Origin of the sequence: Enterobacter asburiae (assembly GCF_008080435.1) — a bacterium.
GTDB classification, from domain to species: Bacteria; Pseudomonadota; Gammaproteobacteria; order Enterobacterales; family Enterobacteriaceae; genus Enterobacter; species Enterobacter asburiae_C.
Map to the genome: position 1 here is coordinate 55,990 of NZ_VRKN01000003.1, position 56,652 is coordinate 112,641.

General features: G+C 55.2%; 58 protein-coding genes, 1 tRNA gene and 1 riboswitch (2 of these 60 cut by a window edge). Of the genes, 28 read left to right on the forward strand and 31 right to left on the reverse strand.

All coding sequences use genetic code 11. The features are described 5' to 3' along the window. From FU672_RS06110 to FU672_RS06155, 10 genes are all read left to right on the forward strand, one after another. Positions 1–392, forward strand: the 3' portion of a protein-coding gene (locus tag FU672_RS06110; RefSeq protein ID WP_148242551.1) for an EpsG family protein. 631 nt of this gene lie to the left of the window's left edge; only the last 392 of its 1,023 coding nucleotides appear in the window; the start codon falls outside the window, past its left edge; it ends in the stop codon at positions 390–392. A 134-nt stretch (positions 393–526) separates the two neighbouring features. Then, complete coding sequence (locus tag FU672_RS06115) at positions 527–1,771, forward strand: hypothetical protein (RefSeq protein WP_148242552.1); 1,245 nt, start codon at positions 527–529, stop codon at positions 1,769–1,771. 59 nt (positions 1,772–1,830) lie between these two features. After that, positions 1,831–2,748, forward strand: a complete 918-nt coding sequence (locus FU672_RS06120) for a polysaccharide pyruvyl transferase family protein (RefSeq protein ID WP_148242553.1) — start codon at positions 1,831–1,833, stop codon at positions 2,746–2,748. A gap of 155 nt (positions 2,749–2,903) precedes the next feature. Beyond that, on the forward strand, positions 2,904–3,998 hold the full coding sequence (locus FU672_RS06125; protein WP_148242554.1) for a glycosyltransferase: 1,095 nt from the start codon (positions 2,904–2,906) through the stop codon (positions 3,996–3,998). Between the two features lie 43 nt (positions 3,999–4,041). Beyond that, positions 4,042–5,184, forward strand: coding sequence for a glycosyltransferase family 4 protein (locus FU672_RS06130; protein WP_148242555.1), 1,143 nt, complete (start codon positions 4,042–4,044; stop codon positions 5,182–5,184). Between the two features lie 12 nt (positions 5,185–5,196). Next, positions 5,197–6,363 carry a nucleotide sugar dehydrogenase gene (locus FU672_RS06135; RefSeq protein WP_148242556.1) on the forward strand — a complete coding sequence of 389 codons (1,167 nt, stop codon included), beginning with the start codon at positions 5,197–5,199 and terminating at the stop codon, positions 6,361–6,363. A 121-nt stretch (positions 6,364–6,484) separates the two neighbouring features. After that, complete coding sequence (gene yjbE, locus FU672_RS06140; RefSeq protein ID WP_148242557.1) at positions 6,485–6,745, forward strand: exopolysaccharide production protein YjbE; 261 nt, start codon at positions 6,485–6,487, stop codon at positions 6,743–6,745. A gap of 64 nt (positions 6,746–6,809) precedes the next feature. After that, complete coding sequence (locus tag FU672_RS06145; protein WP_187360784.1) at positions 6,810–7,454, forward strand: YjbF family lipoprotein; 645 nt, start codon at positions 6,810–6,812, stop codon at positions 7,452–7,454. Next, positions 7,454–8,203 (forward strand): capsule biosynthesis GfcC D2 domain-containing protein, encoded by a 750-nt coding sequence (locus FU672_RS06150; protein WP_148242559.1) that lies wholly within the window; start codon positions 7,454–7,456, stop codon positions 8,201–8,203. The genes FU672_RS06145 and FU672_RS06150 overlap by 1 nt, the downstream gene beginning before the upstream one ends. Continuing rightward, the gene (locus FU672_RS06155; protein ID WP_148242560.1) at positions 8,200–10,308 is read left to right on the forward strand and encodes a YjbH domain-containing protein; all 2,109 of its coding nucleotides are present in this window, start codon (positions 8,200–8,202) and stop codon (positions 10,306–10,308) included. Before FU672_RS06150 ends, FU672_RS06155 begins: the two co-directional genes overlap by 4 nt. 49 nt (positions 10,309–10,357) lie before the next feature. On the opposite strand, the gene FU672_RS06160 is transcribed toward FU672_RS06155, so the two are convergent. The 4 genes from FU672_RS06160 to FU672_RS06175 are packed head-to-tail and all read right to left on the reverse strand — an operon-like array spanning position 10,358 to position 15,302. Continuing rightward, positions 10,358–10,960, reverse strand: coding sequence for a DJ-1/PfpI family protein (locus tag FU672_RS06160; RefSeq protein WP_148242561.1), 603 nt, complete (start codon positions 10,958–10,960; stop codon positions 10,358–10,360). Positions 10,961–10,982: 22 nt separating this feature from the next. Beyond that, on the reverse strand, positions 10,983–12,173 hold the full coding sequence (locus FU672_RS06165) for a glycoside hydrolase family 88 protein (RefSeq protein WP_148242562.1): 1,191 nt from the start codon (positions 12,171–12,173) through the stop codon (positions 10,983–10,985). A gap of 13 nt (positions 12,174–12,186) precedes the next feature. Further along, positions 12,187–13,467 carry an oligosaccharide MFS transporter gene (locus FU672_RS06170; RefSeq protein ID WP_148242563.1) on the reverse strand — a complete coding sequence of 427 codons (1,281 nt, stop codon included), beginning with the start codon at positions 13,465–13,467 and terminating at the stop codon, positions 12,187–12,189. Then, positions 13,464–15,302: a DUF2264 domain-containing protein gene (locus FU672_RS06175; protein WP_148242564.1), complete on the reverse strand. Its 1,839-nt coding sequence runs from the start codon at positions 15,300–15,302 to the stop codon at positions 13,464–13,466. Before FU672_RS06175 ends, FU672_RS06170 begins: the two co-directional genes overlap by 4 nt. 228 nt (positions 15,303–15,530) lie before the next feature. Here FU672_RS06175 and FU672_RS06180 point away from each other — a divergent pair, with 228 nt between their 5' ends. Further along, on the forward strand, positions 15,531–16,388 hold the full coding sequence (locus FU672_RS06180) for an AraC family transcriptional regulator (RefSeq protein WP_148242565.1): 858 nt from the start codon (positions 15,531–15,533) through the stop codon (positions 16,386–16,388). A gap of 39 nt (positions 16,389–16,427) precedes the next feature. On the opposite strand, the gene cobT is transcribed toward FU672_RS06180, so the two are convergent. The 21 genes from cobT to FU672_RS06285 are packed head-to-tail and all read right to left on the reverse strand — an operon-like array spanning position 16,428 to position 33,533. Further along, positions 16,428–17,483: a nicotinate-nucleotide--dimethylbenzimidazole phosphoribosyltransferase gene (gene cobT / locus FU672_RS06185; protein ID WP_148242566.1), complete on the reverse strand. Its 1,056-nt coding sequence runs from the start codon at positions 17,481–17,483 to the stop codon at positions 16,428–16,430. A gap of 11 nt (positions 17,484–17,494) precedes the next feature. Continuing rightward, positions 17,495–18,103 (reverse strand): alpha-ribazole phosphatase, encoded by a 609-nt coding sequence (cobC, locus tag FU672_RS06190; protein ID WP_148242567.1) that lies wholly within the window; start codon positions 18,101–18,103, stop codon positions 17,495–17,497. Positions 18,104–18,106: 3 nt separating this feature from the next. Next, positions 18,107–18,865, reverse strand: coding sequence for an adenosylcobinamide-GDP ribazoletransferase (cobS, locus tag FU672_RS06195; RefSeq protein ID WP_148242568.1), 759 nt, complete (start codon positions 18,863–18,865; stop codon positions 18,107–18,109). Beyond that, positions 18,856–19,407: a bifunctional adenosylcobinamide kinase/adenosylcobinamide-phosphate guanylyltransferase gene (gene cobU / locus FU672_RS06200; protein ID WP_148242569.1), complete on the reverse strand. Its 552-nt coding sequence runs from the start codon at positions 19,405–19,407 to the stop codon at positions 18,856–18,858. Before cobU ends, cobS begins: the two co-directional genes overlap by 10 nt. Then, entirely contained in the window at positions 19,404–20,927 is a 1,524-nt protein-coding gene (locus FU672_RS06205) for a cobyric acid synthase (RefSeq protein WP_148242570.1), read from the reverse strand. The genes cobU and FU672_RS06205 overlap by 4 nt, the downstream gene beginning before the upstream one ends. After that, entirely contained in the window at positions 20,924–21,742 is an 819-nt protein-coding gene (locus tag FU672_RS06210) for an energy-coupling factor ABC transporter ATP-binding protein (protein ID WP_148242571.1), read from the reverse strand. Before FU672_RS06210 ends, FU672_RS06205 begins: the two co-directional genes overlap by 4 nt. 11 nt (positions 21,743–21,753) lie before the next feature. After that, positions 21,754–22,431, reverse strand: a complete 678-nt coding sequence (locus FU672_RS06215) for an energy-coupling factor ABC transporter transmembrane protein (protein WP_148242917.1) — start codon at positions 22,429–22,431, stop codon at positions 21,754–21,756. Then, complete coding sequence (locus tag FU672_RS06220) at positions 22,418–22,699, reverse strand: energy-coupling factor ABC transporter substrate-binding protein (RefSeq protein ID WP_148242572.1); 282 nt, start codon at positions 22,697–22,699, stop codon at positions 22,418–22,420. The genes FU672_RS06215 and FU672_RS06220 overlap by 14 nt, the downstream gene beginning before the upstream one ends. A gap of 1 nt (position 22,700) precedes the next feature. Next, positions 22,701–23,438 carry a cobalt ECF transporter S component CbiM gene (gene cbiM, locus FU672_RS06225; RefSeq protein ID WP_148242573.1) on the reverse strand — a complete coding sequence of 246 codons (738 nt, stop codon included), beginning with the start codon at positions 23,436–23,438 and terminating at the stop codon, positions 22,701–22,703. Continuing rightward, the gene (locus tag FU672_RS06230) at positions 23,435–24,148 is read right to left on the reverse strand and encodes a cobalt-factor II C(20)-methyltransferase (protein WP_148242574.1); all 714 of its coding nucleotides are present in this window, start codon (positions 24,146–24,148) and stop codon (positions 23,435–23,437) included. The genes cbiM and FU672_RS06230 overlap by 4 nt, the downstream gene beginning before the upstream one ends. Further along, complete coding sequence (cbiK, locus tag FU672_RS06235; protein WP_148242575.1) at positions 24,145–24,939, reverse strand: sirohydrochlorin cobaltochelatase; 795 nt, start codon at positions 24,937–24,939, stop codon at positions 24,145–24,147. The genes FU672_RS06230 and cbiK overlap by 4 nt, the downstream gene beginning before the upstream one ends. 10 nt (positions 24,940–24,949) lie before the next feature. Continuing rightward, positions 24,950–25,735, reverse strand: a complete 786-nt coding sequence (locus FU672_RS06240; RefSeq protein WP_148242576.1) for a cobalt-precorrin-6A reductase — start codon at positions 25,733–25,735, stop codon at positions 24,950–24,952. Beyond that, a complete protein-coding gene (locus FU672_RS06245; protein ID WP_148242577.1) occupies positions 25,732–26,457 on the reverse strand; it encodes a precorrin-3B C(17)-methyltransferase in 726 nt (241 codons plus the stop codon). Before FU672_RS06245 ends, FU672_RS06240 begins: the two co-directional genes overlap by 4 nt. Beyond that, positions 26,457–27,512 carry a cobalt-precorrin 5A hydrolase gene (cbiG, locus tag FU672_RS06250; protein ID WP_148242578.1) on the reverse strand — a complete coding sequence of 352 codons (1,056 nt, stop codon included), beginning with the start codon at positions 27,510–27,512 and terminating at the stop codon, positions 26,457–26,459. Before cbiG ends, FU672_RS06245 begins: the two co-directional genes overlap by 1 nt. Next, positions 27,493–28,266 carry a cobalt-precorrin-4 methyltransferase gene (locus FU672_RS06255; protein WP_148242579.1) on the reverse strand — a complete coding sequence of 258 codons (774 nt, stop codon included), beginning with the start codon at positions 28,264–28,266 and terminating at the stop codon, positions 27,493–27,495. Before FU672_RS06255 ends, cbiG begins: the two co-directional genes overlap by 20 nt. Continuing rightward, positions 28,259–28,828, reverse strand: coding sequence for a decarboxylating cobalt-precorrin-6B (C(15))-methyltransferase (locus FU672_RS06260; RefSeq protein WP_148242580.1), 570 nt, complete (start codon positions 28,826–28,828; stop codon positions 28,259–28,261). Before FU672_RS06260 ends, FU672_RS06255 begins: the two co-directional genes overlap by 8 nt. After that, positions 28,818–29,423, reverse strand: a complete 606-nt coding sequence (locus FU672_RS06265; protein ID WP_148242581.1) for a cobalt-precorrin-7 (C(5))-methyltransferase — start codon at positions 29,421–29,423, stop codon at positions 28,818–28,820. Before FU672_RS06265 ends, FU672_RS06260 begins: the two co-directional genes overlap by 11 nt. Further along, the gene (cbiD, locus tag FU672_RS06270) at positions 29,417–30,556 is read right to left on the reverse strand and encodes a cobalt-precorrin-5B (C(1))-methyltransferase CbiD (protein ID WP_148242582.1); all 1,140 of its coding nucleotides are present in this window, start codon (positions 30,554–30,556) and stop codon (positions 29,417–29,419) included. The genes FU672_RS06265 and cbiD overlap by 7 nt, the downstream gene beginning before the upstream one ends. Next, positions 30,553–31,185: a cobalt-precorrin-8 methylmutase gene (locus tag FU672_RS06275; protein WP_047040039.1), complete on the reverse strand. Its 633-nt coding sequence runs from the start codon at positions 31,183–31,185 to the stop codon at positions 30,553–30,555. Before FU672_RS06275 ends, cbiD begins: the two co-directional genes overlap by 4 nt. Before the next feature lie 12 nt (positions 31,186–31,197). After that, positions 31,198–32,157, reverse strand: a complete 960-nt coding sequence (cbiB, locus tag FU672_RS06280) for an adenosylcobinamide-phosphate synthase CbiB (RefSeq protein ID WP_148242583.1) — start codon at positions 32,155–32,157, stop codon at positions 31,198–31,200. Further along, positions 32,154–33,533, reverse strand: coding sequence for a cobyrinic acid a,c-diamide synthase CobB (locus FU672_RS06285; RefSeq protein ID WP_148242584.1), 1,380 nt, complete (start codon positions 33,531–33,533; stop codon positions 32,154–32,156). Before FU672_RS06285 ends, cbiB begins: the two co-directional genes overlap by 4 nt. Positions 33,534–33,633: 100 nt before the next feature. Next, positions 33,634–33,808: riboswitch (cobalamin riboswitch) on the reverse strand. 454 nt (positions 33,809–34,262) lie between these two features. Between FU672_RS06285 and FU672_RS06290 the strand changes: the two genes are divergently transcribed. Further along, positions 34,263–35,129: an L-threonine kinase gene (locus tag FU672_RS06290; RefSeq protein ID WP_148242585.1), complete on the forward strand. Its 867-nt coding sequence runs from the start codon at positions 34,263–34,265 to the stop codon at positions 35,127–35,129. On the opposite strand, the gene FU672_RS06295 is transcribed toward FU672_RS06290, so the two are convergent. Genes FU672_RS06295 through cobA form a run of 3 tightly spaced genes read right to left on the reverse strand, consistent with a single transcriptional unit; the run spans position 35,121 to position 37,652 of the window. Next, a complete protein-coding gene (locus FU672_RS06295) occupies positions 35,121–35,768 on the reverse strand; it encodes a precorrin-2 dehydrogenase/sirohydrochlorin ferrochelatase family protein (RefSeq protein WP_148242586.1) in 648 nt (215 codons plus the stop codon). The genes FU672_RS06290 and FU672_RS06295 overlap by 9 nt on opposite strands. A gap of 4 nt (positions 35,769–35,772) precedes the next feature. Further along, a complete protein-coding gene (gene cobD / locus FU672_RS06300) occupies positions 35,773–36,843 on the reverse strand; it encodes a threonine-phosphate decarboxylase CobD (RefSeq protein ID WP_148242587.1) in 1,071 nt (356 codons plus the stop codon). 38 nt (positions 36,844–36,881) lie between these two features. Then, the gene (gene cobA / locus FU672_RS06305) at positions 36,882–37,652 is read right to left on the reverse strand and encodes a uroporphyrinogen-III C-methyltransferase (protein WP_148242588.1); all 771 of its coding nucleotides are present in this window, start codon (positions 37,650–37,652) and stop codon (positions 36,882–36,884) included. Between the two features lie 518 nt (positions 37,653–38,170). Here cobA and glmS point away from each other — a divergent pair. From glmS to cobO, 10 genes are all read left to right on the forward strand, one after another. Next, on the forward strand, positions 38,171–38,620 hold the full coding sequence (gene glmS / locus FU672_RS06310) for a methylaspartate mutase subunit S (protein WP_134349176.1): 450 nt from the start codon (positions 38,171–38,173) through the stop codon (positions 38,618–38,620). Continuing rightward, positions 38,620–40,008: a methylaspartate mutase accessory protein GlmL gene (glmL, locus tag FU672_RS06315; RefSeq protein WP_148242589.1), complete on the forward strand. Its 1,389-nt coding sequence runs from the start codon at positions 38,620–38,622 to the stop codon at positions 40,006–40,008. Before glmS ends, glmL begins: the two co-directional genes overlap by 1 nt. 18 nt (positions 40,009–40,026) lie before the next feature. Then, positions 40,027–41,472 carry a methylaspartate mutase subunit E gene (locus tag FU672_RS06320; protein WP_148242590.1) on the forward strand — a complete coding sequence of 482 codons (1,446 nt, stop codon included), beginning with the start codon at positions 40,027–40,029 and terminating at the stop codon, positions 41,470–41,472. Beyond that, the gene (locus FU672_RS06325; RefSeq protein WP_148242591.1) at positions 41,472–42,713 is read left to right on the forward strand and encodes a methylaspartate ammonia-lyase; all 1,242 of its coding nucleotides are present in this window, start codon (positions 41,472–41,474) and stop codon (positions 42,711–42,713) included. Before FU672_RS06320 ends, FU672_RS06325 begins: the two co-directional genes overlap by 1 nt. 3 nt (positions 42,714–42,716) lie before the next feature. Continuing rightward, positions 42,717–44,087: an acyclic terpene utilization AtuA family protein gene (locus FU672_RS06330; protein ID WP_148242592.1), complete on the forward strand. Its 1,371-nt coding sequence runs from the start codon at positions 42,717–42,719 to the stop codon at positions 44,085–44,087. Further along, complete coding sequence (locus tag FU672_RS06335) at positions 44,084–44,401, forward strand: DUF4387 domain-containing protein (RefSeq protein ID WP_121425786.1); 318 nt, start codon at positions 44,084–44,086, stop codon at positions 44,399–44,401. Before FU672_RS06330 ends, FU672_RS06335 begins: the two co-directional genes overlap by 4 nt. Before the next feature lie 165 nt (positions 44,402–44,566). Further along, a complete protein-coding gene (locus FU672_RS06340) occupies positions 44,567–45,859 on the forward strand; it encodes a dicarboxylate/amino acid:cation symporter (RefSeq protein WP_148242593.1) in 1,293 nt (430 codons plus the stop codon). Between the two features lie 53 nt (positions 45,860–45,912). Next, positions 45,913–46,914, forward strand: coding sequence for a glutaminase A (gene glsA / locus FU672_RS06345; protein WP_148242594.1), 1,002 nt, complete (start codon positions 45,913–45,915; stop codon positions 46,912–46,914). A gap of 82 nt (positions 46,915–46,996) precedes the next feature. Then, the gene (locus FU672_RS06350) at positions 46,997–48,649 is read left to right on the forward strand and encodes a class I fumarate hydratase (RefSeq protein WP_148242595.1); all 1,653 of its coding nucleotides are present in this window, start codon (positions 46,997–46,999) and stop codon (positions 48,647–48,649) included. Between the two features lie 9 nt (positions 48,650–48,658). Beyond that, positions 48,659–49,261, forward strand: coding sequence for a cob(I)yrinic acid a,c-diamide adenosyltransferase (gene cobO / locus FU672_RS06355; RefSeq protein ID WP_148242596.1), 603 nt, complete (start codon positions 48,659–48,661; stop codon positions 49,259–49,261). A 47-nt stretch (positions 49,262–49,308) separates the two neighbouring features. Here the strand turns inward: cobO and FU672_RS06360 are convergent, their stop codons facing one another. Both FU672_RS06360 and FU672_RS06365 read right to left on the reverse strand, forming a co-directional pair. Next, on the reverse strand, positions 49,309–50,214 hold the full coding sequence (locus tag FU672_RS06360) for a LysR substrate-binding domain-containing protein (RefSeq protein ID WP_148242918.1): 906 nt from the start codon (positions 50,212–50,214) through the stop codon (positions 49,309–49,311). Positions 50,215–50,670: 456 nt separating this feature from the next. Further along, positions 50,671–50,758 (reverse strand) — tRNA-Ser (locus FU672_RS06365). Positions 50,759–51,035: 277 nt separating this feature from the next. Here FU672_RS06365 and FU672_RS06370 point away from each other — a divergent pair. The 6 genes from FU672_RS06370 to FU672_RS06390 all read left to right on the forward strand — a co-directional run bounded on the left by FU672_RS06370 (position 51,036) and on the right by FU672_RS06390 (position 56,169). Further along, complete coding sequence (locus FU672_RS06370; protein ID WP_148242919.1) at positions 51,036–52,172, forward strand: D-alanyl-lipoteichoic acid biosynthesis protein DltD; 1,137 nt, start codon at positions 51,036–51,038, stop codon at positions 52,170–52,172. After that, positions 52,169–52,291, forward strand: coding sequence for a hypothetical protein (locus FU672_RS25080; protein WP_262349003.1), 123 nt, complete (start codon positions 52,169–52,171; stop codon positions 52,289–52,291). Before FU672_RS06370 ends, FU672_RS25080 begins: the two co-directional genes overlap by 4 nt. A 9-nt stretch (positions 52,292–52,300) precedes the next feature. After that, positions 52,301–53,419 (forward strand): MBOAT family O-acyltransferase, encoded by a 1,119-nt coding sequence (locus tag FU672_RS06375; protein ID WP_148242920.1) that lies wholly within the window; start codon positions 52,301–52,303, stop codon positions 53,417–53,419. Then, on the forward strand, positions 53,416–54,849 hold the full coding sequence (locus FU672_RS06380; RefSeq protein WP_148242597.1) for an AMP-binding protein: 1,434 nt from the start codon (positions 53,416–53,418) through the stop codon (positions 54,847–54,849). The genes FU672_RS06375 and FU672_RS06380 overlap by 4 nt, the downstream gene beginning before the upstream one ends. 17 nt (positions 54,850–54,866) lie before the next feature. Next, positions 54,867–55,085 carry an acyl carrier protein gene (locus FU672_RS06385; protein WP_008499867.1) on the forward strand — a complete coding sequence of 73 codons (219 nt, stop codon included), beginning with the start codon at positions 54,867–54,869 and terminating at the stop codon, positions 55,083–55,085. A 247-nt stretch (positions 55,086–55,332) separates the two neighbouring features. Beyond that, the gene (locus FU672_RS06390) at positions 55,333–56,169 is read left to right on the forward strand and encodes an alpha/beta fold hydrolase (protein WP_148242598.1); all 837 of its coding nucleotides are present in this window, start codon (positions 55,333–55,335) and stop codon (positions 56,167–56,169) included. Positions 56,170–56,214: 45 nt separating this feature from the next. Here the strand turns inward: FU672_RS06390 and FU672_RS06395 are convergent, their stop codons facing one another. After that, positions 56,215–56,652, reverse strand: the 3' portion of a protein-coding gene (locus FU672_RS06395) for an SAM-dependent methyltransferase (protein WP_148242599.1). It continues 270 nt past the right edge of the window; only the last 438 of its 708 coding nucleotides appear in the window; the start codon falls outside the window, past its right edge; its stop codon occupies positions 56,215–56,217.

Sequence of the window (56,652 nt, forward strand, 5' to 3'; positions counted from 1 at the left end):
ATATAACATCTAATATGGAAAGCGCCGGAGTTTATTTACGCATTGGATATCTTTTTATTCCAGGGGTATATTTACTTTTCAACCCCCACAAATGGAAATATAATCCACCACTAACAAAAAGAATACACTTGACATGTATCCTCTCCCCATTAGCCATGATATTATTATCATTCATTAGCAGCACAATAGCTGACAGAGTGTCATATTACTTTATTGTTCTATCGACATTAATTACAATAAAAACCGTCTCATCCAGTAAAAAAAACTTAGATTTAATCATGTCTGCCATTATTTTTTCTTTCTCAATGCTGACATTATTTTTGTGGGTTACATATAGTAAATATACTCATCATTACTTTTACGAGAGCCACATTATAGAATGGTTAAAATAATAGCTTACACATGGGAGCATAAATAACACAAAACCAGTACCATTGAAAACAGACTTTTGGTACTAAGACTTAATCCATTACAATCCACATCCTCCAAAGGCAATATAAATGATTTTAATACACCTGTCATAATCATGAAAACTTTCATAAATTCAATAATTGCCAACAAAAAAAACACCCAAAGTTTAAGTAAATATATAGACCAATTTTCATTTTCATTGTTAAATATCGGAGTGGTATTATTCGCTTCAAGATTTTTAAGTAACGAACAGGCTTCCAGGTACATTGTCTTTAACTCGTATTCCGCTCTTTCATTAATCGTAACATCAGCTTTTATTGTTGGCCCATTTTGGATATTCGGCGCAGATAAATCGACTCAAGCAAGTTATTACAAATTCTCGCTAAAATCATTGTTAGTAATATCTACTTTTTTCTCATTAATATTGTCAGTGGTTTTCTATCTTAACGAAAGAGACTGGGTCTATAGCGGACTTTTATTGGTAGCCTCAGTGAGTTCCTCATCATACGATTTTTTACGCAAAAGTTTATATATAAGTCAAAATGAAAAAAAATCAGCAATAATGTCGCTATCGTTATTAATAACCACTTCCTTGTCATATTTTTTATTGCACTACTACCACTTTAATGATGCCAGGATATATCTATTAACGTTAGCATCATGCACAGCCACAATAGCAATATTTATAGGTATCTATAACAGAAAACATTTTAAAGCAATGTCTGGCATGACTAACGTAAAAAGAAAAATATATGAATACTGGGACATAGGAAAATGGTCTACTGCATCCATGATTTGCTTTTGGAGCATAACGCAGGGTAGTTTCATTTTTCTTGAGAAATGTATTAACGATGAACAACTTGTGTTTTCACGTCTTGCGCTAAGCCTTTCTGGAATTATAGCAATATATTATACATCTATTGAAAATAAAATAATGCCAGAGCTCAGAGGGCTTATCTTAGAAAGTAAAACTGATGCTTTACAAACGGCAAAGAAGAAATATTATAAAAATGGAATTATAGTATCAATATTATTTTCAATTTCAATATTGACTTTTTATTCGCAGATATTTGGTATAAACCATTACCACTTAAGTATATTATTTTTAATGTGTTTTTATCAGTCGATAACGGGAATTTTTAGATTCGACGCTTATGTCCTTAAAGCAAGGAAATTCCACAAAGTAATTTTCTTTAGCAACTTTATATCAGCAGGTATAATTTATATCCCAATTTTTTATACAATCACCCGATATCAACTTACTGACACTGAATATTTGCTACCTATAATCATATTGTTAAACGGGCTGCTTTGCTCACTACTCTACCGTTTATTTTCAACCTCCAGAAAAGGCTTATAATTTTGTTTATTAACACACATTCATCGAAGATAGGGATTCTTGACACAAGTATTTGCTCAATGAATGTTGGTGATTTCATCATCATGGATTCAGCTTACAAGCAAATTTGCAAAACGTTTCCGCATACTCAAAAGGTACATTTCCCTACCCACGAGAGAATAACCAGAGTGGGCATTAAAAGGCAAAGACAAATATCTTTGAATTTTCTTTGCGGAACGAATTGCCTAAATTCTTCAATGCTATTTCACCGGCAGTGGAATATTGGCATGCTGAACACATTATTTATGAAAGATACTGTAACGCTTGGAGTCGGTTGGGCCAACTATCAAAATAACCCAGATATTTATACATCTTTACTTCTTCGAAATATTCTTAGCAAAAAGCATATACACTCGGTAAGAGACTCTTATACGGAGAAATTATTAAGGAGTACAGGGGTACAGAATATACTGAACACCGGTTGTCCAACCATGTGGGATCTTGATAACGATCATTGCACTCAAATCCCCTCCAGAAAATCGAAAAATGTCATTTTCACCTTAACTGATTACAGGAAAGATTCTATCAAGGATTCTATCTTCATCAGAGCACTAAAAAAATCATATGAAGATATATATTTTTGGGTTCAGGGAGCCAACGACTATTCTTACCTTCAGTCTCTTGGTAATCTAATTCAGGATATTAAAATCATTCCTGCAAACCTTTCGGATTTTGATGCAGCATTGTCAAACACGCACTCAGTAGATTATGCAGGAACGAGACTCCATGCGGGGATACGCGCAATGCAAAAATTTAAACGCAGCATAATTTTGTCAGTTGATAATAGAGCGGAAGAAAAAAAGAAAGACTTCAATCTACCTGTAATTTCAAGAGATTTATCCCTGGAGGAGTACATACATATTTTTAATGGTAATATGACCACAAATATCAGCCTTCCATTGAATAATATACAAAACTGGAAAAATCAGTTTTTCTAAAACTTCCTGCCTGCATCGATTAATAACAATAATTTTCAATATCAAATTACACCTCATGAGCATAATACCTGACACACCAAACAAATAGAATCAATCTTAAGCTAACAAATTCCTTTAAAAGCACCACTCTATATATCCTATTATGAGGAAGTATTATGCGAATAACCTTTGTTATTACAGGTCTGAATATTGGCGGAGCTGAAATACAAGTATGTAATTTGGCAGATGAGTTATCAGATGCTGGAAACAATGTGCAGCTTATTTCCATCTCCGGTAAATCACAGCGGCGACCTAAAAATAGTGCAATTCATTTGGTTGAACTATTAATGCTGAAAAATTCACTCTCGTTTCTTAAAGCATATTTCCAGGCACGTAAGACGATCAGAGAGTTTCAACCAGACATCGTCCATAGCCATATGGTACATGCTAACATTTTTTCCCGCCTGCTTAGAATCACTACACCAATACCAAAGCTAATTTCCACATCCCATAATTCCTACGAAGGAGGATCGCTACGGGCCTTTATGTGCAGAATCACCGACCCGTTATCGACGCTCTCCACTAATGTCAGTCTGGCAGCGACTAAAAGCATCATAAATCGCGGAAGCGTTAATAAAAATAAAGTCGCCACCATTCACAACGGAATTAAGATTGAAAACTTCTGTTTTAACGAAGTTAACAGGGAAAAGTTACGCCGTGAAATCGGTGTCGATCCGCAGACACCTTTACTGCTCTCAGTCGGTCGGTTAGCTCCTGCAAAAGATTACCCAAACTTATTACGTGCATTTGCCGCAATAAAAAATAGCACTCCTGTCGAGCCCCAGTTAGCCATTATTGGCAGTGGTGCACTTGAAACCGAATTGAAAACCCTGGCAATCGAGCTTGGAGTTGCTAACCGTGTGCACTGGCTTGGCATGAAAACCAACGTCCATGAATGGTTAAGCGCTGGAGATATTTTCGTTATGTCATCTGCCTGGGAAGGTTTTCCATTAGTTATTATTGAAGCGATGGCAGCAGAACGCGTGGTTGTTGCGACTGACTGCGGTGGGATTAGAGAAGCTCTCAGCGGCAACGGTTTCTTAGTTCCACCGCACTCTTCCGCTGCCCTGGCTGAGGCCATTATCAAGGCGCTGAATCTTTCTCCTGAAGAAGCGCGACAAATGGGTGAAGCTTCCCGTTGCCATATTGAACAACATTTCTCGATGAGCGCGATTGCTCAAAAATGGATTGCGTTATACCGCTCTCTTTAATATTTCCATACAGAAATACCTCTGTTTTTATTACTGATAAATCATGAACAATATTGCTATCACAGCCAATACCAGTTGGTATATTTATAATTTCAGAAAAAACACTATCGTAGAGCTCATTAACAGAGGAATCAATGTCCATGTTATTTCTCCTTTTGATGACTATACGGATAAACTCCGTGCGCTAGGATGCCGGGTGCATGATATAAAAATTGACGGACGAGGAATGAACCCTGTGACTGATACTTTGACATGTCTCAGTTTCTTCCGTCTATTTTTGAAAATAAAGCCACAAACGATTTTAAACTTCACTCCCAAAAATAATATTTACAGTTCACTTGCAGCAGCCTCACTCAACATTCCTGTAATCAATAACATTGCCGGACTGGGTCACGCATTTATTCGTGACGGTTTTTTAAATAAAATTGTGCGTGCACTCTATAAAATAAGCCAAAGAAAAGCAGAGTATATCTTCTTCCAGAATGAAGAGGACATGGCCGTTTTCCGAAAGCATAATATTGGCACAGCAGCAATTAAAAAGCGGATACCCGGCTCAGGTGCCGATCTCGCACGTTTTGCTTTCACGCCAGTACAGAAAGAAAAGACAATTAAATTCCTTCTCTCAGCAAGAATGCTGAAGGAAAAAGGCGTTTATTTATTTGCCGATGCAGCAAGGCACTTTAAACAAAAATACGGTAATAAAGTCGACTTTTCTCTTTTAGGTTTTTGCGAAGCTCAACACCCTTCAGGTGTGAACATTGATGAAATCAGCACATGGGTTGATGAAGGTATTATCAATTATCTGGGCGTGACGGATAAGGTCGAAAGCGTACTTAAAGATGTTCACTGCGTGGTCCTGCCTTCTTATTACCGGGAAGGTGTGCCCAGGTCGCTGCTCGAGGCCGGCGCTATGGGTAAACCGATCATCACGACTGACAACGTCGGCTGCCGTGAAACCGTGGTGGACGGATTTAACGGCTATCTCTGTGAACCCGGCTGTCTGTCAAGTTTAATTGAAGCCATCGAAAAGATTATTGATGCGACGGAGCATGAGCTTGCTCAGTTAGGTAAAAACAGTCGTATGCATATCGCCAGCCATTTTGATGAAGCCATCGTCATCAATAAATATTTATCATCCATCAGTCAGGTCACTAAGCATCGCAGCAAGTTGCTTATTCATCCTTAGAGCTAAACTATTATGAAAATTGCCATCGCCGGAACCGGATATGTCGGTTTATCCAACGGCATTCTGCTTGCTCAGCATCATGAGGTTGTCGCCCTTGATATCCTTCAGCACAAAGTTGATTTATTGAACGATAAAAAATCGCCGATAATTGATCACGATATTGAGCAATATTTAAAAAATAAGAACCTGAACCTTCGCGCCACAACCGATAAACACGATGCCTATACGAATGCTGACTTCGTGATTATCGCCACACCGACAGATTACGACCCAGAGACAAACTACTTTAATACCGCCTCCGTTGAGGCGGTGATTAAAGATGTCGTCAACATTAACCCGCAGGCAGTGATGATTATTAAGTCTACCGTTCCGGTGGGTTACACGCAGCACATCAAAGCGTTGCTGGGTATCGAAAACATCCTCTTCTCACCGGAATTTCTGCGTGAAGGGCGAGCCCTGCACGATAACCTTCACCCATCGCGAATTGTCGTTGGTGAACGATCCGAACGCGCCTCACTCTTCGCCAGTTTGCTGCTGGAAGGTGCGGTCGATAAGCACTGCCCGGTCATTTACACTGACTCGACAGAAGCCGAAGCGATCAAGCTTTTTGCCAATACCTACCTGGCGATGCGCGTCGCCTATTTCAATGAGCTGGATAGCTATGCCGAAACTCACGGCCTCAGCACACGTCAGATTATTGAGGGCGTGTGTCTGGATCCTCGTATCGGCCATCACTATAACAACCCGTCATTTGGCTACGGTGGCTACTGCTTGCCCAAGGACACGAAACAGCTCCTGGCCAACTACCGTGACGTGCCTAACAAGCTTATCGGCGCGATCGTCGAAGCTAACAGCACGCGTAAAGATTTTGTTGCCGATGCTATTCTCCGTCGCTCACCGAAACGCGTGGGCATATACCGCTTGATTATGAAAGCTGACTCGGACAATTTCCGCGCGTCCTCCATTCAGGGCATTATGAAGCGTATTAAAGCCAAAGGCATTGACGTTGTTATTTATGAGCCGGCGCTAAAGGAAAATGAATTTTTCCATTCCAGGGTGATTAAAGATCTCAATGAATTCAAGAGCAGCGTCAACGTGATTATTTCTAATCGAATGTCCGCCGAGCTCATCGATGTACAAAGTAAAGTTTATACACGCGATATTTTTGGCGATAACTAAAAATCCCATCATAAAATATTTACCTTAAACATCCACTGTTTGAGGTTCCCCTTATTTCTCTACACGGCATTTATTTGCCCTTTGAGGAATACACCACTGTAATCACCAATAAGGAAATAACATGAAATTTATTAAATTATCTGCCCTGCTGCTCTGCGTCCTGTCCGCGCCAATGGCTTCTTTCGCCGCAATCGAAACCGCTGCTGCGGGTAGCACAACGGGCACCGCAGCAGGATCGTCTGCCGCCGCGGCGGGTGTGGCGACCGGCACAGCCGTTGCCGTAGGCGCTGGCGTCGTGGGTGCCGTCGCTATCGCAGCCGTTGCAGCAAGCAACAGCAGCAACGGTAGCGGCAACACGGGAACGACCACGTCTACGCGTTAATTGACAATACCTTCATGGGGCTCCTCTGAGCCCCATTTTTTTCTGTTTCACTATGACGTCTATTATGTTCAAAAAATTTTGTCTGGCGGGTGCAGTGTTCTTTATCAGCGCATGCAGCCAGCATCGTCCCGGGATCCTCTCCCAGACGATTATCCAGTCTCTTTCTTCGCAGGATGCCTTCATCGACCGCGCTAAGGTCGATCAGGTGCCGTATGCCTCGATGGCCCTCACCGTTGCCGATGGCCCGCAGGCGTTTATCGTGCTTGCCTGGGATGAGGAGAACACGCAAAAGTGGCTCACTGCCGATGCAAAAATGATCGCCGCGCGAAGCGGACGCCTCATAAAAACGCTCGGCTTTAGCGCTAACCTGTTGAGTCTGGAGAGCAATGTACAGGATCCGCTTGCGGCTCCGCTCACGATTAAGGAAGGCCAGCAATGGCATGCGCAGGCACGGTGGGAGGATAACGGATTTCACGCTGCCAACATCATTTCGCGATTCCACTGGGCGGGTTCGCAGGACTTTACCGTACTGAGCGTAACGCATCGCTACCGCGTGCTGGAAGAAACCGTGACGGCTGAAGCCGACGGGACGACCTGGCAGCAACGTTACTGGGTCGATCCCCAGTCCGGACGCATCGTTCACAGCAAACAAATTTTGCATCCTCATGGCCAGACGTGGTCTGTTACCCTGCTAAAACCGTATTCCTGATGAAAAAAAAAATCATACTTGCCGCCATGCTTCTGGCAGCAACCCCGCCGGGCTACGGTCAGGGGAAAATCGCACTCATTTGCCAGCCAGCCTGTGCCGTGGCTGAAGTCACCGCCGATAACCTGAGCGAGCTGGTAACCCATCCGGCACTCCCTAAAAACATCGACTGGGAAAGCGCACGCCTTTCCACTCCTGCAAACGATGCTGAACAGCAGTTTCGTCAGCAGCAGATTCTGAAGACACTCACTTCAGCAGTTCAGGAATTACAAGACCAGGGCGATACGCGTCAGGCTCAGCGTATCGCATGGTTAAGCCAGCGTCTTCAGGCGCTGAAAGTCATTGGCGGTTTTTCGTTGCAGCTGGATCCAGACTGGGTACGCCTGAAACCTGAGAATTCGCCAGGACTCGAGGGTGATTATCGCCTGTACCTCCGAACCTTCCCGGCGCAAAACCTGACACTCTGGAACGGTACCCGCGAGAGCACGCCGTGGATTGCCGGCCAGCAAACCGCCGCCTTGACGGCCGCAGATCGGCGGCAGCCCGGTATCGACCCGGATAATGTCACGGTCATCGCGCCGGATGGCACTGTCACAATGGTACCGACAGGCTACTGGAACCGCCGGTACCATGAACCGCAGCCCGGCAGCCAAATCTGGCTGAACCTGCAGCTCAACGCATTATCACCGCAATATCAGACACTGAACCAACGTATCGTTCAGTTGCTTAGCCAACGGACTGACAAACCATGAAATTCACCCCTCTCAGCTACAGCATTGCGCTATTATTTAGCGGCATCAGCACGGTTGCCAGCGCAGATGTCGGCACCCCGCTGTCTCTTCCCTATGTCTCCCCTTCCCAGTCCGACTTTGGCGGTGTGGGATTGTTGCAAACCCCGAGCGCGCGAATGGCCCCGTCAGGGGAATTCAGCATGAGCTATCGGGACAACAACCAGTACCGATTCTGGGCCCTGTCACTGCAGCTCATGCCGTGGCTTGAAACCACGATTCGTTATACTGACGTTCGCACCCGCCAGTACGGTGATAAAAATTTCAGCGGCGATCAGACATACAAAGACAAAGCCATCGACCTCAAAGCCCGGCTGTGGCAGGAGACGCGCTGGACGCCCGATATTTCACTGGGGTTTCGGGATATCGGCGGAACAGGACTGTTTGATAGCGAATACCTGGTCGCCAGCAAAGCCGCAGGACCATTTGATTTCACGGTAGGAGCAGGCTGGGGTTACCTCGCCAACAGCGGCAACATTGCCAACCCATTTTGTCGGGCAAGCAACAGTTTTTGCCAGCGCAGCGAAAGCTACAGTGGCCGCGGCGGCTCGGTTGATGCCGATCGCTTTTTCCATGGCCCGACAGCGCTGTTCGGCGGCGTGGAGTATCAGACGCCCTGGCAACCTCTGCGCATTAAAGCTGAATATGATGCCAACAACTATCGTAACGACCGGGCCGGGCGGTTAAAGCAAGATTCACTGGTGAACGTCGGGGTGCTGTACCGTTTGAATGACTGGAGTGACTTCTCCGTTGGCTACGAGCGTGGAAATACCCTCACCTTCGGCATCACGCTCAACACCAATTTCGAAACGCTGCGCAGTCAGGCATATATACCACCAAAACCGGAATACAGTCCCTCGGAGCAACCGGCAAACTTTGCCCCTCATGTCGTCGCGACCCAGTTGACTGCCCTGCGCGATAACGCCGGTTTTGCTTCGCCGCGCATCGATCGTGTGGGTGATACCGTGTATGTCACAGGTATGCAGACCGATTATCGTGACTGGAGTGAAGGCGTGGATCGCGCTAACCGCATCATCATGAACGCCCTGCCAGCGGGTGCCCGCCAGATTGTCATCACCGAAGAGCGTGATAATTTACCGATGGTGAGCTATCGCAGCGAAACCTCTTCCCTCGCGGAAGTGATGCGTGGAATGCCGCCGGGAGTCCCGCAGCCCCCGAATGTGGGAAGGGTCGAGGAGCCAAAGCAACCTGCATCAACTCTGGCGGGCTATGCCCTGGAAAAATCTCCCTGGCAGTTCAACTGGTCGCCGGTGCTCAACCAGTCGTTCGGCGGGCCCGAGTCGTTCTATATGTACCAGATTGCCCTGAGCGGCAGCGCCAGCTATCAGATTTCCGATAACTGGAAAGTCGGCGGCGTAGGCTTACTCAACCTGCATAATAACTACAACAAATTCAACTACACCGCCCCCCCTGCTGACAGCCATATCCCACAGGTTAGAACCCATATTCGTTCTTACGTCAGCACCAGCGATGTCTATCTGAACAATTTACAGCTGACGCATACCAGCACGCTGGGCAACGGCTGGTACATGCAAAACTACGGCGGTTATCTTGAGATGATGTTCGCGGGCGTCGGCAGCGAAGTGCTCTATCGTCCCCTCAAAAAGCAGTGGGCCCTCGGTGCCGACCTCAATCAGGTGAAGCAGCGAGACTGGAACAATCCGATGAAAATGGCGGATTACAGCGTCACGACCGGACATGTAACCGGGTACTGGCAGCCGCAGTTTGCCGATGAGTTTCTGGTGAAGATAAGCGTGGGACGTTATCTCGCTGGCGATAAAGGTAGCACGGTGGATATTTCACGGCGCTTCGCCAGCGGCATTACGGCCGGAGCCTATGCCACTCTTACCAATGTTTCATCCCACGATTACGGTGAAGGCAGTTTCACCAAAGGCTTCTACGTTTCCATTCCACTGGATTTGATGAGTACGCGTCCCACCAACACCCACGCGAAACTCAACTGGGAACCGCTCACCCGCGATGGCGGGCAGCCTTTGCAAAAACGTTATTCACTGTATGACCTCACCGGGGCCAGAGGCCCGGAGTAATCCTTCCCGTCATCCCGCCATAAATATCCTCCGGCATAGCCGGAGGTTTTCAGATGTGCCGGTAAACGGGCTGCCCGAATAAGGGATCGGTATCCTGCCACGCGTAATCAATATGACTGGCCTGCTCGCGCGCCAGTGCTTCATCACCCTGTAATCGCGCCGCCAGGGTAAAGGCGAAATCAAACACGTTGCCCAGCCCGCGGCCGCTCAGCAGATTGCCGTCTTCCACCACGTCGGCATCGACGTAAATGCCATCGCTGACTGTTTTCCACAAATCGCCGGAACAGACATAGCGGCGACCTTTGAGCAGTCCGTTGCCGCTCAGCACGCGGGCGGCGGCGGAGCAAATCGGGCAGATATATTTGCCCGCTTCATCATGACGGCGAACGAAGGCGATCGCCTCCGCGCTTTTCCTCAGGTTGACGCCGCCTTCCGGACCACCCGGTAACACCACGGCGTCAAAGGTCCGATCGAGGCTGGCCTTCAGGGTGCTATCCGCCACCATTGGGATGGCGTGATAGCTCACCACTTCGCGACTCTCGCCGCAGGCAATCGTCTGCACCGTAATATTCAGGCGGCGCAGGATATCAATGGTGACGATCGCTTCCCCCTCTTCAAAACCGGGGGCTAATAGCACGGCTACGCTTTTCATCTTGCTCTCCATTGCTTCAGGGTTACCAGTACGGATGCCAAATCTGTCGCAGCCGCGCCAGCAGCTCAAGATAGAAATAGTCCCCCCAGCTACAGCACTGATCGACGCCCTTACCGCTGCCCATATGATAAACCGAGTGCTGCAGCAGCCCTTCGGTCGGATCGTCGTCATGAGCAAGGTAGTTATCGGTCAGCGACAGCGCCATACGCAGCGCCATCTCTTCATAATACGCACGGTTTGCGTCGAGCGTCGGCAGCGCCTTGACCAGCTCCAGCAGGCCACAGGCGGCAATCGCCGCCGCTGAACTGTCGCGCACTGCGTCGGTACCGAGCAGGGCCAGATCCCAGTGGCAAACATCATCTTCCGGCAGACGGTTGAGGAAGTAATGCGCCAGGCTGCGTGACAGCTCAACCATCTGCTTATCGCCGGTGTGCTGATAGCTGAGCAGAAAGCCGTAAATGCCCCATGCCTGGCCGCGCGACCAGCACGAGGTATCGCTGTAGCCCTGATGGGTGTTGCCAAAGCGCGGCTCACCCGTCTGCACATCCATATACCAGGTGTGATACGTCGAGGCATCTTCACGCACGATATAGTGCGCTGCCTGTCCGGCGTGAGCCGTCGCCGCTTGCGCATAGCGAGGATCCCCGGTCTGTTCGCTGGCCCAGTACAGCAGCGGCAGGTTCATATTGCAGTCGATGATCATTCGCCCCTGCTGCTCCGGGTCGTTTAAATCACCCCACGCCTGAATAATGTTGGCCGTCGGATTAAAACGCTCCATCAGGCGCTCGGCAGCCAGCAGCGCCGACTGGCGAGCGGCTTCGTTGCCGGTGAGCCGCCAGGCGCTGATGCAGGAGAGCGAATAGAGGAACCCGAGATCGTGCGTTGCGGTGTCGATACGCTGCTCAATACGCCGGGCGAACGACGGTAAATAGCGCTCGGCGGCTTCGCGATAATGCGCTTTGCCGGTCATCTCCCACGCCAGCCACAGCTGGCCAGGCCAAAAACTGGTGGTCCACTCCACGTTATCGGTGCGCGGCCAAATACCCTTCTCACAGGCTTCGCCGGGGAACTTATCGCCGAAGGCGACAATATTTTTGTCGAGCTTGCGCGTTACGCGGGTTAACGCCGCTTCCAGCTTCTGGCTCAGTACCAGGCGATCGACCTGATGCAGTTCGATCGGCCGCAGCGCTTCGGTGATAACAGATTTGGTCATAACAACTCCTGAATTAATGTTTGGCCGGTTCAACCGGGGCGGTATCTAAAGCCGGAGCAAAAGGTCGTGAGACATCGCGCGTCGACTGGCATCGCGATAGCGTAAAGGCGGAAATCAGCGTAAATATCAGGGCGCAGCAGCCCATCAGCAGATAGGTATGCTCAAAGCCTATCTTGTCGTACAGATAGCCGGCAGGCGGGGCGACGACGATCGAGCCAACGTAAATCATCGCCTGGTAGCCCAGCAGGTACATCGTGGCGTTAACCCGACGATGGAAATGTTCGGCGATGTATTTGAAGACCGAAATCAGCAGCAGCGCGATCTCGACACCATAAAACGGTTTGATGATGGAGATAACAATCGGGTCACTGGTCAGTCCGGAGGCTATCAGCCGCGCTCCTACCACGCAGCCGCAGAACAGCATGCCGCGCTTAGCACCGTAGTGGTTCACCAGCCACGGGATAAACATCATCATCACGAACTCCATCCCCGACTGGACGGTGCTCAGGTAGCCGTACCAGGCATTTCCCTGCTCTTTGGTGGCGAAGAACGACACGAAGTAGCGCGGGAACTGCTGTTCGGCGATAAACATCATCCATGCCACCCCGGCGACGTAGAGGCTAAACATCCAGAATTTGCGGTTTTTCAGTAGCATCAACACATCGGCAAAAACGATCTTATTGGCGGAGATGACGCTGTTATTGCGCAGCTGCTCATCGCCGATTTTGAGGCTAATCAGCACCAGCAGCATCAGTACCGAGGTACCGCTGCTGAGCAGAAAGTTGGCCAGCGGCGTGAGGTTAAACAACAGCCCGGAGACCGAAGCCGCCATCGCCCAGCCCAGCGAACCCCACATTCTGATGCGGCCAAACTCCAGGCCGTACAGGCGGCTAAAGCGGTCAGCGTAAGATTCAGACGCCGCCACGCCAGCGTACCAGCCCAGGCTCAGATACAGCGCGCCGATGATAATCCCCGCCATCGCATGGCTTTGCAGCAGCGGCTGGTACACCAGCGCGAAGAACGGCGCCATCAGCGCAGAAATGGCGCAGACAAAATAGAGCAGCCACTTGCTCATGCCGATTTTGTCCATGATGTAGCCGTACACCGGCTTCAGGACCACCGCGAAGACGCCATTGATGGCGAACACGCTGCCGATGGTGACGCTATCGAGGCCCACTTTCTGGCTCAGCCATAAGGCGTACAGGCCAAAGCTGGATGACCAGGTGAAGAAGTAAAGAAAAATAAAGGTACTCATTTTGTACTGTGCGGCGCGTACGGACGATGATGTGCTCATAGCGATGCCTCCGGGGCCAGAACGAGCGTCGTTTCCTGTCGTGCCGTCACGAAGCGTACCGCGTCATCGCTAATGATGGCCTGTGGGCAGCGTTGCGGATCGAAGTCGGCGGCATTTCCCGCCCACACCGCGCTTATCAACAAATACATACCGGGGTCGAGTTCACCGCGCAGCACCGGCACCGCCGCGCGCTCGGCGAACAACAGATTACTGTTTGGCGGCGTCACCACCGTCTCGCCGCCGCGGGCGTGCGGATGTAAACAGAAAATGGCTGATACATCCTGGGCATTGCGTAACCAGCAGGCGCTGTCACTCTCGTGTGCCTGCGGCTGTGGGCGATTCGCCAGGCTAAAGCCACCCTCCACGCAATCCAGCGCGCGCCGGGTATTGATACGATGGACGCGCAGTTGCCAGTCGCCCAGCGCCAGCAGCCAGCTCTCAATCACCACATCGCGCCACGGCAGCCAGAGGCTGTAAATGGTACCGTCTGCGGTGACCACGTGCTGGCATTCGCGGCGGCCACGCCAGTAGTTATCCTTTTCGGCCAGCAGCAGCATCGAATCGGGCGCGGCATGGTTCAGGCCGTAGCGCCCGCGTTCGATGGTGAAGCCAAAGCGGGTGGAATAGGCAAATTTGCAGTATTTCGCTTCGGTATTGACGAAGTTGTTCAGCTCCAGCTGGCCGGAAGTCAGCATCCACAGGTGATCGGCCTGATGCACCACCACCTGATCCGCATGAGCTATCGTGTGTTGGACGGGCAACGGCGGCAGCGGCAGCTCAGCCGCCTGCCAGAAGGCATCGCCCTCATCTAATGCCAGCGCCAGCAGGGTCTTCAGGCCCCAGTACGGTGAACCCGGCGCGTTGTAGTCTTCCGCCATCGCCAGATTCGGGTAGCTGTAGCCGACGCTGAGTACGCCGTCGCGGTCGAACATCGGCTGCTTCAGCCACCAGCGCAGATGGCGCAGAACGATGCCCTTAATCACGCCGGGCGAAAAGACCTCCAGCCCGGCGAAGGCCGCCGCACTCCAGAACGCCGCCTCGGCAAAGCGGTAGGTCAGGCTACGGCCAAACGGGATCGCCGCGCCGTCTTCGGCAAAGAAATGGATGAAGTCAGAGGAGAAACGCGCGGCCCGGTGACGCAGCGTTGCACAACGCTTTGGATCGACCTCGACCATGAGCTTCGCGTAAATCAGGCCATAGAAATGAAAGCCCATCGAGATGTAATAGTCGCGCGGCCGACCCGGACCATCGGAGTACCAGCCATCGCCGAGATAGTAGTGCTCCATGGCAGCAAAATGATTCTCCAGCACCTGCGGGTTGGTCGGCATGCCGCAATGATGGAAGCCGACCTGCACCAGAATCGGAAAGAAGTGCCAGTTGTTATCGGGGATCTCCTGGGTCTCGCACTGCTTTAGCCAGCGCCATAAATTCGCTTTCTCCGTCTCGGTGAAGTGCGCCAGTACGGTATCGCCCGCCAGCGCCAGCAGCAGCCCGTAGGCCGCCATCTCGACGATTCGCTGATCGTAAGGCGCGACGTCGCCCCAGTAATCGGTATGCTGCGGATTGGTGCCGTTTTTTATCGCCTGTAAATAGAAAGAGAAGTGTTGCGGCTCACTGCCGCCAGCCAACAACGGCGTCACGCCCCACAGCAGGCGGGAAAACGTTTCCATGCTCGCGACCTGCTGGCCGTAGTGAGCGGTAAAGTTCGCTAAATCAATGCGGCTGGCGTCTTTTTTAAAATAAGGCGTCACCGCGTTCAGCATATCGTTGACCAGCCGTAGCACCTCTTCCCGGCTTGTCAGTGGATTATCCAGATGAATATTTTCAGGTTGCACAGGGTCCTCCCGCATTACACGAGGGTAGAGATAAGTTATTGTTATTAGGCTTTTTAAAGCCACGCGTGCGACGTCTGGATGAAGAGTAACTGCTTTTATTCCCGGTGCTGAGTGAGCAGACTCACAAAATTAAACCGCCATTTCATTTTTTCTGGATTTTGTGGTTCGCGAGGGGGATAAATTACAAATGATGGCCTAAAAATTTAAATCTGTTGTCCTGGAGGTAAAATGGGTGAAACGCAACTGCTGGAACGCATTACGCTCGATCGGCAGGCCATTTCATTTAACCGCATGTACACCACCAGCGCGATTTACTACCACTGGCATCAGTGCGTTGAATTGCTCTATATTTCCAGCGGCTACGGCATCGTGGTGGTGGATAATCAGCACTACACCGCCCGTCCGGGGCGATTATTTATCTTCCCGCCCTTCCGCTTGCACAAAGTGCAGGTCGATCATAGCGATAAGAATCCCTATCACCGCACCACTATGCACATTGAGCAAGCGGTCGTCGAAAGTGCGCTCAGCGCCTTCCCGCGCCATCAGGCCCGGTTCGCCGCGCTGGCCGCCAGCAATCTGCCGGCGCAAATTTACGATCTCAGCGAGCACGCGGCGTTTATCGAGAGGATCCTTGAACAGTTTCAGCGCCTGGAGGGCAACGAGCAGACCGAGGCCTGCGAGGTGGCATTTCTGGTGATGCAGCTCATGACATTTCTGCCCGAGCAGCCGCAGCCCTACCCGCCGCGCCAGCAGACCGTGGCCTCGCGGATTATGAGCTGGATTGAAGCCCACTATGCCAGCAAGTTTTCGCTCGACCAGCTAGCCCACGACCTGGGGCTCTCGCGCAGCTATACCTCTCGCATTTTCCGCCAGCAGACCGGGGGCAGCATCCACGAATATTTGCTGACCCGGCGGATAAAAAGCAGCTGCGATCGGTTACGGTACGGCGATGAGACGATTGACGCCATTGCCCTGGCCGTCGGGTTTAGCGAGGTGACCTATTTCATCACCTGCTTTAAAAAGATGATGCGTCAGACGCCGCTGCAGTATCGACGTCGTATCCTCAACACCAGAATGCCAGGTTAACGGGGTTTTGATGACTGGCCCAAAGCTGAACGCTTTCCGTCATGCCGGAACCGGCAATTCAATGCCGCTTTGCGCCAGTTGCCCCATCTCGCAGTACATTGCGCAGGCCGCGCTGACGATAGACATAGCCAGCGCGGCACCGCTCCCTTCGCCAAGACGCATGTCAAGATGGATAAACGGCGCCAGCCCAAGGTACTCCAGCGCACGCCTGGCCCCCTTTTCGGCGGAAAAATGAGAGGGAATACAGTAATTCTTAACCTCTGGCGCAATCTGACAGGCGGCGATGGCTGCGGCATACGAGAGAAAACCGTCTAATACAACGGGCAGTCCGCATGCGCCAGCACCCAATATCACCCCGGTCATGCCCACCAGGTCATAGCCGCCGACTTTGGCCAGAACATCCACCGCATCGCGCGCATCCGGCTGGTTAATGCGTATCGCCTGCCGGACAATGGCTTCCTTATGCTGCACCCGGTCCTGCGGTAAATTGGCCCCAATCCCCACCACATCATGCGGATCGCTGTCGGTCAGCACGCTGATGATTGCCGAGGCTGGCGTCGTATTGGCAATACCCAGCTCGCCTACGCCAAAGACGGAGATCCCCTCCTGAGCGCGTTTTTTAACAAGGCTGGCACTCGCCAGCAGCAGGTGCTCGGCATCCTGACGGCTCATCGCCGGCCCCTGGGCGATATTACCGCTGCCACGCGAGAGTTTAAGGCTGAGCATATTGTCGATATGCTCGCCGTCAATACCGATGTCAACGGGAAGCACCGACGTCTGGCTATTGCGGGCCAGCACGCACACCCCGGTCAACCCTTTTTGCATATTGACGGCCTGAAGCCAGGTCACCACCTTCGGCGTCACGGCCACGCCTTCATCAAACACGCCATGGTCGGCGCACATGACGATAATCTCTTTTTGCAGATTATCGAGCCTGTCGATTCCCCACATTCCCGAAAGCTGTATTGCCAGACTCTCCAGCCGCCCGAGGCTGTTTGTCGGCTTTATTAAGCCATCAACATGCCGCGAGGCCGCCTGAATCTTCTGTTTATCAAGCGGTCTGATGGCCGCCGCCAGCGCCTTCACTGTCCCCATCCTCATCACCCTCACTCTTCAGTTTGCCAAACGCTTCTGCCATTAAATACGCGTAACACCCAATACCCGGCCCGATTTTCAACGACCGTGTAGGCATCGTGACTGAACGGGAAGTGCCACATCGCCGCCACGGGCATCCCTAACCAGGTTGCCAGCAGCAGGCTCAGCACGCCCTGATGCGCCACAATGAGCGTGTCTTCGCGCTGCTGCCGTTGACTCATCTCATCCGCCGCCGCCCTGACGCGCGCGGCGAAATGCGGGAAGGCCTCGCCGCCGTCGGGCGTTGCGTTTTGCCAGTCATCCATCCAGCGCTGCCACGACGCGGGACTTTCTTTTTCGATGTCGCTGAAGTGCCGCATCTCCCACTCGCCAAAATCCAGCTCATTAAGTCGTGCATCAACATGGACATCATGGGCTGTCGGCACGATCAGCCGCGCCGTTTGCTGGGAACGTTGCAGCGCACTGACGCGCGTGTGCCCGAACGCGACGCCGGACAGGTACCCGGCAACACGCTGGCTTTGCGCAATGCCCTGCGGCGAGAGCGACAGATCGGTGCTCCCGTAAAATACGCCGCTGATGTTAGCGGTTGTTTGACCGTGCCGGACCAGAAATATACGCATACATCAGACCCACAGTAGCGCCAGCAGGAAGACCATTTCGCCGATCTCTTCCATCGCGCCCAGGGTATCCCCCGTCAGCCCGTTCAGTCGGCGGCTTAAAAAGATTTTTACCGCGTTGACGACAATCCAGGTGATGACGCTGGCAATAAGCCCATGCATCCCCGCCATCAGCCCCACGAGCGCCACGCCGATGCAGAGGGTGATGACCGTCTCTTTGCCGCTGATATGGCCGAGATACGCGTTTGCCATTCCTGCGCCTTCGCGCGCATAGTGCTGTCGGTACATGGCCAACACCATTGCCGTTCGCCCGACGATCGGCGCGCACACCAGCAGCGCAAACAGGGTATTAACCGGAAGGTGAGCCAGGGAGATCACCGCAGCGACTTTGATAAGGATGCAGAATACGATAGCCAGACCGCCGTAGGTCCCCAACCGGCTATCGCGCATAATCTCCAGCATTCGTTCGCGGGTGCGGGCAGAAAACACGCCATCGCAGGTGTCCGCCAGACCATCCAGATGAAACCCGCCGGTCAGCAGCACCAGCGCCAGTACCCAGGCAACCGCACCGATATAGATCCCCCCGCCCGTCTGGCTCACCGCCAGATAGCCTAAGGCGGCCAGCACGCCAACGATCAGGCCCACCACGGGAAACCAGGGGACGCCACGGCCATACTGCGAAAATTCAACGCCGTCGCTCCATTTTTGCGGCACCGGAATACGGGTAATGAATCCCAGCGTCGCCCACAACATTTTTAACGGCATTTAATCTTTACTCCAATTCCCGAGACCACCAGCCACACTTCCTGCGCCGCCCGCGCCAGCCTTTGGTTCGCGCGCCCGGCAATATCAACAAAATGACGAGCCAGCCGATTCTCTGGCGTGATGCTCATGCCCAGCTCATTGGTCACAATATAAACCGGTGCCGCCGACTGCTGACAGGCCGCAATCAGGTCGTCCACCTGCTGTTGCAGCACCGCCTCAAGCGCGGAAAAATCGAGGGTCTCCGGCGAAGCGCCGCCGCTGGCGTCATAGAGCAGGTTCGACAACAGGGTGGTGACGCATTCCAGAACCACGCCTTCGCCCGGCTGCACCTGGTGGCGAATCACGTCGCCCAGATCGCGATACCCTTCCCAGGTTCGCCAGTGCGCAGGACGCTGGGCGCGGTGCTTGTCAACGCGCAGCGCCATCTCTTCATCGGTAATCACTGACGTCGCGATATAGAGCACGCGCTCGCACTGCTGCTGCGCCAGCTGTTCGACGTGCGCACTTTTCCCGCTGCGCGCGCCTCCGGTGACTAAAATCATGCGTCCTCCTCCTGATGCTCCCGCATTATTTGATAGATCTTTTTAATATCAATATGTTCTCTCATCGCGCTCGCCAGGATATCAAACTGTTGCGCTTTATAAGTCGCGTAATCGACCGCAACGTCTAAGGGCGCCAGTCCTTTGCGCTGGCGTAAGCCATCCACCATCGCGCGCGTGAAGGCATCGTTGTCGAATAACCCGTGGAGATACGTCCCTATCACCTGCCCGTCAGCGCTGATGGCGCCGTCCGCTATGCGCTCGCCCTCTTTTTCCAGAAACAGCGCCGGGCTACCGTCGGATGTCAGCCGGGTCTCTCCCATATGAATCTCATAGCCCTGCACCTTAATGCCCGCTGCCGACTTAAGCCACGCCGGGAGCGCCGACGCCATCTGCGCCGAGACCTGCGTCGTGGTTTTTCGCTGCGCGAAGCGGGTGACGGTATGGAGCAGACCCAGCCCCGGCTGGGTTCCCAGCCCCGACTCCACCTCATCAATGATGGTGTCGCCAAGCATCTGGTAGCCGCCGCAAATGCCCAGGACGGGCACGTTCTGCTGGTGAGACTGGAATACCGCGTGCGCCATACCGCTTTCCCGCAGCCAGGCCAGATCGCCCAGCGTATTTTTACTGCCGGGCAGAATCACGAGGTCAGCCCCCGCCAGCTCATGGGGATAACGGACATAGCGCACGCGAACATCGGGCTGCGCCGCCAGGGCGTTAAAATCGGTGAAGTTGGAGATGTGCGGAACCTGTACCACGGCAATGTCGATATCGCGCTGGGCGGTTCGCAGGTATTTTCCCTTTTGCAGCGCCACGCCGTCTTCATCTTCCAGATCCACATCCAGCCACGGCATAACGCCCAGCACCGGCACGCCAGTCAGGTTTTCGATCTGCTCTATACCCGAGTAAAGCAGCGCAACATCGCCACGAAATTTATTGATGATGACCCCTTTCACCCGCGCCCGCTCGTGGTCATGCAGCAGCGCCAGCGTGCCGTAGATGGCGGCAAATACGCCGCCCCTGTCAATGTCCGCCACGAGGATCACCGGGCACTGCGCCATTTCGGCCATCCCCATGTTGACGATATCGCGATCGCGCAGGTTAATCTCCGCCGGGCTGCCCGCGCCTTCCAGCACCAGCACGTCATACTCCCCGGCCAGGCTGTTATAGACTTCGCGGATCTGCTCCCGCAGACGCGGCTTGTACTCGTGGTAGCTGACCGCGTCCATATCGGTTGCCACCTGTCCCATCAGCACCACCTGCGCTTTACGGTCGCTGGTCGGTTTTAACAGTACCGGATTCATCCGTACGTCCGGCGTTATCCCCGCCGCCTGGGCCTGTAAAATCTGCGCGCGGCCCATCTCTTTTCCCTCCGGTGTGATACCGGAATTGAGCGCCATATTCTGCGACTTAAACGGCGCGGTACGCAGGCCATCCTGATAAAAAATCCGGCACAGCCCCGCCACCAGGACGCTCTTGCCGACGTCAGAAGCGGTTCCCTGCAACATAATTGCCTGCGTCATGAGGCCTCCTTCATTACGTTTTTTTGTCGCATACGGCTGAAAAATTCATCTTCGGTTTTACATAACGGCAGGCCAAGCTGCGCGTGCAGTTTGACGAGCCAGGGCTGCGTTAATCCGGCCCGTTCAATCAGTTCGCCGCGGGCAAAGACCTCTCCCGGTGCGCCGTGCGCCAGCACTTCTCCCTGGCGCAGCACGTAAACGGCATCGCTGACTTCGTAAATCAGATCAATATCATGACTGGAGATCACCACGTGGTTCCCCTGCGCCACAATACGCCTGATAATTTCGATCATCTGCGTGCGTCCTGAAGGATCAAGCCCGGCCGTGGGCTCGTCCAGCAGAAGATAGCGGGCCCCCAGCACCAGCGCTCCGGCAATGGCGACCCGCTTCTTTTGCCCATGGCTCAGGCACTGGATCGGCTGCTGGCGAAAATGCTGCGCGTCGACCAGCGTCAGCGCATCGTCGACGCGCCGCGCAATCTCCGGTTCCGCCACGCCCAGGTTACGCAGGCTGAAGGCGATGTCGCTATCAATATCGGTATAAAAGATCTGCTGATCGGGATCCTGAAACACCGTTGCGACCTGTTGACGGAGCGCCAGCAGTCCGCGCTTGCTGTAGTCCAGCGGCTTCCCCTGCCACAGCACCGCCCCCTGCTGCGGCTTCAGCAGGCCGCTCAGGTTCATAAATAACGTCGACTTTCCGCAGCCATTAGCCCCGACCAGCCCGGTGACCGGATGGGTCGAAAAATCCAGCGTCAGTCCTTTGAGTACCTGCGCCTCCTGATAGCGAAACCAGAGATCGGCGGTGGTCAGCATGGTGCGATTCCTTACAGGGGAAAATCACCCTGGTAGAGTTTAATATCCAGCGTGGTCGCCATCTGCTGATAGCGAATCAGCACCCGGGTGAACAGCAAACCGACCAGCATCGCCAGCGAACGATAGCCTTTTGGCAGGCTACGATAGCCAAAACGCAGCGTCTGCGCGCGGTGAATCGCCAGCGCTTCGTCTAACAGAATAAAAATAAAGCGCCAGGTCAGCAGGATCTGCTCGGTGAGCAGGCGCGGCACGCGCGCCCGCTTAAGCAGCACAATCAGCTGCGGAAACGGCAGGTTCAGCACCAGCCAGAAGGTCGCCGCCAGCGCGGCAAGGCTGCGCCAGAAGGTTTCATTCGCGGTGGTCAGCCCGGAAGCGGTAATCCCCAGCCAGTAGTGCCCCACCGGGACGCCTGCCGCCAGCGTATGCGGGTCACGGGTGACGCTAAAGAGGATCGTCAGCACGCCGACCAGCAGAAAGCCAAACGGCAGCGCCATCCAGCGGCACCAGCGCCAGAAGGTCATTCGCAGCAGCCAGCAGGTCAGCCCCGCCGTCAACGCCAGGACGATCCCCTGCCCCAGCGGCGGCAGCGCAAACGCCAGCATCATCAGCGCCAGCCAGAGCAGAAACTTGCGTTCCGGCGCAACGTGAACCCAGCGGCTCTGGTAGCTAAGCCTGTCAAGCCCGGTCATCACGGCGCTGTCTGCCTTTGGTGTAGCCCAAAATATAGAAAATCACCGCTGCGCCAATAGACCCCTGGAGCGTAAACAGCAGGCTTTCAATTTCGCCGCTGGCGGGTTCATAGAGCGGCGTGAACCACGGCGTGTAATCAGGCGCCACAACCTGAATTTGATTTTCGGCTTCACCATCCGAACCGCCAAACTCACCGCCGTGATCGATAAAAAATGGCAGTACGATCAGGGCGAGCACCATCGCCAACAGCATCAGCGTCTTTTTCATCTCAGTGTCCTTGTGCGGTAATCAGCTGACGTTTGGTCAACTGGTCATAAATCATCACGGTTAACAATCCCTCTGCGATGGCGATGGGGATCTGCGTCAGGCAGAAAATGCCCATGAATTTCACCATCGAGCCCGTGGCGCCCGTCGCCGGGTCCGGGAACGCCGCGCCAAGCTGGACCGAGGTCACAAAATAGGTCACCAGATCCGCCAGCATCGCGCACAAAAATACCCCGACGTCACGGCGGAGCCCGGTACGGCAGGCCATTTTCCACACCATGTACCCAACAACTGGCCCAATCACCGCCATCGACATGCCGTTCGCGCCAAGCGTGGTTAACCCGCCGTGCGCCAGCAGCAGCGCCTGAAACAGCAGCACGATGGCGCCGAGGATGGCGACGACGCCCGGCCCGAACAGAATCACGGCGAGCCCCACGCCGGTCGGATGCGAGCAACTGCCGGTCACCGAGGGGATCTTCAGCGCCGACAGCACGAAAATAAACGCCCCGCACAGCGCCAGCAGGACTTTCTGGTGGCTATCCTCCTGCACGATACGGCGCAGGCGCACCAGCCCGTACCACAGACACGGTAAGAAGAGCAGCCACCACGCCAGCGCCCACATCGGCGGTAAAAACCCTTCCATGATGTGCATCGCGAACGCCTGCTCCGGCACCATCATCAGCAATAGCGCCGCCGCCAGGCCACTTAATGACAGCTGTTTAAGCTGTTGGTCGAGTTTCATCGCGTATCCTCCCACTGTTTGTTGACCAGAATGGTCGAGAAATAGGGTAACGGCTGGTCATCAGCAACTTCATCCAGATGTCGCCAGCACTGCTCGCCGGGGAGCGTAGCCTCTGACATCATCAGCGCGCAGTTCAGCAGCCCGGCCTGCGTCAGCAGCGCTTTGATGCGCGCAAACCGGCCATAGACCTTCATCAGCACCAGGCTGTCGTGCTGCTGCAGCGCCTGCGCAATCTCCGCTTCCGGCGCGGTACAGGCGATCACCGCCAGCGACTGCTGTTCCATCGCCAGCGGCGTTTTTGACCGCGCGGCAATCGCGGCAAACGACGTCACGCCGGGCACAATTTCCAGCCAGTCCGGGCTGCCGATGCGCTGAAGTAAGAACACCCAGGTGCTGAACAGCATCGCGTCGCCCAGGGTGATAAAGCCAACCTGTTTTCCGGCGTTCACCTCCCTCACTAACGCGTCGGCCACCGCATCCCACACCGCCTCCTTTTCAGCGCTGTCGGCGCTCATGGGAAAGTGGCAGCAGCGGATTTCGGTCTGTTCGCCGATAAACGCCCGGACGATAGAAAGCGCCAGGCTATCGCCGCCTTTGCGGCCCGCCGGGGCGTAGAGAATATCCAGCGAACCGAGGATCCGTGAGGCGCGCACGGTGATGAGGTCCGGCGCGCCAGGTCCGGTACTCAGGGCGTACAGTTTGCCGCTCATGCTGCCTCCTCCATCGACACGCTCAGCGCCTGCTGGAGATGGGCAACGAACATCGCGCGCACCGCCGGGTTTTCTCCCAGTCCGCTCAGCCACGGCGTTGCCGGGATCCCGGCGACGTTAAACAACGTCTTCCAGGAGTCCTCGTCGTCAGAGGCCATATCGTTGATGGCGTGATCGCCTGCCACCAGCATCAGCGGCATCAGATGCACGGCGGTGACGCCTTCTCTACCGAGGCTCTCAATCAGGATGTCGACTTCCGGATAGCTCTCCACCGCGCCGACGCGGGCCGGGAAGCCCTGAGCCATCATCATGTGGTCGAGACAGGCATAGGCCGCAAAGGCGTGATGGCTGGCGCCGTGGCCCATAAACACCACTTTTTCCGTGGCCCCAAGCGTCGGCATCTGCTGTTGCAATGCGCGCATCAGCTGCGCGTAATCGTCGTGACTGCTCAGCAGCGGTACCCCCAGCGTCAGGCGGGTAAACAGCGGGCGCAGGCTCTGCACGTCACGGACGATTTTCTCGTACTCATCGCCGTTGATGATGTGCAGGGACTGGATCGCCACGTCCTGATATCCCTGAGCCGCAAGCTTTTTCAGCGCCTGCATCGGCGTATCGATCTCAATGCCGTCACGCTGTTTGAGCTTGCGAACGATCATCCCGGAGGTGAATGCCCGAAACAGCTCGCGGTCAGGGCAGCTTTCCGCCAGCGCACGCTCGCAGGCCACAATGTTCTTCTCGCAGGTATCGGGGTAGCTGGTACCAAAGCTGACCACCAGAAGCGCCTTTTTCATCTCTAACTCCTTAAGCAGCGGCCAGCCAGCGGGCTAAACGCCCGGCGAATGCGGCCTGACTTTCCAGTAACTCTTCTCCCGCCACCAGCGGCGCCGGGCGTGTAATCACGATGCAGGGGATGCCCGCATCCAGACAGGGTTGAACCTTTTCCCGATAACCGCCTTCCGCACCGGACGCTTTGGTGATCATCACGTCAGCCCGGCACTGGCGATAAAACGCCGCGTTAAACTCAGCGCTGAATGGCCCGCACATCGCGAAGATCTCGGTAACGCCAAAGCCAAGCCCGGCGCATTGCTCAAGGACCTCCGGCACCGGCAGCACCCTGGCCAGCAGCGTTTTCTCCGGCAGCCCGGTACGCCAGCGCGCCAGATCTTTACTGCCGGTGGTCAACAGCACGCGTTCGCCCAGCCGCCGCGCGATGTCGCAGGCCTCTGCAATTCCCGGCACGCTGTAGAGCAGCGGATGCGTCAGCTCGCTGAGCTGTTCGGGGCGCTGATAGCGGCTAAGCAACACGCCCACCGTTTCACAGGCCGTCAGGATGTTGCGGCTGACCACCTCGGCGTAGGGATGCGAAGCGTCAATCACCCAGCGGGTCCTGTTTTCCGCAAGCCAGTCAACCATCTGCTGCGGCTCCAGGCGGCCACAGCGCACCCGGCCGTTAATGTCGCCCGCCAGCCGCTGCCCGGTGGGCGTCGCCACCGACAGGGTGTAGGCCACACCGGCCGCATCCAGCTGCTGGCAGATCGCGCGGGCATCGCTGGTGCCGCCCATGACCAGCACGTCGCCATAGTTCACAGCACATAGCCCCGGGGTGTGATCATCAGCCCCTCCTGAACGAAGGTGGCCTTATTTCCGACGATCACCAGGCTTGTCATATCGACCGGTTCAAAGTCCATCTCGCCCAGGGTGGTCAGCCACTTCTCCTGCTTTTTGCGCCCGGCAGACTTCACTACCCCTACCGGCGTTTGCGGGCTTTTGCTGGCCGACAGCAGCTCAAACGCCCGCGCCAGATGGCCCTCGCGCCCCCGGCTGCGCGGGTTATAGAAACAGATAACGAAGTCCGCTTCTCCCGCGGCAACAATGCGTTTTTCGATGACCGGCCACGGCGTCAGCAGATCGCTTAAGCTGATGTGGCAAAAGTCGTGCATCAGCGGCGCGCCAAGCAGAGACGCGGCAGCGATACTGGCCGTCATCCCGGGGATCAGGCGAACCTCAACGTCCAGCTTCTGTTTGCTGACCAACTCCAGCACCAGCCCCGCCATCCCATAAATACCGGCGTCGCCGCTGCTGATAAGCGCGACGTTATGCCCGGCCTGCGCCAGCTCGATCGCCGCCTGACAGCGTTCAATCTCTTTGCACATACCGGTTTTGATCACCTGTTTGTCGCCGGTGAAGGCCTTCACCAGATGGGTGTAGGTTTTGTAGCCAACGATGATTTCTGCCGCCTGCAGCGCGTCTACGGCTTCCATGGTCATCATGGCCTGCGAGCCCGGGCCGATTCCAATTACGGTTAACATCAGTGTGAAACTCCCAAAGTGATAGTGACGCCCTGTTCGCGCAGGGTTTCTCCTCGTAGTTGCCCATGGCTCAGCAGCCACGCAGCCGGACCCGAGACGCTCCCCACCCCAACCGTCTGGCGTACAAACGGTGAAGCCGGAAAGCGATGTTCGTGCTCACGCAGCGCGTCAGCGGTAAAGGTTTCAAACGGCACACCCCAGCAGGCGGCAAGCTGAAGCAGGCCCGCTTCGTCTTTTTTAAGGGAGACGCTGCCAATCGCTTTTAGCGCCAGCGCGTCGAACTGCTGCGCCTCAAGCTGACGCGCCAGCAGGGTCGCCAGCAGCGGAAACGGCGTGTCGCGTCGACAGCCGATGCCCGCCACAACCCGCTGAGGGACCAGCTTCCAGTGCGGCAGCGGCAGTTCCGGCAGCGTGGTGCGCAGCGTGATACACACCAGCGCATCCAGTTCCGGCAGGTGATGCAGGTCGCTTACGGTAATAAACCCGCGCCGATCGCACTGACTGACGTCGTCGTCGAGTTCCACATCCCACCACAGCCCTACCCGCTGGTGGCTCACCAGCATCTGGTTGACGATTTTTACCGTCGTTCTGAAATCGCTCATTCGGGCATTCAGCTGGAAGGCAAGGGTATCCAGCGCGGCCATCTCGTTGACGTCCGTGGCGGTGGTAATCACCGGGTCCGCCCCCAGCATTCCCGCCAGTTGACGGGTCAACGCATTCGCACCGCCAGCATGGCCGGAAAGCAGGCTAATCACGTGCTGCCCACGCTCGTCGATCACCACCACCGCCGGGTCGCTCAGCTTGTCGTGGATGAGCGGTGCCAGGACGCGCACCGCAATGCCGGTTGCGCCGATAAAAATCAGCGCCGGGTAGTGCGTGAACGCCTCGCGAACCGACGGGGCAAAGCCGCCGTCGAAGGAGATAAAGCCCTCTTCCTGCAAGCGCTCGCTGGTAAAGCAGGTTACCGGCAGCATCGCCGCCAGGCGCTTCGCCAGCTGCACGCCGCCCGGCGTCAGGCAAAACAGCGCGATGGACTCAGGCTTTACGGTATTCATGGCTAAAATCCGCGGCATAGAGTTTTGAGTAGTGATACTCCTCGCCCAGGAACTTCCCGACCAGAATGAGCGCCGTTTTGCGGATCCCCGCCTCGCGTACTTTGTCGGCGATATCCGCCAGCGTGCCGCGCACGGTGTGGCTTTCCGCCCAGGTCGCTTTATAAATGACGGCAACGGGCGTGGTGGCCGGATAACCGCCGTCAATCAGACGTTCCGCCACCCGGTGAATACGCTGGACCGAGAGATAAATCGCCATGGAAGTCTGATGGCTGGCAAATGACTCCAGCTGTTCACGCTCTGGCACCGGCGTACGGCCTTCGAGGCGGGTAATAATCAGGCTCTGTGAGACTTCAGGCACGGTGTATTCCACCCCAAGCTCCGCCGCGGCGCCGAGGAAGGCGCTGACGCCGGGCACCACCTGCCAGGCAATGCCGCGTTTGGTCAGCTCTTCGCCCTGCTCGCGGACGGAGCCGTAGAGCGAGACATCCCCGGTCTGCAAACGTACCACCGTTTTACCGGCCTTCACGCCCGCCGCCATCAGGTCGATTATCTGCTCTAAATGGAGTTCCGCGCTGTCGTGGCATTCGGCTCCCTGCGGGCAATACCCCAGCAGTTCGGTATTGATAAGCGAACCGGCATAGATAACCACCTGCGCCTGCAGCAGCAGCCGGTAGCCCTTGAGCGTGATGAGCTCACGGTCACCGGGACCTGCTCCGACAAACCACACGCAACGGGAATCAAAGGTCTCAGACATGGTGTTCTTCCTTCTGACAGGCGATAACAAAAACGGGATTGTTCGGTTTGAAATAGTGGCCGCTGCCAAGCGGGGTCAGCGCCGAGACCTGCACTTGCAGGCAATCAATGTCCTGGACGCCGATCTGCTGCAAATGGGCCAGCGCGATATGGAGGTTTTCCATCAGGATAAACGTCATCACCAGACGTCCGCCTGGATGTAACTGGCGCAGGGACCAGTCAATAAGCGAGGTCAGATGGCCGCCGCTGCCGCCCATAAATACCGCATCGGCCTTATCCGCCACCGGTAATGGCGCAACGCCGGGCAAAATAGCGATATTGCGACAGGCAAAATGCTGGCGATTTTCCGCAAGCAGCTGCAGAGCCGCAGGGTTACGCTCAATGGCCGTCACCCGCAGCGAGGGAAACAGCAGCGCCGCCTCTATCGACACGCTCCCGGTCCCCGCACCTACATCAATCAGGTGGCTGGCGCGGTGCAGCTCGAGCTTCGTGAGGGCCAGCGCGCGTACCGCCTCTTTGGTCATCGGCACCGTTTCGCCGCGCAGAAACAGTTCATCTTTCATCGAGGATCACCACCGCATTCATTTCATAGTCGGCACTGACCTCACTGACGGGCAGCCAGTGGATCCGTTCGTTTTCCATCGCCAGGTTTTCACCAATCACCATCCAGCGATGGCCCTTACCGCGTGCCACCAGCTGCGCGGCAATCTCTTTCGGCCCGCACTGGCTATCGGTGACCATCGCCACTTTGCGATGCCGCGCCAGCTCGTCAACATTCACGCTACGGCCATGGCTGCTGGTGAGCCACATATCATTCATATCAATGCCCGCCTGCGCGCACAGGTACTGCACCGCGCTGATGCCGGGAATAATGCGCACGCGCGTAATACCGAAATGCGCCACCATCCGCGATCCGATGCCGTAAAAGAGCGGATCGCCGGAGGCCACAATCACCACCTTTTTTTCCTGACGCGCCTCAACCCAGGCCAGCAGCTCCGGAATGTTGGCGCCCAGGACAAACGTCTCGCCGCAAAACGCCGGGAACTGCAGCAGATGGCGTTTTCCGCCGACCAGCGCATCGGCGCGTTCGATAGCTTCACGCGCTGCGGGCGTCATCAGGTGCAATCCCGCAGGCCCCATTCCAACGACCGTTAACATTGCAGCTCCCGGGCAATCACCTCGACCGGGCGGTTGCTGCCCAGCACCTGGTTATCAAAGGAAAACAGAATGGCGTCACAGGTCGGCGGATTTTTGGTAAAGCGCAGCATTTGCATCACGCGCAGGCAGATCCGTTCGGCAAGGTGGCTGTAAATAGCCTGAAAACCGTAGCTTTCGATGTGCTCCATCGCCGCTTCGGTGGTATCGCACTCGCTGACGACGGTGAGCAATTCCAGCGGCGCGCCGAGCAGCGCCAGATGCGCCACCAGCGTTTCCATGCGCGCATCGGCGATATGGCTGTGGGTGTGGAAAATCCCGGCGGCAATTTTGATGAGTTTGCCGGGATGGCCGACCAGCACTATCTGGCGAAACCCCAGCCGCACCGCCTCTTCGATCATGTAGCCGACAAAGTTGCTCATGGTGACCACGACATCTTCCTCGATGCCCATCTGCTCGCGTACAAAGCGCTCGCCATGATTGCCCGGCACCAGCACGACCCGCTCCAGCCCGGCCGCGCGTTTAATCTCCAGCTCCAGAGAAAGCGAGCGTTTCCAGCTCTCCTCTGACATTGGTGTGACAATGCCGGTGGTGCCGATGATCGAAATACCGCCCAGGATCCCGAGGCGTGAGTTGTAGGTTTTCTGCGCCCGCTCTTCACCTTCAGGCGCGAAGATTTCAACGTCGGCCCCGCGCGTCGGGCCAATCGCCTCGCGCACGGCGGATTCAATGGTGTGACGCGGCGTGCGGTTGATCGCCGCGCTGCCGATGGGCAGGCCAATGCCTTTGCGCGTTACGGTCCCCACGCCCTCGCCGCCCGCCAGCGTAATCTCGCCGCTGTCGTTGAGCGTCACGCGGGCGAAAATCAGCATGCCGTGGGTGGCGTCAACGTCATCACCGCCATCTTTGCGGATGGCCGCAATCGCCTGCTGCCCTTCGATGTGCGGTGACTCCACGTTCAGACACAGCGTGACGCCGGAGGGCGTCACAATGGAGACCTGATGAATCAGGTGCTGGCGCAGCACCATCAGCGCGGCGACTTTCGCTGCCGCGGTCGCGCAGGAACCGGTGGTATAGCCTTTTCGTAATGCCTTCCCGTTATGCCATACCGGGGCATCGAAGGTGGACTCGCTCATCGCGCCCCCTGCAGGTAGTAGAGCATGGCGTTTACAATCGCCGCCGCCACATTGCTGCCGCCTTTGCGCCCGAGTGCCGCAATAGCGGGCAGATGGCTGTGCGTCAGCGCCTCTTTCGATTCCGCCGCCCCCACAAACCCCACCGGTACCCCCACCACGCCGCTGACGGCAACATCATGCTCAAGCAGGCGAAACAGCGCTGTGGGCGCATTGCCAAAGACGAAGATCTTCTCGCTCTCTTCCGTCACCGCGATATCCACTGCCGCCATCGAGCGGGTGATTCCCTGTGCTTTTGCCTGCGCCACCACCCGCGGGTCGCTGATATAGCAGCGGCATTCGCCCCCGAATGTGGCCAGCAGCGTTTTGTTGATCCCGGAGAGCGCCATCGTGGTATCGGTATAGATAACGGACGGGCGACGGAGCGCCGCGCAAAGCTGCTCCAGCGCGTCATCTGAAAACCAGAGAATATCCAGCCAGTCGAAATCTGCGGTGGTATGGATCACCCGCTTGACGATCGCCTCATGCAGCGGGCTGGCGAACCGGTACTCCGGCCGCGTTTCGCGAATGATTTCGCCAATGATGTCGAAACTTTTGGCTTCAATCGCCTGGGGTTGCTGGATGTATTGCATTGTCTGTTGTCCTCAGGCCACGCCAGCCATCAGCCAGCGTGCTGCGATAAACAGCGCCAGCGCCAGGGTGGAGGAAACCCACATCAGTCGAATGGTTCGGGAAATGTCGTCTACCGCAATCGGGCGCAGCGCGTCGCCGATCCACGGCTTTTCCACGCGCTGGCCAAAATAGGTGTTGGGTCCGCCAAGCCGGATGCCCAGCGCACCGGCAACCGTTGCTTCCGCCCACGCGCAGTTGGGGCTGCTGTGGTTATAGCGGTCGCGCCAGCCGACGCGCAGCGCGCGGGGGAAATCGTCACGGCATAGCCACGCCGCAGCGCTCAGCAAGAGCCAGCTCAGGCGCGCGGGGATGGCGTTCGCCAGGTCATCCATACGGGCGCTGACCATGCCGATCGCGCGGTATTTTTCGTGCTTGTAGCCCACCATTGAGTCGAGGGTATTCACCGCCTTATAGGCCATCGCCAGCGGCGCACCGCCCAGCAGGAGGAAGAACAGCGGGGCGATAACGCCGTCGACCGTGTTCTCCGCGACGGTCTCCACTACCGCCCGGTTGATCTGTTCCGGCTGAAGCTGAGAGGTATCGCGCCCCACTATCCATGAGAGCTTTTCGCGGCTTTCATCAAGGTCGCCTGCGCGCAGAGGACGTTCAACGTCCCGTGCGGCGTTTGCCAGACTGCGCCCGGCCAGCACGGTAAACATCATCCACACCTCAATCGCCCAGCCCAGCCAGGGATGAACCCTTCGTCCGAGCGCCAGCACGCCCCAGGCCACGCCCCAGGTCAGTCCCACTACCGCCAGCCACATGACGCCGCCGCCAACGCGTAACGCCGCGTCGCTATGGCAGCAGCGGCGAATACCCCGCTGCACCGTATTGATCAGGTTGCCTATCCAGCGCACCGGATGCGGCCAGTGTTGCGGGTCGCCGATGATGACATCGAGCAGCCACGCGACGCACCATGCAATCAGGGTCATCGCGCCTCCCTCGCCGCCGTCAGCCAGCGGCTGAGCATCATGGGGCGTTGGGCAAAGTGGAGGTGCAGGTAGCCTGCGAACGTGTTGCCAACCTGCCAGCCGCCCGCCCACTCCTGCATCGTCACGCCATCGCGCACTTTGCGGCACGCCAGTACCGCGGGGGGTTGGGGGGAGAAGTCGGAATAGTGAAATTCATGCCCACGCAGCACCTCCCCGCTATCGGCCAGCAGCGTGGGCTGGCGCGCCTGCGCCTCACAATAGCCAAAACGGGTCAGCCTTTTACCCATCCTGCTGTGGCCGGGGATGATATTGGCCATCCGGTGGGTGACCCCCTCGCTATCTTCCAGCGTGCTGCCGAGGTACATCAGCCCGCCACACTCTGCGTAGATCGCCACGCCGCGCCGGTGCGCCTCCCGCAGGCTGGCGAGCATCGCGGTGTTTTCCGCCAGCCGTGCCGCATACAGCTCCGGGTAACCGCCCCCGAGCCAGACCATCTGGCAGTCAGGTAAACGGCTATCGCGCAGCGGGCTAAAGCGGATAATGTCGACCCCGGTACGTTCGAGCAGCGTGATGTTATCCGGGTAATAGAAGTTGAAGGCGTCGTCATCGGCCATCGCGAGCGTTAACCCGTGCCCGGCGTCCCCGTCAGGAAGCGCGGGCCAGGCGCCCTGCGGCAGCGACGTCATCTGGCTGAGCGCGAGAAGTTGCCCGATATCCAGCGTACGTTCGAGAATGGCGGCAAAATTCTGCCAGGTCTGCGGGTCCGAGACCGACTCCCTGGCGGTGACCAACCCAAGATGGCGCTCGGGCAAACCGACGCCCTCAACGTGCGGCACATAGCCCAGAACGGGCACCGTGCAATAGTGCTCAATGGCCGTTTTGAGCAGCTGATAATGCGATTCGCTGTTGACGCGATTGACAATCACCCCGGCAATATTGAGGGTGGGATCGAATCGCTGAAAGCCCATTACGGTAGCGGCAATCGACGTAGAAACCGCCTTGCCGTCCACCAGCAGAATCACCGGACAGCCCAGCTGTTTCGCCATCGCGGCGGTGCTGCAATAGTTCGGATCGGTGCCGTAGCCGTCATACAGCCCCATCACGCCCTCAATAACCGCGATATCCGCCTGCTGCATATGCTCGCAAAACAACGCGTTGAGTATCGGTTCAGGAAGCATGAAGCTGTCGAGGTTGCGGGAGGAGGTACCGCTGACTTTGGTATGCCAGCCGGTGTCAAGATAGTCAGGGCCGACTTTGTACGGCTGGACGCGTAACCCACGCTGTTTTAACAGACTCAACAGGCCAAGCGTCACCGTGGTTTTACCACAACCGCTTCCGGTACCTGCCAGAACAAACGCGTACTGCTTTGCCGCCATGACCCTGATCCTGTCCAGGGTGGTTGGGAGGTATAGATACACGTCGTCCCAGTCTTTCGACTGTATGATGCATCAGTACAACCCACTTCCCACCGAAGTTGTTGAACGTTCCCGACAGGCAGGTCTTCTGGCTTAGCGTCCTCCTCGCCCGTCCTTCCCAATCTCACGATCAGTGGTCATTACGGGGTCGTCAGCATCACAGCAGCGGGGGCTGCGGGGGATTGTCACCCCCTTCCCTGCCACAAATGTGGCAAACCTGTCGGCTTACATTATGAGAAAGAGTACGTTCTCAATACAGCAATGCTATTTACGGCGCTTCAATTCACCTTAGGCAAATACTTAACCGCAAATGAAAACCATGCTGAGTAAAACGTGGCGCCAGAATAATTGACGCCTTTCTCAATAACTCAACGTTTTATCACAAAAAATAAAAAGCAAAGATAATTACGCTTAAAATCTCAATATTTATTGCGCTACGACAAGTTATTGCACCACTTGATATTTTTTCATTTTATCGTGATCAAAATTCATTAGAATATTAAAGCCCGGCAATAACATAATATTGCTGATTACTATAAGTCCGTATAATTTTATTGATGCGTTACGCGTTCAGCAGGATCGCAGAATAATATGTAGATCATCCAGGGGGGGAATTTGCGGTATATCAAGGCAAGCGCGAGATCCTCATGACACTATGCTCCAGAAATTGCTGACCAGAAAGGTGGAAACGTGGCTGTTGCGCAATGCCCCGCGTCGTGCGGTGAGCTTATCCAGGGCTGGATTTTGGGCAGTGAGAAGCTGGTCTCCTGCCCTGTCGAATGGTACAGCACCGTTGAGGTGAGCCACGGCTCACCCGTGGCGGATGAACGCCCGCTGTCGCGCGCGATGGTCGAGCGGTTATTGCAGCACTGGCATTACCCGGCGCAGCTGAGCCAGGATATCCGCATTGATGTGCATTCGACCATCCCGATTGCCAAAGGGATGGCCAGCAGCACCGCAGATATTGCCGCCACCGCCGTCGCCACCGCCCGTCATCTGGGGCGTCAGCTCGACGAAAGCACGCTGGCAGCGCTTTGCGTTTCGCTCGAACCCACCGACAGTACCGTGTTTCGCCAGTTGACTCTTTTCGATCATAACGACGCTTCCACGCAGATTCCCTGCGACGCCCAGCCCGAACTCGACCTGCTTGTTCTCGAAAGTCCGCAAACGCTGCGCACGGCAGATTACCACCGCATCCCGCGTCAGGCGGGGCTACAGGCCGGTGCGCCAGCGCTGAAACGCGCATGGGAAAAAGTCCAGGAATCCTGTATGACGCAAAACCCTTACCGGCTGGGCGAAGCGGCAACCCTCAGCGCCATCGCCAGCCAGAGGCTGTTGCCTAAACCGGATTTTGACGCACTGCTCTCACTGGTGGAGGAGTGCGGTATTTACGGAGTGAACGTGGCGCACAGCGGCAGCGTGGTGGGTCTGATGCTGGACAGAAATAAAGACGATGTCGATTATGTGAAATGGCTGTTAGCGAAAAAACAGCTCACCCGCCACTGGCCTGAACAACACCTGCTGCGGATGGTAAAAGGCGGCGTGACGCTACTCTGACAGCAGCCTGTGCTGAATGAGCCACTCGACCTGCTGCTGAACCTCTTGCTCGTGTTCCTGTGCTAACGCCCGTTGCAGCGGAACATGGCGGAAGAACGCGGCCCAAAATGCACGCTTGCGCTCCCGGTCACCGCATGCGCCGTTAACCCTTTCACGCAGCGCCCCCGCCAGCTGCACGCTTTCCCGCATGCCCGGGGGAAGATGAGCGGCGACATGCGCTTTGAGGATCTTGCTGTAGACCGGCGCGTTGCCCCCGCAGCTCAGCGCAATAATGACCGGCGAATGGTCGATAACGGCCGGCGAGATAAAGGTGGCAGCTGAGGGGTCGTTTACGACATTGCAAAAGATACGCTCCGCGCTGGCGGCCCCGGCGACCTGACGGTTCACCTGCGGATCGCTGGTTGCGGCAATGACCAGCCAGCATGATTGCAGATACTGCGGCGCAAACGTCGCCGGGAACCACTCGATGTCACCGCAAGCGTGCAGGCTGGCGAGTTCCGGCGTCAGGGTGGGCGCAACCAGATGCAGCACCGCCCCGGCCGCCAGCAGCCCCTTCGCCTTGTGCGTCGCCACCTGCCCGCCACCGACGATCAGGCAGAGTTTCCCCTTCAGGTTGCAAAAAATCGGGAAATAGTCCATCGCCTTAGCCTTTTAAAACGTGAGTCAGAGCGGCAATAAACCGGCGGTTCTCCGCTTCGGTACGCACGGCAATCCGGTAGTAATCGCGATCGAGCCCTGGGTAGTTTTCACAGTGGCGGATAAGAATGTGATGGCCGAGCAGCGCCGCCTTCAGGTCGAAACCCTGACGCAGGCAGCGGAAGAAAATAAAATTGGCCTGCGGCTCCCAGACCACCAGCGATGAAAAGCGCGTCATCGCCTGCCACAGGAAATCCCGCTCCCGGGCGATACAGGCATGGCTGCGAGCAATATAGTCCTCATCCGACAACAAATGTTGCCCCACAAGCGCCGAGAAGGCATTCACGGACCAGGGCTCGCGGGTGCGTTTCAACTGGCGAATGATTTGCGTATTTCCGCTCAGCAGATACCCAAGGCGCAGTCCGGGAATGGCAAAGAACTTCGTCAGGGACCGCAGCAGGTAAAGATAGCGTGACTCCGCCAGCCGTGGCGCCAGCGTGGAGCCCTGCGGCAGAAAATCGATGAACGCTTCATCCACAATCAGCGAAATCTGCAGCGCTTCGCACAGCGAGGCCAGCCGGTCGAGAAGATCGGCATCAGGCATGAGTCCGGTAGGGTTGTTTGGCGTCGCGATGAACAGGCAATCGGGCCTGTGCGCGCGAACGGCGTCCAGTATAGAAACATCCACCTGGAACCCGTTCTGCTCACTCAGCGCATAGTCGATTATCTCGCAATCCTGCTGCTGTAATGCCCGGCGATATTCGGCAAAACCCGGCACCAGCAGCATCGCCCGGCGAGGGGCAAGCGTGCGCACCAGGCCATAGATCAACTCCGTTTCGCCATTCCCGGCAATCGTCTGGTCATAGTCACACCGACTGGCGCTGGCCAGCGCCTGATGAAGATGACGGTATTCAACGTCCGGGTACTGCATGATGATATCCAGATGGGACACAATGAGCGACCTGACGCGCTCGGGTAGCCCTAACGGATTGATATTCGCGCTAAAGTCCAATAGCAACTCGGGATCGATCCCCAACTGCAGCCCCGTTTCCAGGACGTTACCACCATGCTCACTCATGCGTTTCACTCGGTCATTTCGAAAATGTCAGGATAACATCAGACAACAACCTGATTCAGCGCGATGTGTGATGCGGTAAACGCCAGTATCTCCTGCAGGTTGACCACCTCACCGACGACGATAAGCGCAGGAGCGTGCAGTTGTTGACGTTCAACCTCGAGGTGGATATCGGTCAGCGTACCTTTGGCGACCTGCTGACGAGACTGGCTGGCATACATCACCACCGCCACCGGCGTCCCGGCGGACATGCCTCCCTCGATAAGCTGCTGGCAGATTTCCGTCAGCCGGGTCATTCCCATCAGAATGACCAGCGTTCCGTTGATTTGCGCCAGGGCATGCCAGTTTTGCGGGTCGTTTCCCTGGCACATATGGCCGGTCACAATATGAAAACTGGAGGCGTAATGACGGTGCGTGACCGGGATCCCGGCATAGGCCAGTCCGCCAATCGCGGAACTGATCCCCGGCACAATTTCGAACGTCAGGCCGTCTTTCGCCAGCTGCTCGGCCTCTTCGCCCCCTCGGCCAAAAACGTAAGGATCCCCGCCTTTCAGGCGCACCACCTGCCGCCCTTCCCCGGCATGCTTGACCAACAAAGCATTGATTTGTTCCTGAGGCACCGGATGATGGCTCGGGGTTTTACCGACATCAATAATCAGACAGCCTGCCGGAGCCTGAGCCAGAAGTTCAGGGTTAACCAGGCGATCGTGAACAATCACCTCCGCATGGCGGATACAGTGCAGACCTTTTACCGTAATTAAAGACGCATCGCCAGGCCCTGCCCCTACAAGCCAAACCTTCCCTTTACTCATTGTTATATCCTCAGATTAAATATTCAAAGACGCAAGAAAGCGGATAATTAAAATTAGCGCTGAATTATACCTCCCCTCCACGCGTCAAAAATTTGATGTATTTATCACTCTTTCTTAATTTTACGAATGGCGTTTATGACCAATATCAATAAAACAGTGAATACCGCCTTTCCTCTGCCATCACGACATTATTGCCTTGATCATTATGCTTAAAAAAACATATTAACTACCCTCGACAATAAAACAGGCGCGCGATCACAAATATTACAATGGTTTTGTCAGTGACGTTTACAGATAAATATCAAACCCAAAATAAAGAACACACAAGCAATTGATATAAAACACTTTTAAATGTTACGCCATTACCATCATCATTTTTGGAAGGATTTTTTGAAAATAGATCAATTGCTTCCCTTTCGTCTTCAAAACACACTCCAAGACCATTAACAGACCCAATGTACATTAACCGTTTTTAATACCCACTTTATTTTAACTATCAGCCCTACAGAGGATTACCCATGAAGAAATCAACACTTGTCATTGGCGTCATTGGTGCTGACTGCCATGCGGTAGGTAATAAAGTTCTGGATCGTGTTTTTACTTCCCATGATTTCCACGTCATCAATCTTGGTGTGATGGTGAGCCAGGATGAATATATTGATGCGGCCATCGAAACGGGTGCTGATGCTATTGTCGTTTCATCCATCTACGGCCATGGCGACATCGACTGCCTGGGGTTGCGTGAGCGCTGCATCGAACGCGGTATCGGCGATATTCTGCTTTTTGTTGGCGGTAATCTGGTCGTAGGTAAGCACGATTTCGCCGATATCGAAGCCAAATTCAAAGAGATGGGTTTCAACCGGGTGTTCGCCCCAAGTCACGACCTGGAAGACGTCTGTCAGCTGATGGCGAACGATATACAGCAGCGTCAGCGCGTTGAAGAGCTCTGTCTTGAAGAGGGCTTCTGATGCAAATCGTCTCAGTCGACATTGGCTCGACGTGGACCAAAGCCGCACTCTTCACGCCGGAGGGTGATGGGCTCACGTTGGTCAACCACGTTCTGACCCCGACGACGACCCACCACCTGGCGGAGGGTTTTTTTACCAGCCTGAACCAGGTGCTAAACGTTGCCGATGCGCGACCGTTGCTGAACAGCGGGGAGGTTACGCTGAAATACTCTTCGTCGGCAAAAGGCGGGCTCGCCGTTGCCGCAATGGGTCTGGTGCCGTCGATAACCCTGGAGTCAGCCAAAGTCACTGCCCATTCAGCGGGCGCCAAAATTGCCCAGTACTACTCCTACAAACTGAACCGCCACGATATCCACGCGCTGGAGGACTCCCCGCCGGACATTCTGCTGTTCACGGGCGGTACGGACGGCGGAGAAGAGAGCTACGGACTTGCCAATGCCCGCGCGCTGGCAGCGTCAAAGCTGGATTGCGCCATTATCTACGCCGGAAATCGCGATATTCAGGACGACGTGCAGGCCATTCTTGGCCACAAAGACTTGATCACGGTCGACAACGTTTTGCCTGACCTCGATCACCCGAATCCGTATGCCGCCCGCAAGGCCATCTGCGATGTCTTTCTCTCCCGCATCGTGAAGGGGAAAGGACTGGACGTTATTGTCGGGGAAACCGGCGAAGAGCCGATGCCCACGCCGTGGACCGTCTACGAGCTGGTGAAAGCGATCAGCGATGTCGACAGCGCGTGGAAAGAATTCATGCTGATCGACATGGGCGGTGCCACCACTGACGTCTACTCCGCCAGCGCCAATACGCTCTCCCCGGATACCGTTCTGCACGGCGTGCCTGAGCCGTTTGTGAAACGCACCGTAGAGGGAGACCTCGGCATGCGCGTCTCGGCGGCGGTGGTCGGCGAAAGTACGCAGGAACTGGTGAACGCGGTATTCGCCCATCAGCCTCAGCGCAAGGATGCTTTTTATGGCTATCTGCGCCATCTGGTCGCGCATCCGGACTATCTGCCTGTCACCGAAGAAGAAAAGCATTTCGACACGCTGCTGGCCGGGCTGTGCGTGGGATACGCCAGCGAGCGCCATGCCGGCACCAAAAAACAGGTCTGTACCTGCGTAGGCAACGTCGATTTGCAGATGGGACGCGATCTGACCACCGTACGCAAAGTGGTGGGCTCCGGGGGATGGCTCTCTCGCGCCAGCCAGTTCGATATTCACCGCTGGCTGAAATACCGCGAGCTGGACGACAGCAGCAGACGCGTTCTTTTACCCGGGCAGTTTGACTATTACCGCGATGCAAAAGGTCTGCTTCCTCTGCTGGCAAATGTCGCCAGGCTGGACCCGCAGGCGGCGGCTCGCACCAGTATTCATTGTTTAACCCTATAAAACCTAAGGCAGCAACGAATGGAACTTCGAAATAAAAAGCTAACCCATGACGAATTCATGACTGAGCGGAAACAGGTCTTGCAAACCTGGCATACCGGCAAGGACGTTGAGAACTTCGAAGATGGCGTGAAGTACCAGCAAACCATTCCTGAGCAAAAACGCTTTTCTCACGCCCTACTGAAGGCGGACCAGGAAGGTAAAACCCTGAGCCAGCCGCGCGCAGGCGTAGCGCTGATGGATGAACACATCGCCCTGCTCAAAACGCTGCAGGACGATTGTGATTTGCTGCCCAGCACCATCGACGCCTATACCCGTCTGAATCGCTATGAAGAGGCGGCGGTAGGGATCCAAAAATCCATCGAAGCGGGCACCTCCAAACTTAACGGCTTACCGGTCGTCAACCACGGCGTCGCCGCCTGCCGTCGCATGACTGAAGCGCTGGAGAAACCGATTCAGGTACGTCACGGCACGCCGGATGCGCGCCTGCTGGCGGAGATCGCAATGGCCAGCGGCTTTACCAGCTATGAAGGCGGCGGTATCTCCTACAACATTCCATACGCTAAGCGCGTCACTCTGGAAAAATCCATCCGCGACTGGCAGTACTGCGACCGCCTGATGGGCCTGTACGAGGAGAACGGCATTCGCATTAACCGTGAACCGTTTGGCCCGCTGACCGGCACCCTGATCCCGCCGTTTGTGTCCCACTCGGTGGCGATTATCGAAGGTCTGCTGGCGCTGGAACAGGGTGTGAAGTCAATCACCGTTGGCTACGGCCAGGTCGGTAGCCTGACGCAGGATATCGCCGCTATTCAGGCTCTGCGCGAGCTGTCCCACGAATATTTCCATAACCACGGCTTTGACGATTACGAGCTGAGCACCGTCTTCCACCAGTGGATGGGCGGCTTCCCGGAAGATGAGTCGAAAGCGTTTGCGATTATCTCCTGGGGCGCAGCGGTTGCCGGTATGTCCGGGGCGACCAAAGTGATCACCAAGAGCCCGCACGAAGCGTTCGGTATTCCGACCGCCGCCGCAAACGCCCAGGGGCTGAAGGCCTCGCGTCAGATGCTCAACATGGTCAGCGATCAGAAATTCCCGCCGTGTGCTGCCGTCGAGCAGGAAGTCGAGCTCATTAAGAGCGAAGTCCGCGCCGTGCTGAAGAGAGTCTTCGAGCTGGGCAACGGCGATGTCGCGCGCGGGACGGTGCTGGCGTTTGAAGCTGGCGTGCTGGACGTGCCGTTCGCCCCCGCCTCCTGCAACGCGGGCAAAATTCTGCCGGTTCGTGATAACGCCGGCGCCATTCGCGTGCTGGAAGCCGGCGCGGTTCCGCTGCCGAAAGATATCCTCGCCCTGCATCACGATTACGTCGCCGAGCGCGCGCGTTTTGAAGGCCGTAAGCCCTCATTCCAGATGGTTGTTGATGACATCAACGCGGTATCCCACAGTAAATTAATAGGAAGACCATAATGAAAATTAAACAGGCCCTTTTCACCGCAGGCTACTCCTCATTCTATTTCGACGATCAGCAGGCCATCAAAAACGGCGCCGGGCATGACGGGTTTATCTATACCGGCGATCCGGTAACGCCTGGATTTACGTCCGTTCGTCAGGCGGGTGAATGCGTCTCCGTACAGCTGATTCTGGAAAACGGCGCGGTGGCGGTGGGCGATTGCGCAGCGGTGCAATATTCAGGTGCAGGCGGTCGTGACCCGCTGTTCCTGGCTGAACACTTCATTCCATTCCTCAACGATCACATCAAGCCGCTGCTGGAAGGCCGTGACGTTGACCGGTTCCTGACGAACGCCCGCTTCTTTGACGAACTGCGTATAGACGGCCATCTGCTGCATACCGCCGTACGCTATGGCCTGTCGCAGGCGCTGCTCGACGCGGCGGCACTGGCGACCGGTCGTCTGAAAACGGAAGTCGTGTGTGATGAATGGCAACTGCCGTGCGTCCCGGAAGCCATTCCGTTATTTGGTCAGAGCGGCGACGACCGTTATATCGCCGTCGACAAGATGATCCTTAAAGGCGTTGACGTACTGCCGCATGCGCTTATCAACAACGTGGAAGAGAAGCTGGGCCTGAAGGGGGAAAAACTGCGTGAGTATGTGCGCTGGTTATCCGACCGCATTTTAAGCCTGCGCACCAGCCCGCGCTATCACCCGACGCTGCACATCGACGTGTACGGCACCATCGGTCTGATTTTCGATATGGATCCGGTACGTTGCGCCGCGTATATCGCCAGCCTCGAAAAAGAGGCCCAGGGCCTGCCGCTGTACATCGAGGGGCCGGTGGATGCGGGTAACAAGCCGGATCAGATCCGCCTGCTGACCGCCATCACCCACGAGCTGATGCGTCTGGGTTCCGGCGTGAAAATCGTTGCCGATGAGTGGTGTAACACCTATCAGGACATTGTGGACTTCACCGATGCGGGCAGCTGCCATATGGTGCAGATTAAAACCCCGGATCTGGGCGGTATTCACAACATCGTTGATGCGGTGCTGTATTGCAACAAACACGGTATGGAAGCCTATCAGGGCGGTACCTGTAACGAAACGGAAATCAGCGCCCGCACCTGCGTACACGTGGCCCTCGCCGCTCGCCCAATGCGCATGCTGATCAAACCGGGCATGGGCTTCGATGAAGGTCTTAACATCGTGTTTAACGAGATGAACCGCACCATCGCACTGTTGCAAACTAAGGATTAAGAGATGGCACGTACATTTAAGATCTTATCGCCAACGGCTATCCTGGGTTATGGCTTCCCGGAAGAGAGTTTTCGTAAGGCCATGGAAGCGTCGCCGGATCTTATTGCTGTTGACGCGGGCTCTTCCGACCCTGGCCCCCACTATCTGGGGGCGGGTAAGCCTTTCACCGACCGGGCGGGGGTAAAACGCGATCTGCGCTATATGATCGTGGCTGGCGTTAAGCACAACATTCCGGTGGTGATCGGGACCGCCGGTGGGTCCGGCGCCGCGCCGCATCTGGAGTGGTGCCGACAGATAATCCTTGAGATTGCGCAGGAAGAGAAGCTCTCGTTCTCTATGGCGCTGATCCCGTCGGATGTCGATAAAGCCACCGTGCATCAGGCGCTGGATAACGGGAAAATCACCGCCCTGGATTTCGTCCCGGCGCTGACCCACGAGGCCATCGAAGAGAGCACCTATATTGTGGCGCAGATGGGTATCGAACCTTTCCAGCGGGCGCTGGCAGCCGGGGCACAGGTAGTGCTGGGCGGACGGGCGTACGATCCGGCCTGCTTTGCCGCGCTGCCCATCATGCAGGGCTTTGATGAAGGTCTGGCGCTGCACTGCGGTAAGATCCTTGAGTGCGCGGCGATTGCCGCTACGCCGGGGTCCGGTTCCGACTGCGCGATGGGCATCATTGACGATAACGGCTTTACGCTGAAAACGTTTAATCCGAAGCGTAAATTCACCGAAACGTCGGCGGCGGCGCACACTCTGTATGAGAAATCCGACCCGTACTTCCTGCCGGGGCCGGGCGGCGTCCTGAACCTGAAAGGGTGCAGCTTCAAAGCGGTCAACGAGGGCGAAGTATACGTCAGCGGTTCCCGCCACGAAGAAACGCCGTATGCGCTGAAGCTGGAAGGCGCCCGCCGGGTCGGCTTCCGCTGCCTGACCATTGCCGGTACGCGCGACCCGATCATGATTGCCGGGATCGATAACATCCTTGAAGAAGTGCAGGTCAGCGTGAAGCGCAACCTCTCGCTGAATGACGACAGCATCCGCATGACGTTCCACCTGTACGGTAAAAATGGCGTGATGGGCAACCATGAGCCGATGCAGTCTGCCGGGCACGAGCTGGGTATTCTGCTGGACGTGGTGGCCCCCACCCAGGATATCGCCAACAGCGTCTGTTCGCTGGTGCGCTCTACCCTGCTGCACTACGGCTATGAAAACCGGATCGCAACAGCGGGCAACCTCGCGTTCCCGTTCTCCCCTTCCGACATTCAGAGCGGTCCGGTGTATGAGTTCTCAATCTACCACCTGATCGAAGCGAGCGACGCGCTGCGTTTTGATTTCCACCTCGAACAGGTGACGCCAGAAGGAGTTCAGTTATGAAACACGGTATTTGCTCACTGGCGCAGGTCATTCGTTCTAAAAACGCCGGACCGTATGAGCTGGTTCTGGATATTTTATTTAAAACGCGTGAAGACTATCAGCGGGTAAAAGCCTCGGAGCAATTAACGCCGCAGCTTATTGCCCGTTTATACAACGTCAAGCCTGACTTTATACATCGCATTATCTGGTTCGACCCGGCCAATGCGGTCAAAATCGTCATGCCGCGCGATATTATCTCCGGCAACGTCGGTGACAATGATGTCTATGGTGCCCAGCAGCATGCACCGTTATTAAGTATCGAGTTTGATCTGTAACACTACAAATACAACAACGTCCATTGGGATATAGATATTTGCTGTATTACTGTATTCCAGATAATTCATGCGGTTGGTCACAACAAACGTGCGTCTGAGCGGCTCATCAGGGCTCAGGCGCACGCGACCCTACACATTAACCAACCTTTATCCGATGGAGTAAACATGAAAAAAATAAGCTTAACGAAAATGATCATATTAGGTTTGATACTCGGCATGATTGCCGGGGTGGTCATTAATAATATGGCATCAGCAGATACAGCAAAATCGTACTCACAGGATATTTCTATATTCACCACCATATTCTTACGCATGGTGAAAATGATTATCGCCCCACTGGTTATTTCAACCCTGGTGGTCGGCATAGCCAAAATGGGTGATGCTAAAACGCTTGGCAGAATATTCTCCAAAACCTTTTTCCTCTTTATTTGCGCCTCGCTGCTGTCCATCGCCCTGGGGCTGGTTATCGTCAACATCTTCCAGCCTGGCACAGGCATTAACTTTGTCGCCCATGACGCCGGGGCCGTTGCGGCCGTTCAGTCCGAGCCGTTCACGCTGAAAGTGTTTATCTCTCACGCGGTACCGACCAGCATCGTTGATGCCATGGCCCGCAACGAGATTCTGCAAATCGTGGTGTTCTCGATTTTCCTCGGCTGCAGCCTGGCGGCCATTGGCGAGAAAGCCGAGCCCATCATTAAGGTGCTCGACTCTCTGGTGCATGTGATGCTGAAGCTGACGGGCTACGTCATGCTGTTTGCACCGTTGACCGTGTTTGCCGCGATCTCCGGACTGATTGCCGAACGCGGTCTGGGTGTGATGGTCAGCGCCGGTATTTTCATGGGCGAGTTCTACATGACGCTCGGCCTGCTGTGGGCGATTCTGATTGGCCTGTCCACGATGATTGTCGGTCCGTGCATCAGTCGTCTGACAAAAGCGATCCTCGAACCTGCGCTGCTGGCCTTTACGACCTCAAGTTCAGAAGCGGCCTTCCCGGGCACGCTGAACAAACTGGAAAAATTCGGCGTCTCCTCCAGGATTGCCAGCTTTGTCCTGCCCATCGGCTACTCCTTTAACCTGGTCGGCTCAATGGCCTACTGCTCGTTTGCTACCGTGTTTATCGCCCAGGCGTGCAACATCGAACTGAGCATTGGCGAGCAGATCACCATGCTGCTGATCCTGATGCTGACCTCTAAAGGGATGGCGGGCGTGCCGCGTGCATCGATGGTGGTTATTGCCGCCACGCTCAACCAGTTCAACATCCCGGAAGCGGGCCTGATTCTGCTGATGGGCGTCGATCCATTCCTCGACATGGGCCGTTCCGCCACCAACGTGATGAGTAACGCGATGGGTGCCGCTATCGTCGGTCGCTGGGAAGGCGAGCACTTCGGCGCCGGCTGCCGCGGCAAGGTTCCGGCCAAAGAAAGTACCGCTTCAGAAACTGAAATCGCCATGTATTGATGATAAAGGCCAACCGTCGTTGGCCTTTCGTCTTCCGATGTACAGGATAGCCCATGAAGATAAACATTTTCGGCGTCAGCCTCTTATCCGTCAGCCTGATGTTTAGCGCTGCGGCGCTGGCGCAACCCGCGCCGGACTACGCGCAGCTGCTTGAACAGGCTCACCAAAAATTCAAAGGTAATCATGAGGGGAAAGTCGCCGACTACATCCCCGCCCTGGCGACCTATAGCCCCAACAATTTCGCCATCACCCTCGCCACGGTCGACGGCCACATTTACCAGGTTGGCGATGTGAAAAAAGCGTTTCCAATGGAATCACTGAGCAAAGTTTTCACCCTGGCGCTGGCGATGGAGCAGCGTGGTCCGCAGGAGGTGCTGGATAAACTCGGCGCCAGTGCGACCGGTCTGCCCTTCAACTCCGGTTTAGCCATTGAGCTGACCAAAGGTGCGCCTGAAAACCCGCTGGTTAACGCGGGGGCGATGAGCACGGTAAGCCTGATTGAGGCGAAAGATAAGACCGACCGCTGGAACGCGATCCTCAATAACCTGAACGCGTGGGCCGATGCCTCGCTGACCGTCAACGAGCCGGTGTTCAAATCAGAAATGGAGACCAATCAGCATAACCAGGCGCTGGCGATGCTGATGGCGTCCTACAACAGCTTCTATGGCGATACCCGGGAAGCTGTCGAAATCTACACCCGCCAGTGTTCCGTAGACATCACCGTTGAGCAGCTCGCCAAAATGGGCGCGGTGCTGGCGAACAAGGGCAAATCGCCTTTCAACGGTAAGCAACTGCTGAATGAACGCTACGTGCCGCAGGTTCTGGCGGAAATGGCGATTGCCGGGCTGTACGACGGCAGCGGCAAATGGCTGTACACCGTTGGGATCCCGGCGAAAAGCGGCGTCGGCGGCGGCATGGTTGCCATCGTGCCCGGTCAATACGCCATCGCGGTCTATTCGCCACCGCTGGATGCCGCCGGGAATAGCGTCCGCGCCCAGCAGACGATTGCGTATGTCGCCGGGGCGACGCAGGCCAGCCTCTTTTTAGCCCATTGATCCCAACCCGCTGTGATTTTGTAAGCCGGGCGCGGCATCTGCGCCCATGCCCGGCAAAAACAACCACAAAGTGAGAAGTACTATGTCTAAACCATTTGTCTGGCAGGAACTGTTTGTTCAGAGTAACGATACGACGGAATATGAACTCCTCAGCACGCAACACGTTACGGTGACGGAGTTAGAGGGCGAGGAGGTCATTAAGGTGGCGCCTGAGGCATTGACCCTGCTGGCCCAGCAGGCCTTTTATGAAGCCTCATTTTTCCTGCGCGCCGGACATTTAACGCAGATAGCCAGCATCCTGCACGACCCGCAGGCCAGCAGTAACGATAAGTATGTCGCCCTGCAGCTGCTGCGTAACGCCGAAGTATCGGCAAAAGGCGTCCTGCCAAACTGTCAGGATACCGGCACGGCCACCGTTGTGGCGAGCAAAGGTCAGCACGTCTGGACCGGCGGTGATGACGCCGAAGCGCTGAGCAAAGGGATTTACGCCACCTTTAGCGAGTGTAACCTGCGCTACTCGCAAAACGCACCGCTGGACATGTATACCGAGGTCAACACCCAAACCAACCTGCCGGCGCAGATAGACATCAGCGCCACGCCGGGAAGCGAATATCGCTTCCTGTTTGTCAATAAAGGCGGCGGTTCGGCTAACAAAGCCGCGCTGTTCCAGGAAACAAAATCCATTCTGCAGCCGGAGAAGCTCACCGCGTTCCTGATCGAGAAGATGAAGTCGCTCGGTACCGCGGCCTGTCCACCGTATCACATTGCCTTTGTGGTCGGCGGCCTCTCTGCCGACCAGGCGCTGAAGGTGGCGAAGCTGGCCTCAACAAAATATTATGACAACCTGCCCACCCGCGGGAACGAGCTGGGCCAGGCGTTCCGCGATACGGCGCTGGAAACCACGCTGCTCAACGCCAGCCGCGAATTCGGCATCGGCGCCCAGTTCGGCGGCAAGTACTTCGCGCACGATATTCGCGTCATCCGCCTGCCGCGCCACGGCGGCTCCTGTCCTGTGGCCATGGCGCTCTCCTGCTCCGCCGACCGCAATATCAAAGCGAAGATCAATAAGCACGGTATCTGGCTGGAGAAGCTGGAACATAACCCCGGCAAATACATCCCCGATGCCAGCCGTGAGGAAAACGACGCCCAAACCGTACAGATCAACCTGAACCGCCCGCTGCGCGAGATCCTGCTCGATATGTCCACCCTGCCGATCGGCACCCGGCTGTCGTTAAGCGGCCCGATCGTGGTCGCCCGCGATATTGTCCACGCAAAAATCAAAGCGCGGCTGGATAACGGTGAACCGATGCCGGAGTACATGAAAAACCATATCGTCTATTACGCCGGGCCGGCGAAAACACCGGAGAATCAGGCCTGCGGCTCCCTCGGTCCGACCACAGGCGGGCGCATGGACGGCTACGTCGATGCTTTCCAGGCCGCGGGCGGAAGCCTGATCATGCTTTCCAAAGGTAACCGCAGCCAGCAGGTCACCGATGCCTGCCATAAGCACGGCGGCTTCAACCTCGGCAGTATCGGTGGTGCGGCGGCTCTGCTGGCGCAGCAGTATGTGAAAAGCCTGCGCTGCCTTGAGTATCCCGAACTGGGCATGGAAGCGGTATGGATGATGGAGGTCGAAAATCTGCCCGCCTTTATGCTGGTGGACGACAAAGGGAATAATTTCTTCAGCCAGTTTGAGCAGCAGCATCGCTGCGCATCCTGCCCTGCCGGACATTAAGGAGCCACTATGGAAGCGCGAGCTAACGCAGACAAACACCGCCAACGACAGCAAAAACGCAAAGAGCAGGTTGATATCCGCGTGGCGGCGGCAACGGAGAAGAAAGGCATTCTGATCGTCTTCACCGGCAACGGCAAAGGCAAGTCTACCGCCGCCTTCGGCACGGCGACGCGTGCCGTCGGACACGGTAAAACCGTTGGCGTCGCGCAGTTTATAAAAGGTCAGTGGGATAATGGCGAATACAACACTCTGCACCCGCTCGGCGTCGAGTTTCACATTATGGGCACCGGCTTTACCTGGGAGACACAAAACCGGGAAACGGATATTGAGGCCGCAACGGCGGTGTGGCAGGAGAGCAAACGCATGCTGGCCGACCCGAGTTACGACCTGGTGGTTCTGGATGAGCTCACCTATATGCTGGCTTATCACTATCTGGATACCCGGGAGGTGATCGCGGCAGTTGAGAACCGTCCGGTGCAGCAGACCGTGATCGTCACCGGACGCGGCTGTCACTCGCAGTTACTGGCGCTTGCCGACACGGTTAGCGAAATGCGTCCGGTAAAACACGCATTTGACAGCGGTATTCAGGCGCAGGAGGGCATTGACTGGTAAACGTGTCGGTACCGGATGGCGCGCTGTGCAGCCGCCATCCGGTATGATTACTCCACCGGAGAGACCACTGATTTTTGTAATAACCACTCGCGGAAGGTCTGTAACGGCAGGGACTGAGCCTTTTCCTCCCGCCACGTCATGATAAAGCGGTTGCCGGTGCGGATAGGCACATCACAGGGGATAACCATCTCACCGCAGTCCAGGTCATGCTGAATGGCGAAGCGGGGAAGCAGCGCGACCCCAAGATTCGATCGTACTGCGGCAATCAGCATCGAGAGGAGGTCAAAACGTGGGCCAAGATTCACGTCCGGACTGGTAATACCGGACAGCGCAAACCACTCCTGCCAGCCATTGATGCGAGTGCTTTGGTGTAACAGCGGAAACTCCCTTAGCAACTCCTCAACACCCAGCTTCTGCTCCGCATTGGGGAGCAAGCTTCGACTGCAGACCGGCAGGATCTCCTCTTCAAATAAATAATCGACTTCCGACCACGGGGGACAAAAATCTGCGCGCATAATAGCCGCATCGTATTCACGATTTAAAAAATCGCCGATATTGGCCAACGAATGAATGTTGACAATAATATCAGGATTTAATTTATTAAACTCCCATAAATTGGGGATCAACCAATGTGTACTGAAGGTGGGATTTACCGCCAACTCCACAACCTGAACGGAAGGCTGCCAGGTCATTATCATATTTGTATCGCGTTCCAGCTTATTAAGCGTCTCTTTAACGATATTCAAATAATGCTTTCCTGCTGCATTCAGAAAAATCCGCTTTTTGGCATGATTGAATAATGAGGTGTGTAAAAACTCCTCCAGGGCCGTCACCTGTCTGAACACTGCACTCTGCGTTAACGCCAGCTCTTCTGCCGCGCGGGTATAGCTTTCGTGACGCGCCACAACTTCGAACGTCACCAGCAACTCGCTCTTGGGGATTTTTCCTCTCATCATGTCTTCCATTCATGGTGGGTAATTTTTTGAAGCGAATAAACCCTGCTTCAGAACGATACCGCCATTATATTTTAGTTATGCTCTGTCGGCAGTGATCCACACCATGATTTAATCAGTTTTGCGCGTCAGGCCAAACTACTTGCAGAAAATTAAATAAAACATGAAAGATTATTAAGAACCTGTTCACTTTTGTGTCTCGCGTAATGGAGACAGCGTTTTATTATACGAAAAACCGTATGGCCATTAAAAACAGGAATAGCACAGGGCTGGACGTTAAAAAATATAAAACAAAACATTGTGCTAAAAATAGAGCAGGGTTTTGTGTGTCCTGTTGATAACCGGCGCACCAGCGTGACGGATGCCAGAGCACCGTTCCAGCGTCTCTTCAGCACGCATGCTGAAGCCGGCTCAAAACAAAAAACCCAGGTCGCATAACGACCTGGGTTTCGAATTTGGCGGAAGCGTAGAGATTCGAACTCTAGAACCCTTTCGGGTCGCCGGTTTTCAAGACCGGTGCCTTCAACCGCTCGGCCACGCTTCCAAAGTGAGGCGCACTATAAACATCTATTAGCGCCTTGTAAAGCAGGAATTTTTCTATTTTTACCCACCGGCGTTTGACTGCGCAAAAATCACCCAGGCGCTTACCGCGCATCGGTCTCAGCGCCCTTGTACATACCGTTACACAGCAACGCTCATCCTTTTAAATCGCTCTGGTATAGAATGCCACAATAATAGACGGCCATTTGTTGTGTAATTGTTATAAATCTGAGTACCCACAGATTTTAGAAATTACAGCCATGCAGTGTTACTGGTTGATGATGAAAATCAAAAATACGCTTTGCTTACATATCCTGATGGCGACCCTGGCCATTTTGTTCCTTTGTGTTCACCCGCTGGTGACGAGCTTCGATCCGCCGCTCGCCTTCCAGCCGCTGATTAAATCAATGGCGGGCACGCCTAAAGAACAAGCGGAAAAAATTGCGACTATTTCCCATGCCTTAGAAGGGAATGCTATTTTCTTCATTGGCGCGTCTGAGGTTGCCACCTCAGAAGATGAACATTACGCTGTATATAATTACTTTAATAAGCAATTGCACAAACCCGTCGTGGCATATGGCGATGCATTTGTCGATGACGAAACGCAATTTTTACTGTTCTCGCGTTTTAAAAATAGCCTTAACGCAAACAGTAAAGTCGTTTTACTTCTGGCACCTGACAGCTTTTACTCAAAAGGGCTGCCACCGGCTATCTATGCCGATAATTTCCCCGGTTCTATTTTTAATCCGCTGATGAAGGATCCGCAGGCGCGCCCGTTGCTGGTTAATTATTTAAAGCATATTGATAGTAAAGAAATAAGCCATTTAACCTTTGGCCAAATGCGCGTCTTTGGCTGGCACCCCGATCTGATGTGGGACGAGCTGAGTTTCCAGTTTGAGAACATCTGCACCCTGATAAAAAACGACTGGCTGGCGCTGCTCAACATTACGCCCCAGACGGTACAGCCCTGGCCGCAACAGCCAACCACCCACATTGCCCCAGACTGGGATAAAGAGCTGGCGAATGCGCGCGAGTTAAATAAAAAACGCCAGCAGAGCGCGGCCACACTGTGGATGGACAAAACGATTTACGAAGAGGACGGTAAGCCGCAACAGTGGGATGACACGCCGGTCGTGCCTGCGCAAATCGCCGCTTTCAGTAAAACCGTCCAGCTGCTGAAAGAACGTCACGTGCAGGTAATTGCTATCGTCGACCCGGTTAACCCCTGGGCGCTTTACAATACCGATACCTTCCGCCCGGTTGATAAACAAATTAAAACCATTCTGGAAAAGAACCAGATCCCTTATTTAGATATGTACGCCATGCCTTATCAGAATGGCTGGAACTGGGATCGTTTGCACCCTTCCGAACTGGCCTGGGTTCCTATGATTCGCTTTATTGCGCAGAGTTTTAAATGATGAAAATCGCGATCCGTCTTTTTTTCCTTTATCTCATGCTGGCGATCACCATCGTCGCATGGACCTCTGTCGATGACAGCATGAGTATGCAGCTGCATTTTGAATATCAAAAGTTCTGAGGCCGAATGATGTACAGCTCAGGAATGTTTTTTGTCTATTTGTTTTCATCCGCCCTGGCATTTGCGCTGGTCAATCGCGTATTACGCCATCGCCTGACCTGGTTGTCGGCGCTGTCGGTACTGACGGCAGTCGGCTGGGGATATATATTTCAGGGGGATTATCTTGTCCCCGCCGCCGTCTTTTTCAGTTTTTATGTTTTCGCCACGCTAAAAGAGAAGGGATGGTTAAAAACATGGCAGGCGGTCGTGCTGACATTATTGCCGTTGTTGCTGGTGAAATTACACTTAAATAACCACTGGGGCATGATCGGTCTCTCTTTCATGACGTTCCGCGCGGTGGACGTGCTGCTCTATCGCAGTAAAAAAGAAGGTCAGAATTTCCTGCACTATTTCTGTTACCTGTTCATGCCCTTTATTATCCTGGCCGGCCCAATGTACCGCTGGCGGACATGGATGAGTGATGTCAGCAAGCCCGTATTTGCCCTTAACCGTGAACAGTTTTTAGTCGCGTTAGAGCAAATCATTACCGGTATTGTCCAGAAGTTCCTGTTTGCCATGCTGATTGATTCGCTTGTCGTGCAGCCCTGGAGCCATAAGCCGTTTACGCTGACCGTGGGCGTAGTGATGTCGATCGCCTATAGCACCTACCTGTACTTTGATTTTGCGGGTTACAGCAATATGGCCATCGGCGCAGGCCGTCTGTTTGGGCTCAACATTCCGGCAAACTTCAATATGCCGCTTCTGGCAAAGAACCCGCAGGATTTCTGGCGCCGCTTCCACATCAGTTTGTCTGAATGGCTGCGCGATGTGGTCTTTATGCCCGTTTACATGAACCTGATGAAGTTCAACTTTTTCCGTCAGAACAAAACGCTGGCGCAAAATATCGGTATTTTTTGCACCCTGTTCTGCATGGGGGCATGGAATGGCCTGGAGCGCCATTACGTCATCAGCGGCGCGCTGTTTGGCGCGATTTCCGTCACTCATAACATGCTGTTGTGGTCAGCTAAACGCAGCCCGGCATTGCACCGCGGTTTGCAGTATCCGGCTGTTGCGTTTTTAGGGCGAATTCTGACGCTGGGAAGCGCCGCGGGATCCCTTTACATCTTTAGTGGAATGTCACCTCTATGAAAAATCACTCCGATCTTCAGGAACTGCAGGATTTCTTACGTGCGGCATTATGCGATCCCGCCTCCCCGCAGCAACTGGCCATCAGCGGCAGCGACGAAGCCTTAAGCTGGCTACAGCTTTCTGCTGCCGTAACGGACTGGGCACAGCGCTATCAGCGTTGCCAGCCTGTTGCCGGTACGCCGGTCGTCTTGTACGGACACCAGCAGGCCGAGTTCGCCGTGGCGATTTATAGCTGCCTGCTGCACAACATTCCGTACATCCCGGTGGACTGCATCTACCCGCAGGAGCGCCTGCGGGAGATCTGCCATCTGGCCAATGCCCCTTACTATTACGACGTCGCGACCCGGGAGTTTATCGCCACCGGTGAACCGGGCAAGGTGCTGGAGGAGCAGGATCTGGCCTACATCATGTTTACCTCGGGCAGCACCGGTAAACCTAAAGGCGTGCAGATTGGGCGTGAAAGCGTATGGCACTTCATGAAATGGGTCAGCCGGGACTTTTCACTGCCGGAAAAACCGGTCCTGATGAACCACGCGGTATTCAGTTTTGACCTCTCCCTGATCCCTTTACTGGCGAATCTGGCGATGGGCGGACACATCGTGCTGAACGCCAAAGAGGATATTCAGAAAGAGAACTGGCTGGAGCGACTGAAAAGCAACGCGGTCTCCGCCTGGGTTTCCACCCCCTCTTTTGCGTACCAGCAGCTGCTTTCCCCGCAGTTCAACAGCGAGTATTTGCCTGCGCTGAGCGTCTTTATCTTCATTGGTGAAGTGTTAAATAAAGCGCTGGTTAAACAGCTCCGCCGCCGTTTCCCGCAGGCCAAAATCATTAACTCCTATGGCCCAACGGAAGCGACCATCGCGACGACCGTGGTTGAAATTACGGATGAGATCCTGAACAGCGACAGCGCCGTGCTACCGGTGGGGGTCATGATGCCTGAGAGCAACATGGAAATTTCCGCCGACGGCGAGCTGATTATCTGGGGTAAAAACGTGATGCGCGGCTACCTCGGCCTGCCGCAGGAGAACGCGGAAAAATTGCTCCGTCGGGAAAATGAAGCGTTTCGCGGCTACCGAACCGGCGATCTGGGCTATAAAGCGGGGCTTATCTATTGCCAGGGCCGCAACGATAGCCAGGTCAAACTGAATGGCTACCGTATTGAAATCAATGAGATTGAAAACCGCCTGCTGGCCATGTCCGGCATTAACGAAGCGGTGGTTCTGCCGCTGATGAAATCCTGCGGCAGCGTGCTGCGCATTGCCGCGTTCTGCGTGACGGATATGGCGCCGGATACCATCAAAACGTCGCTGTCGAAGGTGGTTCCGCATTATATGGTGCCTTCACAAATTATCGTAAAAGACGCTTTGCCGCTGAATCCTAACGGCAAAATTGACCGCAAGCTGCTGGACGCTTACGCCCGCACAAATTAATGACTCCAGGAAAAATTATGGAACAAGAAATTCTCGCCCTGTTCGAAAAAGTGTTATCCCGTAAGGTGGGCTTTCACGATGAACTGATTGAATCCGACATTCTCGACTCCATCCTGGCGGTCGATATGGTGCTGGAAGTGCAGGACGTTTACGGCTGTATGATCCCGCCAACTGACGTGGCGACGGTGCTGAAAACCCCGGCGGACCTGGCCCGCTATATTGAAGAAAACCGCTAAACGCCCCTGCTGTTAATGCTGCCCTGAAGGCTCTGGAGGATCCAGAGCCTTCATTCGCCCCCCTCCCGCCTGAACGCTGTCTTGCTCCCTTTAACAGGAATGAAACCGACTGCTTTTACTATTTCTCCTACACTTTAGGAGTACTGTCGGTACGGAAAACAGAAAAAAGCCAACTTAATTAAGGCATTAATGATTCGCTGTGCGCTCAGCCGGGGATCGTTTTGCCTTTAACAGAGGAGTCTGCGGTATGGCATTCGTAACAACGAAAGACGGCGTCAATATTTACTACAAAGACTGGGGCCCAAAAGAGGCTCAACCCATTGTTTTCCACCACGGCTGGCCGCTAAGTGCCGATGACTGGGATAACCAGATGCTCTTCTTCCTCGCAGAAGGCTATCGCGTTATCGCTATCGATCGTCGTGGCCATGGCCGTTCGGACCAGGTGAGTGAAGGCCACGATATGGATCATTATGCGTCCGATGCGTCGGCCGTGGTTGAAAGCCTGGATCTGCGCAATGCCGTGCACGTCGGTCACTCCACCGGCGGAGGCCAGGTCGCCCGCTATGTTGCGCAGTATGGACAACCGCAGGGGCGCGTCGCCAAAGCGGTGCTCGTCAGCGCTGTCCCACCTTTGATGGTCAAAACGGACGCTAACCCTGGCGGAACGCCCATCGAGGTTTTCGACGGCTTCCGCAAAGCGCTGGCGGCTAACCGCGCCCAGTTTTACCTCGACGTCGCCAGCGGTCCTTTCTACGGCTTTAATCGGGATGGCGCGGACGTTTCACAGGGCACCATCCAGAACTGGTGGCGTCAGGGGATGATAGGAAGCGCTAAGGCCCACTACGAGGGGATTAAAGCGTTTTCAGAGACCGACCAGATGGAAGATTTAAAAACCATCACGGTCCCCGTTCTGGTAATGCAGGGCGATGACGATCAGGTCGTGCCGTATAAAAATGCTGCCCTGCTGCAGGACAAGCTGCTGGCGAACAGCGTACTGAAAATTTATCCGGGCTTCCCGCATGGGATGCATACCACCCATGCGGATACCATCAACGCGGACATTCTGGCCTTTATCCGCTCTTAGACGTCACGTTCAACGCCACCCGAGGGTGGCGTTGTTTATGACCTTTTAGCGCTTCTGCGCAACCAGTTGGATCATGTTGAAATATGCTCCGGCGCCCGCGGCCATAATGGGTACCATCATCTCCTGGGCGATCTCGCATTGCATAAACTCATCCCACGCCTGCTGGCAGGTATCCATCTCCCGCACGGTGGTCAGAACCGAACCGGGCTCTTTTTCCCACAGCGCTTTCCACCAGGAGAGCGGATAGAAATACCACTCTGGCGTCCAGAAAGGCTTAATCACCTCCGGGAGATGCGTTTCGCTGTATTCACCGATAAACCCGGGAACGGCAACCGCAATATGTCCTCCGGGTTTCAGGAAAGGTAGCAGCGTGCCCAGCATGGCGTCATTGTTGCCAAAGTATTGATACGCATCCACGCTCACGATCAGGTCGAAGTAATCATGCGCGAACGGGATCGCTTTCGTGGCATCAACCCGTAGCGG

Excerpts from the sequence above, each read along its gene's own strand:
- FU672_RS25080 (WP_262349003.1), top strand. The coding sequence starts at position 52,169 with ATGATGAAAATCGCGATCCGTCTTTTTTTCCTTTATCTCATGCTGGCG.
- FU672_RS06325 (WP_148242591.1), top strand. The coding sequence starts at position 41,472 with ATGAAAATTAAACAGGCCCTTTTCACCGCAGGCTACTCCTCATTCTAT.
- FU672_RS06255 (WP_148242579.1), bottom strand. The coding sequence starts at position 28,266 with ATGTCTGAGACCTTTGATTCCCGTTGCGTGTGGTTTGTCGGAGCAGGT.
- cbiD (WP_148242582.1), bottom strand. The coding sequence starts at position 30,556 with ATGAGCGAGTCCACCTTCGATGCCCCGGTATGGCATAACGGGAAGGCA.
- FU672_RS06350 (WP_148242595.1), top strand. The coding sequence starts at position 46,997 with ATGTCTAAACCATTTGTCTGGCAGGAACTGTTTGTTCAGAGTAACGAT.
- FU672_RS06340 (WP_148242593.1), top strand. The coding sequence starts at position 44,567 with ATGAAAAAAATAAGCTTAACGAAAATGATCATATTAGGTTTGATACTC.
- FU672_RS06155 (WP_148242560.1), top strand. The coding sequence starts at position 8,200 with ATGAAATTCACCCCTCTCAGCTACAGCATTGCGCTATTATTTAGCGGC.
- cbiM (WP_148242573.1), bottom strand. The coding sequence starts at position 23,438 with ATGAAACTCGACCAACAGCTTAAACAGCTGTCATTAAGTGGCCTGGCG.
- cobU (WP_148242569.1), bottom strand. The coding sequence starts at position 19,407 with ATGATTTTAGTCACCGGAGGCGCGCGCAGCGGGAAAAGTGCGCACGTC.
- cobD (WP_148242587.1), bottom strand. The coding sequence starts at position 36,843 with ATGAGTGAGCATGGTGGTAACGTCCTGGAAACGGGGCTGCAGTTGGGG.
- FU672_RS06385 (WP_008499867.1), top strand. The coding sequence starts at position 54,867 with ATGGAACAAGAAATTCTCGCCCTGTTCGAAAAAGTGTTATCCCGTAAG.
- FU672_RS06130 (WP_148242555.1), top strand. The coding sequence starts at position 4,042 with ATGAACAATATTGCTATCACAGCCAATACCAGTTGGTATATTTATAAT.
- glsA (WP_148242594.1), top strand. The coding sequence starts at position 45,913 with ATGAAGATAAACATTTTCGGCGTCAGCCTCTTATCCGTCAGCCTGATG.
- FU672_RS06150 (WP_148242559.1), top strand. The coding sequence starts at position 7,454 with ATGAAAAAAAAAATCATACTTGCCGCCATGCTTCTGGCAGCAACCCCG.
- FU672_RS06160 (WP_148242561.1), bottom strand. The coding sequence starts at position 10,960 with ATGAAAAGCGTAGCCGTGCTATTAGCCCCCGGTTTTGAAGAGGGGGAA.
- FU672_RS06145 (WP_187360784.1), top strand. The coding sequence starts at position 6,810 with ATGTTCAAAAAATTTTGTCTGGCGGGTGCAGTGTTCTTTATCAGCGCA.
- FU672_RS06115 (WP_148242552.1), top strand. The coding sequence starts at position 527 with ATGAAAACTTTCATAAATTCAATAATTGCCAACAAAAAAAACACCCAA.
- glmL (WP_148242589.1), top strand. The coding sequence starts at position 38,620 with ATGCAAATCGTCTCAGTCGACATTGGCTCGACGTGGACCAAAGCCGCA.
- FU672_RS06220 (WP_148242572.1), bottom strand. The coding sequence starts at position 22,699 with ATGAAAAAGACGCTGATGCTGTTGGCGATGGTGCTCGCCCTGATCGTA.
- glmS (WP_134349176.1), top strand. The coding sequence starts at position 38,171 with ATGAAGAAATCAACACTTGTCATTGGCGTCATTGGTGCTGACTGCCAT.
- FU672_RS06295 (WP_148242586.1), bottom strand. The coding sequence starts at position 35,768 with ATGGACTATTTCCCGATTTTTTGCAACCTGAAGGGGAAACTCTGCCTG.
- FU672_RS06375 (WP_148242920.1), top strand. The coding sequence starts at position 52,301 with ATGTACAGCTCAGGAATGTTTTTTGTCTATTTGTTTTCATCCGCCCTG.
- FU672_RS06260 (WP_148242580.1), bottom strand. The coding sequence starts at position 28,828 with ATGAAAGATGAACTGTTTCTGCGCGGCGAAACGGTGCCGATGACCAAA.
- FU672_RS06320 (WP_148242590.1), top strand. The coding sequence starts at position 40,027 with ATGGAACTTCGAAATAAAAAGCTAACCCATGACGAATTCATGACTGAG.
- FU672_RS06265 (WP_148242581.1), bottom strand. The coding sequence starts at position 29,423 with ATGTTAACGGTCGTTGGAATGGGGCCTGCGGGATTGCACCTGATGACG.
- FU672_RS06230 (WP_148242574.1), bottom strand. The coding sequence starts at position 24,148 with ATGAGCGGCAAACTGTACGCCCTGAGTACCGGACCTGGCGCGCCGGAC.
- FU672_RS06135 (WP_148242556.1), top strand. The coding sequence starts at position 5,197 with ATGAAAATTGCCATCGCCGGAACCGGATATGTCGGTTTATCCAACGGC.
- cbiK (WP_148242575.1), bottom strand. The coding sequence starts at position 24,939 with ATGAAAAAGGCGCTTCTGGTGGTCAGCTTTGGTACCAGCTACCCCGAT.
- cbiG (WP_148242578.1), bottom strand. The coding sequence starts at position 27,512 with ATGAATACCGTAAAGCCTGAGTCCATCGCGCTGTTTTGCCTGACGCCG.
- FU672_RS06205 (WP_148242570.1), bottom strand. The coding sequence starts at position 20,927 with ATGACGCAGGCAATTATGTTGCAGGGAACCGCTTCTGACGTCGGCAAG.
- cobO (WP_148242596.1), top strand. The coding sequence starts at position 48,659 with ATGGAAGCGCGAGCTAACGCAGACAAACACCGCCAACGACAGCAAAAA.
- FU672_RS06210 (WP_148242571.1), bottom strand. The coding sequence starts at position 21,742 with ATGCTGACCACCGCCGATCTCTGGTTTCGCTATCAGGAGGCGCAGGTA.
- FU672_RS06330 (WP_148242592.1), top strand. The coding sequence starts at position 42,717 with ATGGCACGTACATTTAAGATCTTATCGCCAACGGCTATCCTGGGTTAT.
- cbiB (WP_148242583.1), bottom strand. The coding sequence starts at position 32,157 with ATGACCCTGATTGCATGGTGCGTCGCGTGGCTGCTCGATGTCATCATC.
- cobT (WP_148242566.1), bottom strand. The coding sequence starts at position 17,483 with ATGGGGACAGTGAAGGCGCTGGCGGCGGCCATCAGACCGCTTGATAAA.
- yjbE (WP_148242557.1), top strand. The coding sequence starts at position 6,485 with ATGAAATTTATTAAATTATCTGCCCTGCTGCTCTGCGTCCTGTCCGCG.
- FU672_RS06360 (WP_148242918.1), bottom strand. The coding sequence starts at position 50,214 with ATGAGAGGAAAAATCCCCAAGAGCGAGTTGCTGGTGACGTTCGAAGTT.
- FU672_RS06370 (WP_148242919.1), top strand. The coding sequence starts at position 51,036 with ATGAAAATCAAAAATACGCTTTGCTTACATATCCTGATGGCGACCCTG.
- cobA (WP_148242588.1), bottom strand. The coding sequence starts at position 37,652 with ATGAGTAAAGGGAAGGTTTGGCTTGTAGGGGCAGGGCCTGGCGATGCG.
- FU672_RS06170 (WP_148242563.1), bottom strand. The coding sequence starts at position 13,467 with ATGAGCACATCATCGTCCGTACGCGCCGCACAGTACAAAATGAGTACC.
- FU672_RS06275 (WP_047040039.1), bottom strand. The coding sequence starts at position 31,185 with ATGCAATACATCCAGCAACCCCAGGCGATTGAAGCCAAAAGTTTCGAC.
- FU672_RS06285 (WP_148242584.1), bottom strand. The coding sequence starts at position 33,533 with ATGGCGGCAAAGCAGTACGCGTTTGTTCTGGCAGGTACCGGAAGCGGT.
- FU672_RS06120 (WP_148242553.1), top strand. The coding sequence starts at position 1,831 with ATGAATGTTGGTGATTTCATCATCATGGATTCAGCTTACAAGCAAATT.
- FU672_RS06215 (WP_148242917.1), bottom strand. The coding sequence starts at position 22,431 with ATGACCGGGCTTGACAGGCTTAGCTACCAGAGCCGCTGGGTTCACGTT.
- FU672_RS06125 (WP_148242554.1), top strand. The coding sequence starts at position 2,904 with ATGCGAATAACCTTTGTTATTACAGGTCTGAATATTGGCGGAGCTGAA.
- FU672_RS06165 (WP_148242562.1), bottom strand. The coding sequence starts at position 12,173 with ATGACCAAATCTGTTATCACCGAAGCGCTGCGGCCGATCGAACTGCAT.
- FU672_RS06245 (WP_148242577.1), bottom strand. The coding sequence starts at position 26,457 with ATGTTAACCGTAATTGGAATCGGCCCGGGCTCGCAGGCCATGATGACC.
- cobC (WP_148242567.1), bottom strand. The coding sequence starts at position 18,103 with ATGCGTATATTTCTGGTCCGGCACGGTCAAACAACCGCTAACATCAGC.
- FU672_RS06335 (WP_121425786.1), top strand. The coding sequence starts at position 44,084 with ATGAAACACGGTATTTGCTCACTGGCGCAGGTCATTCGTTCTAAAAAC.
- cobS (WP_148242568.1), bottom strand. The coding sequence starts at position 18,865 with ATGCCGTTAAAAATGTTGTGGGCGACGCTGGGATTCATTACCCGTATT.
- FU672_RS06380 (WP_148242597.1), top strand. The coding sequence starts at position 53,416 with ATGAAAAATCACTCCGATCTTCAGGAACTGCAGGATTTCTTACGTGCG.
- FU672_RS06390 (WP_148242598.1), top strand. The coding sequence starts at position 55,333 with ATGGCATTCGTAACAACGAAAGACGGCGTCAATATTTACTACAAAGAC.
- FU672_RS06180 (WP_148242565.1), top strand. The coding sequence starts at position 15,531 with ATGGGTGAAACGCAACTGCTGGAACGCATTACGCTCGATCGGCAGGCC.